Annotated in this window: 54 protein-coding genes and 1 pseudogene (1 of these 55 cut by a window edge); 25 read left to right on the top strand and 30 right to left on the bottom strand. The window is 70.8% G+C overall.

Going from position 1 to position 55,867, the window contains the following annotated elements:
- Positions 1 to 128: 128 nt before the first annotated feature.
- The 3 genes from LTL01_RS13490 to LTL01_RS13500 all read left to right on the top strand — a co-directional run bounded on the left by LTL01_RS13490 (position 129) and on the right by LTL01_RS13500 (position 3,398).
- Positions 129 to 1,211, top strand: a complete 1,083-nt coding sequence (locus tag LTL01_RS13490; RefSeq protein ID WP_053548762.1) for a sugar ABC transporter substrate-binding protein — start codon at positions 129 to 131, stop codon at positions 1,209 to 1,211.
- A 94-nt stretch (positions 1,212 to 1,305) separates the two neighbouring features.
- Positions 1,306 to 2,124 carry an ATP-binding cassette domain-containing protein gene (locus tag LTL01_RS13495; protein WP_236968933.1) on the top strand — a complete coding sequence of 273 codons (819 nt, stop codon included), beginning with the start codon at positions 1,306 to 1,308 and terminating at the stop codon, positions 2,122 to 2,124.
- Complete coding sequence (locus LTL01_RS13500; protein ID WP_053548764.1) at positions 2,124 to 3,398, top strand: sugar ABC transporter permease; 1,275 nt, start codon at positions 2,124 to 2,126, stop codon at positions 3,396 to 3,398. The genes LTL01_RS13495 and LTL01_RS13500 overlap by 1 nt, the downstream gene beginning before the upstream one ends.
- A gap of 54 nt (positions 3,399 to 3,452) precedes the next feature.
- Here LTL01_RS13500 and LTL01_RS13505 read toward each other — a convergent pair whose 3' ends face one another.
- The 8 genes from LTL01_RS13505 to LTL01_RS13540 all read right to left on the bottom strand — a co-directional run bounded on the left by LTL01_RS13505 (position 3,453) and on the right by LTL01_RS13540 (position 11,368).
- Positions 3,453 to 4,979: an ATP-dependent DNA ligase gene (locus LTL01_RS13505; RefSeq protein WP_236968934.1), complete on the bottom strand. Its 1,527-nt coding sequence runs from the start codon at positions 4,977 to 4,979 to the stop codon at positions 3,453 to 3,455.
- A 72-nt stretch (positions 4,980 to 5,051) separates the two neighbouring features.
- On the bottom strand, positions 5,052 to 5,816 hold the full coding sequence (locus LTL01_RS13510; RefSeq protein WP_053548766.1) for an ABC transporter ATP-binding protein: 765 nt from the start codon (positions 5,814 to 5,816) through the stop codon (positions 5,052 to 5,054).
- A complete protein-coding gene (locus tag LTL01_RS13515; protein ID WP_308195192.1) occupies positions 5,813 to 6,658 on the bottom strand; it encodes an ABC transporter ATP-binding protein in 846 nt (281 codons plus the stop codon). The genes LTL01_RS13510 and LTL01_RS13515 overlap by 4 nt, the downstream gene beginning before the upstream one ends.
- Positions 6,655 to 7,524 (bottom strand): ABC transporter permease, encoded by an 870-nt coding sequence (locus LTL01_RS13520; RefSeq protein WP_053548767.1) that lies wholly within the window; start codon positions 7,522 to 7,524, stop codon positions 6,655 to 6,657. Before LTL01_RS13520 ends, LTL01_RS13515 begins: the two co-directional genes overlap by 4 nt.
- The gene (locus LTL01_RS13525) at positions 7,521 to 8,465 is read right to left on the bottom strand and encodes an ABC transporter permease (RefSeq protein ID WP_231718044.1); all 945 of its coding nucleotides are present in this window, start codon (positions 8,463 to 8,465) and stop codon (positions 7,521 to 7,523) included. Before LTL01_RS13525 ends, LTL01_RS13520 begins: the two co-directional genes overlap by 4 nt.
- A 29-nt stretch (positions 8,466 to 8,494) precedes the next feature.
- Positions 8,495 to 10,024 carry an ABC transporter substrate-binding protein gene (locus tag LTL01_RS13530; RefSeq protein WP_236968935.1) on the bottom strand — a complete coding sequence of 510 codons (1,530 nt, stop codon included), beginning with the start codon at positions 10,022 to 10,024 and terminating at the stop codon, positions 8,495 to 8,497.
- A 53-nt stretch (positions 10,025 to 10,077) separates the two neighbouring features.
- Positions 10,078 to 10,821, bottom strand: coding sequence for a DUF1684 domain-containing protein (locus LTL01_RS13535; protein WP_053548768.1), 744 nt, complete (start codon positions 10,819 to 10,821; stop codon positions 10,078 to 10,080).
- A gap of 82 nt (positions 10,822 to 10,903) precedes the next feature.
- Positions 10,904 to 11,368: a DUF3817 domain-containing protein gene (locus tag LTL01_RS13540; protein ID WP_236968936.1), complete on the bottom strand. Its 465-nt coding sequence runs from the start codon at positions 11,366 to 11,368 to the stop codon at positions 10,904 to 10,906.
- A 77-nt stretch (positions 11,369 to 11,445) separates the two neighbouring features.
- Between LTL01_RS13540 and LTL01_RS13545 the strand changes: the two genes are divergently transcribed.
- Positions 11,446 to 12,555 carry a class I SAM-dependent methyltransferase gene (locus tag LTL01_RS13545; protein WP_236968937.1) on the top strand — a complete coding sequence of 370 codons (1,110 nt, stop codon included), beginning with the start codon at positions 11,446 to 11,448 and terminating at the stop codon, positions 12,553 to 12,555.
- A 27-nt stretch (positions 12,556 to 12,582) separates the two neighbouring features.
- On the opposite strand, the gene LTL01_RS13550 is transcribed toward LTL01_RS13545, so the two are convergent.
- Both LTL01_RS13550 and LTL01_RS13555 read right to left on the bottom strand, forming a co-directional pair.
- Positions 12,583 to 13,968, bottom strand: coding sequence for an HNH endonuclease signature motif containing protein (locus LTL01_RS13550; protein ID WP_236968938.1), 1,386 nt, complete (start codon positions 13,966 to 13,968; stop codon positions 12,583 to 12,585).
- 139 nt (positions 13,969 to 14,107) lie between these two features.
- On the bottom strand, positions 14,108 to 14,482 hold the full coding sequence (locus tag LTL01_RS13555; RefSeq protein WP_197273025.1) for a DoxX family protein: 375 nt from the start codon (positions 14,480 to 14,482) through the stop codon (positions 14,108 to 14,110).
- Between the two features lie 123 nt (positions 14,483 to 14,605).
- On the opposite strand from LTL01_RS13555, the gene LTL01_RS13560 reads away from it, so the two are divergent.
- Positions 14,606 to 15,568 (top strand): NAD-dependent epimerase/dehydratase family protein, encoded by a 963-nt coding sequence (locus tag LTL01_RS13560; protein WP_236968939.1) that lies wholly within the window; start codon positions 14,606 to 14,608, stop codon positions 15,566 to 15,568.
- A gap of 266 nt (positions 15,569 to 15,834) precedes the next feature.
- Here LTL01_RS13560 and LTL01_RS13565 read toward each other — a convergent pair whose 3' ends face one another.
- On the bottom strand, positions 15,835 to 17,160 hold the full coding sequence (locus LTL01_RS13565) for an MFS transporter (RefSeq protein WP_236968940.1): 1,326 nt from the start codon (positions 17,158 to 17,160) through the stop codon (positions 15,835 to 15,837).
- A gap of 59 nt (positions 17,161 to 17,219) precedes the next feature.
- On the opposite strand from LTL01_RS13565, the gene LTL01_RS13570 reads away from it, so the two are divergent.
- Positions 17,220 to 17,756: a helix-turn-helix domain-containing protein gene (locus LTL01_RS13570; RefSeq protein WP_053548775.1), complete on the top strand. Its 537-nt coding sequence runs from the start codon at positions 17,220 to 17,222 to the stop codon at positions 17,754 to 17,756.
- 154 nt (positions 17,757 to 17,910) lie between these two features.
- Here LTL01_RS13570 and LTL01_RS14755 read toward each other — a convergent pair whose 3' ends face one another.
- The 8 genes and pseudogenes from LTL01_RS14755 to nrdH all read right to left on the bottom strand — a co-directional run bounded on the left by LTL01_RS14755 (position 17,911) and on the right by nrdH (position 25,600).
- A complete protein-coding gene (locus LTL01_RS14755) occupies positions 17,911 to 18,045 on the bottom strand; it encodes a hypothetical protein (protein ID WP_272878121.1) in 135 nt (44 codons plus the stop codon).
- Between the two features lie 34 nt (positions 18,046 to 18,079).
- Positions 18,080 to 18,544, bottom strand: a complete 465-nt coding sequence (gene rraA, locus LTL01_RS13575) for a ribonuclease E activity regulator RraA (RefSeq protein ID WP_082334783.1) — start codon at positions 18,542 to 18,544, stop codon at positions 18,080 to 18,082.
- Between the two features lie 218 nt (positions 18,545 to 18,762).
- Positions 18,763 to 20,322 (bottom strand): annotated as a pseudogene (ppsA, locus tag LTL01_RS13580) (phosphoenolpyruvate synthase); the annotation flags it as partial.
- Positions 20,323 to 20,610: 288 nt separating this feature from the next.
- The gene (locus LTL01_RS13585) at positions 20,611 to 21,369 is read right to left on the bottom strand and encodes a hypothetical protein (protein WP_236968941.1); all 759 of its coding nucleotides are present in this window, start codon (positions 21,367 to 21,369) and stop codon (positions 20,611 to 20,613) included.
- Positions 21,370 to 21,733: 364 nt separating this feature from the next.
- Positions 21,734 to 22,708, bottom strand: a complete 975-nt coding sequence (gene nrdF, locus LTL01_RS13590) for a class 1b ribonucleoside-diphosphate reductase subunit beta (protein WP_236968942.1) — start codon at positions 22,706 to 22,708, stop codon at positions 21,734 to 21,736.
- 36 nt (positions 22,709 to 22,744) lie between these two features.
- Positions 22,745 to 24,904, bottom strand: a complete 2,160-nt coding sequence (nrdE, locus tag LTL01_RS13595) for a class 1b ribonucleoside-diphosphate reductase subunit alpha (RefSeq protein ID WP_053548780.1) — start codon at positions 24,902 to 24,904, stop codon at positions 22,745 to 22,747.
- Positions 24,886 to 25,362: a class Ib ribonucleoside-diphosphate reductase assembly flavoprotein NrdI gene (gene nrdI / locus LTL01_RS13600; RefSeq protein WP_053548781.1), complete on the bottom strand. Its 477-nt coding sequence runs from the start codon at positions 25,360 to 25,362 to the stop codon at positions 24,886 to 24,888. The genes nrdE and nrdI overlap by 19 nt, the downstream gene beginning before the upstream one ends.
- Positions 25,363 to 25,366: 4 nt before the next feature.
- On the bottom strand, positions 25,367 to 25,600 hold the full coding sequence (gene nrdH, locus LTL01_RS13605; protein WP_053548782.1) for a glutaredoxin-like protein NrdH: 234 nt from the start codon (positions 25,598 to 25,600) through the stop codon (positions 25,367 to 25,369).
- 352 nt (positions 25,601 to 25,952) lie between these two features.
- On the opposite strand from nrdH, the gene LTL01_RS13610 reads away from it, so the two are divergent.
- Positions 25,953 to 27,158 carry an MFS transporter gene (locus LTL01_RS13610; RefSeq protein ID WP_236968943.1) on the top strand — a complete coding sequence of 402 codons (1,206 nt, stop codon included), beginning with the start codon at positions 25,953 to 25,955 and terminating at the stop codon, positions 27,156 to 27,158.
- A gap of 19 nt (positions 27,159 to 27,177) precedes the next feature.
- Here the strand turns inward: LTL01_RS13610 and LTL01_RS13615 are convergent, their stop codons facing one another.
- Positions 27,178 to 27,582: a pilus assembly protein CpaE gene (locus tag LTL01_RS13615; RefSeq protein WP_236968944.1), complete on the bottom strand. Its 405-nt coding sequence runs from the start codon at positions 27,580 to 27,582 to the stop codon at positions 27,178 to 27,180.
- A gap of 54 nt (positions 27,583 to 27,636) precedes the next feature.
- On the opposite strand from LTL01_RS13615, the gene LTL01_RS13620 reads away from it, so the two are divergent.
- From LTL01_RS13620 to LTL01_RS13645, 6 genes are all read left to right on the top strand, one after another.
- A complete protein-coding gene (locus LTL01_RS13620) occupies positions 27,637 to 28,395 on the top strand; it encodes an alpha/beta fold hydrolase (RefSeq protein ID WP_236968945.1) in 759 nt (252 codons plus the stop codon).
- A complete protein-coding gene (locus tag LTL01_RS13625; protein WP_236968946.1) occupies positions 28,392 to 29,588 on the top strand; it encodes an acyl-CoA dehydrogenase family protein in 1,197 nt (398 codons plus the stop codon). The genes LTL01_RS13620 and LTL01_RS13625 overlap by 4 nt, the downstream gene beginning before the upstream one ends.
- A 56-nt stretch (positions 29,589 to 29,644) precedes the next feature.
- Complete coding sequence (locus tag LTL01_RS13630) at positions 29,645 to 30,853, top strand: DUF445 domain-containing protein (RefSeq protein WP_236968984.1); 1,209 nt, start codon at positions 29,645 to 29,647, stop codon at positions 30,851 to 30,853.
- Between the two features lie 87 nt (positions 30,854 to 30,940).
- On the top strand, positions 30,941 to 31,282 hold the full coding sequence (locus LTL01_RS13635) for a gamma-glutamylcyclotransferase family protein (RefSeq protein ID WP_236968947.1): 342 nt from the start codon (positions 30,941 to 30,943) through the stop codon (positions 31,280 to 31,282).
- A gap of 33 nt (positions 31,283 to 31,315) precedes the next feature.
- Entirely contained in the window at positions 31,316 to 32,251 is a 936-nt protein-coding gene (locus LTL01_RS13640) for an arginase family protein (RefSeq protein ID WP_236968948.1), read from the top strand.
- The gene (locus tag LTL01_RS13645) at positions 32,248 to 32,733 is read left to right on the top strand and encodes a SixA phosphatase family protein (RefSeq protein ID WP_236968949.1); all 486 of its coding nucleotides are present in this window, start codon (positions 32,248 to 32,250) and stop codon (positions 32,731 to 32,733) included. The genes LTL01_RS13640 and LTL01_RS13645 overlap by 4 nt, the downstream gene beginning before the upstream one ends.
- Here the strand turns inward: LTL01_RS13645 and hutI are convergent.
- The 6 genes from hutI to LTL01_RS13675 all read right to left on the bottom strand — a co-directional run bounded on the left by hutI (position 32,711) and on the right by LTL01_RS13675 (position 40,210).
- Entirely contained in the window at positions 32,711 to 33,934 is a 1,224-nt protein-coding gene (gene hutI / locus LTL01_RS13650; RefSeq protein WP_236968950.1) for an imidazolonepropionase, read from the bottom strand. The two genes, LTL01_RS13645 and hutI, sit on opposite strands and share 23 nt — an antisense overlap.
- Positions 33,931 to 35,616 (bottom strand): urocanate hydratase, encoded by a 1,686-nt coding sequence (gene hutU / locus LTL01_RS13655; protein ID WP_236968951.1) that lies wholly within the window; start codon positions 35,614 to 35,616, stop codon positions 33,931 to 33,933. Before hutU ends, hutI begins: the two co-directional genes overlap by 4 nt.
- Before the next feature lies 1 nt (position 35,617).
- The gene (gene hutH / locus LTL01_RS13660; RefSeq protein WP_236968952.1) at positions 35,618 to 37,186 is read right to left on the bottom strand and encodes a histidine ammonia-lyase; all 1,569 of its coding nucleotides are present in this window, start codon (positions 37,184 to 37,186) and stop codon (positions 35,618 to 35,620) included.
- An 87-nt stretch (positions 37,187 to 37,273) separates the two neighbouring features.
- Positions 37,274 to 39,289 (bottom strand): ATP-binding protein, encoded by a 2,016-nt coding sequence (locus tag LTL01_RS13665; RefSeq protein WP_236968953.1) that lies wholly within the window; start codon positions 39,287 to 39,289, stop codon positions 37,274 to 37,276.
- Positions 39,286 to 39,849, bottom strand: coding sequence for a response regulator (locus LTL01_RS13670; protein WP_236968954.1), 564 nt, complete (start codon positions 39,847 to 39,849; stop codon positions 39,286 to 39,288). The genes LTL01_RS13665 and LTL01_RS13670 overlap by 4 nt, the downstream gene beginning before the upstream one ends.
- Positions 39,850 to 39,883: 34 nt before the next feature.
- Positions 39,884 to 40,210, bottom strand: a complete 327-nt coding sequence (locus LTL01_RS13675; RefSeq protein ID WP_236968955.1) for an STAS domain-containing protein — start codon at positions 40,208 to 40,210, stop codon at positions 39,884 to 39,886.
- An 82-nt stretch (positions 40,211 to 40,292) separates the two neighbouring features.
- Here LTL01_RS13675 and LTL01_RS13680 point away from each other — a divergent pair, with 82 nt between their 5' ends.
- Together LTL01_RS13680 and LTL01_RS13685 are read left to right on the top strand one after the other, a co-directional pair.
- Positions 40,293 to 41,102 (top strand): IclR family transcriptional regulator, encoded by an 810-nt coding sequence (locus tag LTL01_RS13680; protein ID WP_236968956.1) that lies wholly within the window; start codon positions 40,293 to 40,295, stop codon positions 41,100 to 41,102.
- Between the two features lie 461 nt (positions 41,103 to 41,563).
- Complete coding sequence (locus LTL01_RS13685) at positions 41,564 to 42,691, top strand: baeRF11 domain-containing protein (protein ID WP_236968957.1); 1,128 nt, start codon at positions 41,564 to 41,566, stop codon at positions 42,689 to 42,691.
- A gap of 137 nt (positions 42,692 to 42,828) precedes the next feature.
- Here LTL01_RS13685 and LTL01_RS13690 read toward each other — a convergent pair whose 3' ends face one another.
- Positions 42,829 to 43,305 (bottom strand): YbaK/EbsC family protein, encoded by a 477-nt coding sequence (locus LTL01_RS13690; RefSeq protein ID WP_236968958.1) that lies wholly within the window; start codon positions 43,303 to 43,305, stop codon positions 42,829 to 42,831.
- A gap of 5 nt (positions 43,306 to 43,310) precedes the next feature.
- Entirely contained in the window at positions 43,311 to 44,141 is an 831-nt protein-coding gene (locus LTL01_RS13695; protein ID WP_236968959.1) for a methyltransferase domain-containing protein, read from the bottom strand.
- 113 nt (positions 44,142 to 44,254) lie between these two features.
- On the opposite strand from LTL01_RS13695, the gene LTL01_RS13700 reads away from it, so the two are divergent.
- Together LTL01_RS13700 and LTL01_RS13705 are read left to right on the top strand one after the other, a co-directional pair.
- Complete coding sequence (locus LTL01_RS13700; RefSeq protein ID WP_236968960.1) at positions 44,255 to 46,231, top strand: heavy metal translocating P-type ATPase; 1,977 nt, start codon at positions 44,255 to 44,257, stop codon at positions 46,229 to 46,231.
- Positions 46,228 to 47,301, top strand: coding sequence for a Glu/Leu/Phe/Val dehydrogenase family protein (locus LTL01_RS13705; RefSeq protein ID WP_236968961.1), 1,074 nt, complete (start codon positions 46,228 to 46,230; stop codon positions 47,299 to 47,301). Before LTL01_RS13700 ends, LTL01_RS13705 begins: the two co-directional genes overlap by 4 nt.
- A 32-nt stretch (positions 47,302 to 47,333) precedes the next feature.
- Here the strand turns inward: LTL01_RS13705 and LTL01_RS13710 are convergent, their stop codons facing one another.
- Complete coding sequence (locus LTL01_RS13710; protein ID WP_236968962.1) at positions 47,334 to 48,647, bottom strand: glutamyl-tRNA reductase; 1,314 nt, start codon at positions 48,645 to 48,647, stop codon at positions 47,334 to 47,336.
- 18 nt (positions 48,648 to 48,665) lie between these two features.
- Here LTL01_RS13710 and hemE point away from each other — a divergent pair, with 18 nt between their 5' ends.
- The 7 genes from hemE to LTL01_RS13745 all read left to right on the top strand — a co-directional run bounded on the left by hemE (position 48,666) and on the right by LTL01_RS13745 (position 55,260).
- Positions 48,666 to 49,724 (top strand): uroporphyrinogen decarboxylase, encoded by a 1,059-nt coding sequence (gene hemE, locus LTL01_RS13715; RefSeq protein WP_236968963.1) that lies wholly within the window; start codon positions 48,666 to 48,668, stop codon positions 49,722 to 49,724.
- Entirely contained in the window at positions 49,717 to 50,955 is a 1,239-nt protein-coding gene (locus LTL01_RS13720) for a protoporphyrinogen/coproporphyrinogen oxidase (protein ID WP_236968964.1), read from the top strand. Before hemE ends, LTL01_RS13720 begins: the two co-directional genes overlap by 8 nt.
- A gap of 35 nt (positions 50,956 to 50,990) precedes the next feature.
- A complete protein-coding gene (gene hemQ, locus LTL01_RS13725; RefSeq protein ID WP_236968965.1) occupies positions 50,991 to 51,698 on the top strand; it encodes a hydrogen peroxide-dependent heme synthase in 708 nt (235 codons plus the stop codon).
- Entirely contained in the window at positions 51,695 to 52,609 is a 915-nt protein-coding gene (gene hemC, locus LTL01_RS13730) for a hydroxymethylbilane synthase (protein WP_236968966.1), read from the top strand. The genes hemQ and hemC overlap by 4 nt, the downstream gene beginning before the upstream one ends.
- On the top strand, positions 52,606 to 53,583 hold the full coding sequence (gene hemB, locus LTL01_RS13735; protein ID WP_236968967.1) for a porphobilinogen synthase: 978 nt from the start codon (positions 52,606 to 52,608) through the stop codon (positions 53,581 to 53,583). The genes hemC and hemB overlap by 4 nt, the downstream gene beginning before the upstream one ends.
- A complete protein-coding gene (gene hemL, locus LTL01_RS13740; protein ID WP_372461356.1) occupies positions 53,580 to 54,911 on the top strand; it encodes a glutamate-1-semialdehyde 2,1-aminomutase in 1,332 nt (443 codons plus the stop codon). The genes hemB and hemL overlap by 4 nt, the downstream gene beginning before the upstream one ends.
- Positions 54,912 to 54,993: 82 nt before the next feature.
- Positions 54,994 to 55,260, top strand: coding sequence for a hypothetical protein (locus LTL01_RS13745; protein ID WP_236968968.1), 267 nt, complete (start codon positions 54,994 to 54,996; stop codon positions 55,258 to 55,260).
- Between the two features lie 4 nt (positions 55,261 to 55,264).
- Here the strand turns inward: LTL01_RS13745 and LTL01_RS13750 are convergent, their stop codons facing one another.
- A complete protein-coding gene (locus LTL01_RS13750; RefSeq protein ID WP_236968969.1) occupies positions 55,265 to 55,522 on the bottom strand; it encodes a helix-turn-helix transcriptional regulator in 258 nt (85 codons plus the stop codon).
- Positions 55,523 to 55,738: 216 nt separating this feature from the next.
- Between LTL01_RS13750 and LTL01_RS13755 the strand changes: the two genes are divergently transcribed.
- On the top strand, positions 55,739 to 55,867 hold the 5' portion of the coding sequence (locus tag LTL01_RS13755) for a putative quinol monooxygenase (protein WP_236968970.1). Its footprint extends 174 nt past the window's final position; only the first 129 of its 303 coding nucleotides appear in the window; its start codon is at positions 55,739 to 55,741; its stop codon lies off the right edge, out of view.

A 55,867-nucleotide genomic window follows, 5' to 3' on the forward strand; every position in this document is an offset into this window, starting at 1 on the left:
ATGTCCGAAGAGCCCGTTATCGAGGCGTTATCTTCAAGTCTTGACGCCAATGCGTTCACTCGTCAAGATCGGTGCAAGCGATGTGGCTCGGGCTCGGGCCTCGCACCTTCAATGACGAAAGGCGAAAGATGAAGAAGTCTTCACTCCTGACGCTCGCGGCCTTCTCCGGCGCCGTGGCTGTCGCACTCACCGGCTGTGCCGGTGGCAGCACCGACGGCGGCGGCGCGACCGACGGCGGCGACGCCGCCGGTGACGCCGGGCGCGCGTGCGTCATCCTCCCGGACGCGGCGTCCTCGCCCCGCTGGGAGAACTTCGACCGCAAGTACCTCCAGGAGGGCCTGGAGGGTGCCGGGTTCCAGGTCGACATCCAAAACGCCCAGGGCGACGTCAACCAGTACTCCACCATCGCCGACCAGCAGCTCACGCAGGGCTGCGGCGTGATGCTGCTCGTCGACTACCAGGGCGCGGCCGAGGCCGTCGCCGAGAAGGCGACCGCGCAGGGGATTCCGGTCATCGCCTACGACCGCCCCTTCGCCGGCGCGGACTACTACGTGTCCTTCGACAACATGGAGGTCGGACGCCTCCAGGGCCAGACGGTGCTCAACGGTCTCGAGGCCGCGGGCGTCGACCCGGCCGAGGCGACCGTGGTCTACATCGGCGGCGACCCCACCGACGGCAACGCGGCGATGTTCCACGACGGCGCCGACGAGGTGCTCTCCGAGGCGGGCATCACCCCGGCCGCCGAGCCCCCGGGAGCCTGGGACCAGGCGGTCTCGCAGACCAACTTCGAGCAGGCGCTGACCTCGCTCGGCGGACAGGTCGACGGCGTCTGGGCGGCGAACGACACCAACGCGGCCGGCGTCATCCAGGTGCTGCAGACGAACAACCTCGAGGGCGTGGCCGTCTCCGGACAGGACGCCAACATCGCGGGGCTCCAGAACATCCTCCTCGGCTGGCAGACCGCAACGGTCTACAAGCCGGTCGCCGATGAGGCCGCCGCGGCCGTCGAGGTCGCCATCGCGCTCCTCAACGGCGAGTCGGTCTCCACGGATGCCGAGCTCGAGGACGGGACGCCGTACATCCAGGTGACCCCGGTCCTGGTCGGACCCGACGAGGTCAAGGACGTCATCGCCGCCGGCGACGCCGCCTACGACGACGTCTGCACCCCCGAGGTCATGGCCGCGTGCGAGGAGTTCGGCGTCACGCCGTAACCCCGCAGCACGGGGCGCCGCGTCCTCCGGGGCGCGGCGCCCCTTCCCTACCCGCACGCGGGATGCCCGGCATCCTGCTGGCAAGGAAGCGATCATGACAGACACGATTTCCCACCCCTCCACCGCCACGGACCCGATCATCAAGCTGGTCGGCGTGAAGAAGTCCTTCGGCCCCGTCAGCGTCCTCAAGGGCGTGGACCTGAGCGTCCACCCGGGACGCGTCACCGCCCTGGTGGGCGACAACGGGGCCGGCAAGTCCACCCTCATCAAGGGGCTCGCGGGCGTCCAGCCCTACGACGAGGGCGACGTGCTCATCGACGGCGTCCACCGCGACCTGCACGCCCCCCGGGACGCGTCGGGACTCGGCATCGAGGTCGTCTACCAGGACCTGGCGCTCTGCGACAACCTCGACATCGTCCAGAACATGTTCCTCGGCCGCGAGGAGACCTCCCTCGGCACCTTCGACGAGGGACGCATGGAGAAGGAGGCCTCCGACACCCTGCGCTCCCTCTCAGTCCGCACCGTCAAGTCGGTGCGGCAGAAGGTCTCCAGCCTCTCCGGCGGACAGCGTCAGACCGTCGCGATCGCCCGCGCGGTGCTGAAGAAGGCTCGCGTGGTGATCCTCGACGAGCCCACCGCGGCCCTCGGCGTCGCGCAGACCGAACAGGTCCTGAACCTCGTGCGGCGCCTGTCGGACCAAGGAGTGGCGGTCGTCCTCATCAGCCACAACCTCGCCGACGTCTTCGCCGTCGCCGACGACATCGCCGTGCTCTACCTCGGGCAGATGGTCGCCCAGATCCCCACCGCCGAGACCACCCGCGACGACGTCGTCGGGTACATCACCGGCACCAAGACACCCACCGGATTCGTCGTGCAGGACACCGCGACCATCCGCACCGAAGGAGACTCGTGATGAGCAGCAGCACCGCCCGCACGGAAGCCTCCGTGGACCCCATCGCGGGTGACCTCATCGGCAGCGGCGTCGAGGGCGGACTCGGCGACCAGATCCGCGCCTGGTGGCAGCGCGTCCGCGGCGGAGACATGGGCGCACTTCCCGCCGTCGGCGGCCTCGTCGTCCTCGGCATCCTCTTCACCACGCTGAGCCCCTTCTTCCTCACCGAACGCAACTTCGCCAACCTGCTGAACCAGGCGGCGACCCTGGTCATGCTGGGAATGGCTCTGGTGTTCGTCCTCCTCCTCGGCGAGATCGACCTGTCCGCGGGGGTGACGGGCGGCGTGGCGATGGCGCTCTTCGTCGTGCTCAACGCCCAGTTCGGCCTTCCCTGGCCGCTCGCGCTGCTCGTCGGATTCGGATTCGGTCTCCTCGCCGGCGCGTTCATCGGGTTCTTCGTCGCGAGGGTGGGCATACCGTCGTTCGTGGTGACCCTCGGGTTGTTCCTGGGACTCCAGGGGCTCGCCCTGGTCATCATCGGGCCGGGCGGTCTGTACCGCGTCGAGGTGCCCGAGCTCATCGCCCTCCAGAACGGCAACCTTCCCGTGTGGGGCGGATGGCTGATGCTCGCGATCGTGATCGCCGTCTCCGCCGGAACCGCCTTCTGGGACCGCGCCCGTCGCACCCGCGCCGGGGTGCCGAACCGCGCCCTCTCGCTGGTGTGGATCAAGCTCGCCGCGATCGCCGTCATCGGCGGGGTGGTGGTCTACGTCCTCAACGTCGACCGTGGACAGGGCACCGTCGCGGTGCAGGGCGTCCCGAACATCGTGCCGGTCGTGCTGGTGATCCTCTGGGCGGGCACGTTCGTCCTGGACCGCACCAAGTTCGGCCGCTACATCTACGCCGTCGGCGGCAACGCCGAGGCCGCACGCCGCTCCGGCGTCAAGGTCCGGTGGGTGAAGTGGTGGGCGTTCGTGATCTGCTCGAGCCTCGCCGTGGTGTCGGCGCTGTTCAGCGTCACCCGCGTCGGATCGGTGGATGCCGCGGTGGGGCGCGACATCGTCCTCTCCGGTGTCGCCGCCGCCGTCGTCGGAGGCGTGAGCCTCTTCGGCGGTCGTGGACGCCTCGTCCACGCCGCGATCGGCGCCCTCGTGATCGCAGTGATCACCAACGGTTTGGGTCTGCTCGGCCTCCCCGCCGGTGTGAACCTCCTCGTCACGGGCGGCGTGCTGATCCTCGCCGCCACGGTCGACGCCCTGTCGCGCCTGCGCTCGGGCGGAGCGATGAGGCTCTAGCCGCGGTATCCGGAATCGGGCCCCGGCGTCTCTCCGACGCCGGGGCCCGTACCGTTACGGGCGGAGAAGGGCGCGGAGGGCGCCGATCGTGTCCGCCTCGCGGGCGTCCTTGTCGGGGCGATACCCCTTCACCCGGGCGAAACGGAGCGCGACTCCGCCGGGGTACCGCGTCGAGCGCTGGACCCCGTCGATCGCGATCTCCACGACCGTCTCCGGCCGAACGTGCACCGCGCCCGCCGTCCGCCGCGTCTCGATCGTCGGGAAATGCGCACTCTGCCAGCGGAGGGTCGCGTCGGTGAGGCCCTTGAAGGTCTTCCCCACCATCACGAACCCGCCCGGCTCCCCGTACTCCCCGTCCGGATCTCGAGCGGCCAGGTGCAGGTTCGACAGCAGCCCGGTCCGCCGCCCCGACCCCCATTCCGCCGCGAGGACGACGAGGTCGAAGGTGAGGACGGGCTTGACCTTCAGCCACGACTTCCCGCGACGGCCCGCGGCATAGGGCGCATCGAGCGCCTTCACCATGACCCCCTCGTGGCCGGCGGCCAGGGCTTCGCGGGCGAACCGCTCCCCCGCGTCGGCATCCGCGGTGTGGAGGGCCGGGATGATGTGCTCGCCGACGAGAGCGGCGAGCGCCGCGCGCCGTTCGGCCAGGGGCGCATCCAGGAGGTCCGCCCCGTCGAGATGCAGCAGATCGAAGAACCAGGGCCGCAGCAGGGTCTGCGCGTCGGCCGCCGAGCCGAAGCGCGCCATCGTGTCCTGGAACGGGCGCGGGCCGCCGTCCTCGTCGAGCGCGAGGGTCTCCCCGTCGAGGATCACACGCTCCGCGGGGAGCGCTCGTGCCGCCGCCACGATCTCGGGCACCCGCGCGGTGATGTCCGCGAGCGAGCGGGTGAAGACGCGGACATCATCCCCGTCGCGGTGCACCTGCACGCGCGCACCGTCGAGCTTGTACTCCACCGCCGCCGGCCCGTCGAACGCCGCGAGCGCGTCGGTGACCGACGGGGCGGTCGCGGCGAGCATCGGCAGGACACCGCGTCCGACGACGAGGCCGACCGCGTCGAGGTCGTGGGCCGTTCCGGTCATCGCCAGACGCGCGGTCTCCCCCAGGTCGCCGCTCAGCATCGCGGCGCGACGGACCACGGCGGTCGGGTGCCCGCTCGCGCGCGCGATCGCGTCGAGAACCACGCCCTCCAGCGCACCGGAGCGGAGCTCGCCCAGGACAATCCGCCTCAGGAGGTCCCATTCCTCGGCGGTGGCCCGCGCCGCGAGCGCGCCGAGGATCTCCGTCCTCCGTGCACCAACCCCGTCACCGCCCGCCCGCGCGAGGGCGTCGAGCGCCGCGTCGACCTCGGCGATCGTCAGGGCGGGCTCCGGCGCGGGCTCGGCGGAGATGTCCGACAGGGTCCGCCACCCGATGCCGATGCGCCCCTGCCGCGGCCGCGCGAGGAGGAACCCGACGACGACCGGGAGCTCCTCGGCATCCGCGCGCGCGAGGAGGCGCGCGACGGCGTCGATCTTGGCGGTGCGCGACGCCGTGGCGGTCGCTTCGTCGACGCTTTCGCGGACCTCGTGGAACAGCATCCCCGCATTGTCGCATCGGCCGGGGACGCCGCGGCCCGTTCGGATCGACCGGACCAGCCGGATCCGCGCCGCTCAGGCGGGCAGGCGCGGCACGGCGGAGAGGAGCCGCCGCGTATACGGGTGCTGAGGGGCGGTGAGCACGGATGCCGTCTCCGCCGCCTCGACGATGCGGCCGCCCTCGAGCACGATCATCCGCTGACACAGCGCCGCGATGATCGTGAGGTCGTGCGAGACGAGCAGCAGCCCGATCCCCCGCTCGGCGACGAGGCCGCGCAGCAGCTCGATGACCCGCATCCGCACCGAGGTGTCGAGCGCACTGACCGGCTCGTCGGCCAGGAGCAGACGCGGCTCGGGAGCCAGCGCCCGGGCGATGGCGATGCGTTGCCGCTGCCCACCCGAGAACGCCTCCGGATGCCGCGTCGCGGCGTCGGCGGGCAGATCCACCGCCGTCAGCAGCTCGGCGATCCGAGCCGCCCGGGTCTGGGCATCACCGGGGATGCCGAGCGAGCGCAGCGGTTCGGCGAGCGAGGCGCCGACGGTCATCCGCGGGTCGAGGGACGAGAACGGGTCCTGATAGACCGGTTGGACGGCACGCCGGAAGCGTCGCATCGTGGCGCGGTCCCGCCTCACGAGCGGCTCACCCTCGAACAGCACCTCGCCCTCGCTCGGCGCGTCGAGGCCGAGGAGGAGGCGCAGGAGCGTGGTCTTGCCGGCGCCGGATTCTCCGACGAGTCCGACGGTCTCCCCCGGGGCGAGCGCGAGGTCGACGCCGTCGAGGACGGGCGCCCCCTTGCGGTACGAGAACGACACGTCTCGGGCGTGCAGGAGTGCGCTCACGACTCGTCCCCTCGGGATCGGTGGCGTCCGGTCTCCCCGGGGAGGAACGCATCGAGGTTCCTGGAGGCCGCCACGAGACTCCGGGTGTACTCTGCGGCAGGCGCCGTCAGCAGCTGCCGCGTGGGCGCGAGCTCGATCTGGCGGCCATGCCGGAGGACGAGCACGCGGTCGGAGATCTCGGAGACGACCGGGAGATCGTGACTGATGAAGACGAGCGACATCCCCCGCTCGGTGACCTCCCGCTGCAGCAGGTCGAGGACCCCGGCCTGCACCGTCACATCCAGCGCCGTCGTCGGCTCGTCCGCGATGAGGAGGGCGGGGTCGCCGGCGAGGGCGATCGCGATCGCGACGCGCTGACGCTGTCCGCCGGAGATCTCGTGGATGTACGACCGCGCGATCCGCTCCGGGTTCGGGAGGGCGACGTCGGTGAGGGCGTCGAGGACCGCTCTGCGCAACCGGTCTCCGCGGAGTCCCCGGTGACGACGAAGCGGCCACGCGATCTGGGCGCCCACCCGCATGAGGGGGTCGAGGGCGGCGAGCGGCTCCTGGAACACCGCGCTGACGACGCTGCCTCGGACGGCATCCATCCGCCGAGAACGCGCGGTCACGGCATCCACCGCTCCGTCGGGGGTGTCCAGGACGATCTCGCCCCGCGCCGCCAGGGGGTGCGCGAGGAGGCCGAGGATCGCCAGTGCCGACAGCGACTTCCCGGACCCCGATTCTCCGATGATGCCGAGGCGCTCACCGGGGGCCACATCGAACGAGACGTCCGTCACGAGGTCCCGCGGCTCCGGCTCGGTGAGCGCGATCCCCAGATCGCGGACCTGCAGCAGCGCGCTCACCGGATGCTCCGGGTCGTCGGATCGGCGATGTCCCGCAGACCGTCGGCGAGCAGGTTCATGCCGATGATCGTGGCCACCAGGAGGATGCCGGGGAGGATCGCCGCGGTGGGAGCGACGAGCACGGTGCTCTGGGCCTCCTGCAGCATCCGACCCCAGGACGCGTTCGGCGGCGGAGAGCCGAGCCCGAGGTAGGACAGCGACGCCTCCGCGACGACCGCGCCGCCGAACTGGAGGGCGAGCGGGACGACGAGCGTCGGCCAGACGTTCGGGAGGACGTGGTGGAAGAGGATCCGCAGACTGCCGGTCCCCGAGGTGCGCGACGCGGTGATGAAGTCCTGCGCGAGGACGCGCGTGGCCGTCACCCGGGTGAGTCGGGCGATGACGGCCGACCCCGCCAGACCGATCGCGAGGGTGGCGGATTCGAGCGAGGCGCCTCGCCACGCGACGATCAGCATCGCCAGCAGCAGGGTCGGGAAGGCGATCGCGATGTCGAGGAGGCTGGACAGGGCATCGTCGACCCATCGACCCGCGGTCGCGGCGACCAGGCCCAGCGTGATCCCGAGGAGTGCGGCGATGAGGACCGACCCGAAGCCGACGAGCATCGCCAAACGCGCCCCCACCATGAGCTGCGAGAAGAGATCGCGCCCGAGCCGGTCGGTGCCCGCCCAGTTCTGCAGGGAGGGCGGGGACAGGCGTCCGCCGGTGGTGTCCTCCAGCGGGAACGGCGTCCACACGAGCGAGACGAGCGCGATTACGAGGATCGTGCCGAACAGGATCGCGCCCACGAGGAGGTTCACCGAGCGACGTCGTGACGAACGGCGCACGGGCGGCGCGACGGCGGTCGCCGGAAGATCGGTCGCGCTCATGCGGCGGCCCTCGCGCGTCGGTTGCCGGACAGGGTGTCGCGCAGCCGCGGATCGATGAGGCGCTGGAGGATGTCGGCGGCGAAGCCGAACAGCAGCACGAGCGCGGTCGAGAAGAGGAGGATCCCCTGGATGCTCGGGAAGTCCTGTTCGCGGATCGCCACGAGCAGCATGTCGCCGAGTCCGGGGAGGGCGAAGACCCGCTCGATGACGACCGCCCCGACGAAGGTCGTCGAGAGCATGATGGCGAGGATCGAGATCACCGGGACCACGGCGTTGCGCACGCCGTGGCGCCACAGGGCCGTGGCGAAGCTCTGGCCACTCGCGCGGGCCGCGCGCATGTACTGCTGACCGAGGATGTCGAGCGTGGCGCTGCGGACGTACCGGGCCAGGTCGCTGCCGGCCACGATCGCGATCGCCAGCACCGGCAGGGTGAGCGAATACAGCGCGGCCCCGGGATCCTCCCAATCGGTGCGGGGGAAACCGCCGGCGGGGAAGACGCGCCACCCGAGCGAGAGCACGGAGACGAGGAGGATGCCGACCCAGAACGCCGGGATCGCACCGCCCAGCTGCGACAGCGCGGAGAAGGTCGCGCCGTACCAGGTGCGCGACTTCCAGGCGGCGAAGAAGCCCACCGGCACGGCGATGACCACCGCGAGGGCGAAGGAGATGAGCGTCAGCGGCAAGGTCACGTTGAGGCGGCGAGCGATCTCGTCGCCGACGTCGAGACGGTTGGTGAAGCTCTGCCCGAGATCGAGCGTCGCCAGTTGGGCGAGGTAGTCGCCGAACTGGACGTACAGCGGGCGATCGACGCCCAGGCGTGCCGCGGCGGCGGCGATGTCGGCCTCGGTGGCGCCGACGGAGATCAGCGCGAACACGGGGTTTCCGAGCACGCGCAGCACGACGAACAGGATCGTCGCGGCCAGCGCGAAGGCCAGCAGCAACAATCCTGTCCGTCGGATCAGATATGCGCCTATGACGCCGCCTTCTCGATGTCGTAGACGTAGAACAGCGAGTTCAGGCCGTTCTCGGGCACTCCGCTGATACCGGGTGCCGCGACCCGCAGCTGGGGGTTGAGGTACAGCCAGACGCTCGCCGCGTCGTCGGAGATCTGCTGGTTCGCCAGCTTCACCAGCTCCGTCTGCTCCTCGACCGTGGAGGCGGCCTCCGAGTCGGCGAGCCACGTCTGCACGTCGGCGTTGTCGTAGCCCCAGTAGAAGTCGGGGTTGCCGTAGAAGTTGATGTCGCGGTCGTTGACGTGCCCCTGGAGGGTCGCCTCGAAGTCGGTGTCGGTGTACACCTTCTGGTACCACTCGTCGTCGGTGATGATGTTGATGTCGACCGTGATGCCGACCTTCGCCAGCTCCGTCTTGACGAACTCCGCCACCGTCGAGTGCACGCCCGAGTCGGGGGTGTCCAGCGTGAAGGAGAACCCGTCGGCGTACCCGGCATCCGCGAGCAGCTCCTCGCTCAGCGCCGGGTCGTACGGGTTGTTGTCGGCGAGGTCGAGGTACCAGGGCTCCGACGACGGCACCATCGATCCGATGAGCTGACCGCGGCCGTCCCAGATCGCGTCGAGGAGCTGCTCGCGGTTGATCGCGGAGTAGATCGCCTTCCGGACCTGGATGTCGTCGAACGGCGCGATCCGGTCGTTGAAGGCGAGGAGCTCCTTGGTCGTGGAGGTGCCCTCGATGATCTCGAAGCCCGCGGCTTCGAACTCGGCCAGGCTGTCGGGGTTTGATTGGCTCGTGACGAGGTCGACCGCGTTCGTCAGCAGCGCGTTGTTCAGCGCGGTGGGGTCGGCGTAGTACTGGTAGACGACGCCGCCGTTCGCGGGTGCCTCGCCCCAGTACTCCTCGTTGACCTCGAGGGCGATCGAGTCGCCCTTGCGGTAGTCGGCGAGGGCGTAGGGGCCGCTGCCGTCGGCGGCGGAGGTGAGGTCTCCGGCCGCGGGGTTGACGATCCAGACGTAGCCGAGGTTGTACGTGAAGCTGATCGAAGGCTGGCTGAGGGTGACGGCGACCGTGCGGTCGTCGATCACCTCGACGCTGTCGATCACGCTCAGCTGCCGCTTGCGCGCGGCGATCGACTCCTCGCTCACGAAGCGCTCGAGGCTGTACTTCACCGCCTCGGCGTCCACCGGGTCACCAGAGTGGAAGGTCGCGTCCGGCTGCAGGGTGAAGGTGTAGACGAGGCCGTCCTCGGACACCTCGGTCTCGGTCGCCAGGAGCGGCTCGACAGCGGCGTCGTCGGTGATCTTGAACAGACCCTCGTAGACGTTGCCGGTGAAGACCTCGGTGACGCCGGAGCTGCCGCCGAAGATCTGGTCGAGGTTGGTGGGCTCGTTCTGCGAGCCGACGATGACCTCGGCCTGCGGATCGGCCTCACCGGGGGCGGAGGACGAGGCGGGCGCGCCGCCCGCGCAGCCGGCGAGGACGAGGGCGCCGAGGGCAAGCGTGGCGGCGGGAGCGAGCAGGCGGGTACGACGATGGCGTGCGGTCACGTCAGGGTCCTTCTGTGGGGGTGGGGGGTTTGGGGGGAAGTCGGGAGGGAGGGTCAGAGGGTGAAGCCGGCGGCGTAGCGCACGCGCAGCTCTCCGGCGCGGACCGCGAACGGAAGGCGGTTCTGCAGCGGCGGGAGCGGACAGTTCATCTGGTTGGAGAATCCGCACGGCGGGACCGTGGTGCGGTTGAAGTCGACGGTGATCGGGATGCTGTCGCCGGGGCGGAGCGGCGTCGCCGCGCCGGGGTGATCGAGGAACAGGAAGCGTCCGGCACCGTAGGACTCGGTGCCGTTGGTGGTGTCGCCGAAGACGAGCTGCAGGGTCGCGTGACCGTCGTGGGTGGTGTCGAACGCGGCGAGCCGGTACTCGGTGCCGTCGACGGTGAAGATCAGGTCGCCGGAGACGGGGAGAGTGCGCGTGGCCCCGGCATCCTTGATGTGTTCGAAGGGGACGACGCGGTCCTCATCGACGAGTTCGAAGCGCCCTTCGAGCACCCACGCGGGGTCGTAGGGAGCGGTGATGATCTCCTCGAACGCTTCCTGGGCGGGAGAGTCCTGACGCCAGATGCGGTAGCCCTCCTGCGGGGCGCCGGTGTCGAGGTCGGTGCGGCGGAGCCGCGTGAAGACGGCGTCGACGGGGTGTCCGGCGCGCGCGATGCGCTCCTCGACCGGCGGCTCGCCCGCGGGGGACCAGTGGGTGAGCACCAGCGAGAGCGCGCCGGTGGGCCCGGTCACCGTCTGTCGGCGGTCGCGGATCCACTGCTCGTGGGCCGCCTCGGTCGTCGTGTCACTCACCATCACAGGTAATCAAATGCCGCGCGACGCTCGGAAATTCCGTGTCGCCGTGTTTCTCTTCGTCGATGCGTCCGGGCGCGAGTGATCAGTCGCGACCGCCGGGGGGACCGATGATGAGGAGCGCCACGTAGAGGCCGACCACCGCCGCGGCGATGAGCAGCGCGAGCACCCACGGGCGCGCGAGGAACCAGCGCATCAGCCGGTCGTGCCACGCGCCGTCGCGCGGGTCATCGGTGCGCTCGAGGCGCCAGGGGCCGTTCAGGCGACCGCTGCGGTGCAGCCAGATCTCGGTGGGGATCGTCGCGTAGGGGATGACGGCGCTCGCGACGGCGACGACCGTCGGTCCTGCGCCCCACCGCTGGTTCTTCGCGACGAGGATCGCGGTGGCCCCGTAGGAGAGGAAGACGAAGCCGTGGATGCCGCCGCCGATCGTCACCGCGATCGCGAGGTCGGCCGTCGCCCGGAGGATCAGACCGGCGATCAGCAGCGTCCATGAGATCGCTTCGGCGACGGCGAGGACGCGGAACAGGTTCAGGGGCGCGCGGAACACGGGTCTCCTTCACTCGGGTGCCGGTCCAGCCTACGTCCGCCGCGTGCGCCCACCGTTGCGCGCACTACCGTGGAGCGGTGACCTTCTCCTTCGACGCACTGCGTCGCGCACCCGACGTCGAGGGCCCGGGTCTGGTGGCGGTGGATGCCGCGGATCGGCTGATCCTGGACGAGTCCGCCGATGCGCGGGCGGGCGCGCACCCGGAGCGGATCGTCGTGATCGGCGACACCCATGGCGCGTTGACGCTGGGTGCGACGGACGCCGGGGCCCGCCGCATCCGTGTGCATCAAGACGCGTTGAGCGGCGAACGGGCGCTGGAGCGGAACGCGGAGGGTGTCGGACTGGTCGGAACGTTCACGCGCATGCCGCTGTCGCCGGAACTCGTGCGCGACGCCGAGGTCGTCTTGCTGCGCCTCCCCCGGTCGTTGGATGCGCTCGCCGATCAGGCCGGACTCATCGCGCACTATGCCGCGCCCGGCGTGCGGGTATTCGCCGGCGGACGCCTGAAGCACATGTCGAGATCGATGAACGAGGTGCTCGGACGGCGGTTCGGCGTGGTCGAGGCCTCGCTCGCGCGGCAGAAGTCGCGCGTGCTGCGCGCGTCGGATCCGCGCGAGGGCGCCGATCCCGTGCCCGCCCGTGCGGACGTCGACGGGCTCGTGGTCTGCGCCTTCGGCGGGGCGTTCGCGGGTGCGACGATCGACATCGGGACGCGGCTGCTGCTCGCGCATCTTCCCGAGCGGATGCCGAGCGAGGGCGTCGTCATCGACTTCGCGTGCGGCACGGGTGTCGTAGGCGCCGAGCTCGCCCGTCGGCATCCGGAGCTCACGGTGATCGCCTCAGATCAGTCCGCGGTGGCGGTGGCGTCGGCACGCGCGACGGCGGACGCCAACGGCGTGGGCGATCGTGTTCACGTGGTCCGCGACGATCTGCTCGCGACGCAGCCGGACGGGAGTGCCGGGTTGATCGCCCTGAATCCGCCGTTCCACAGTGATGCCGCCGTGACGTCGGCCCTCGCGCCCCGCTTCTTCCGCGAGGCGGGACGCGTTCTCCGCCCCGGCGGGGAGCTGTGGACGGTGTGGAACTCGCCGCTGAACTATCGCGGCACACTCGAGCGCACGGTCGGACCCACGCGCCAGGTGGCGCGCAACGCGAAGTTCACGGTGACCGTGTCGGTCGCACGCTGACCACCGCACCGGCAGCCCCGCGGATTCTCAGAACGGTGGGGACCCCACCGCTCCCGCCGGCTCTGGGTCGGGCTCGGGAACGGGGTCCGGATCAGGATCCGGGATGAACATCACTCTCGGTGGCGGATCTTCGATGTAGGCCTTGCCGGAGGGTGCGGTGAACCGCAGTCTCCCGCCCGGGAGTTGCTCAACAATCCATCCGGCTGCGTGCCTGGTCACGTGATGTCGGGTGCAGCACGGACCGAGGTTGTCGCCGTCGGTCTTCCCACCGTTCGCATACTCCTGATGGTGATCGATCTCGGACCGCATCGCAGGTCGGCGGCAGCCGGGAAACGCGCACCGCACGTACCGGGCCTGCAGGAACCTCTTGATCCCCGCCGTCGGCGTGTACCGATCCGTGGTGAGCACCTCAGCGGTGACGGGGTGGAGGAACACCCGGTCGAACCCGGGAGCATTCCCCGTGAGGATCCGCACCGTCGCCGGGTCGATCGCGCACTTGCCGTTCAGCTCCGCCCCACCCGAGGTGGTTCCGGCGAGGGTGGTGGCGGGGATGCTGACCTGCACGCTCGCGCGGATCGCCCCGAGCCCCCCGCCGGTGGGATCGACGGTGGGTGCGGCGGTGAGCAGCATGTCCATCACCACGTCCGCACGGATCTGATCCAGGGTGCGCTCGTCGAACCACGGTTCTTCGATGTCCTCACCGCGCGCCCGCCGCTCGGCGTACTCCCGCCGGGCCCGCAGGTCGGCGGCCTTGATCTCCCGCGCCACCTGGGTCGCGCGGTCGTACGCCCCGTGGACGTAGGTGGAGGGTGCGATCGTTCCGAGCATCGACATCCCATCGGGCAAGTCCTCGACGAACACCCGCTGCTTACACGCCGCGACCTCGTGCCGCTCCTGCACCGTCCGCGGGTTGAGCTTGTCGGCGACCTGCTGCGCATACGGACGCAACCGACCCGTCGCGGTCTTCACCGCATAATCCAGCACGTCCTTCTCATACGCGGCGCGCGCCTCCGGGTCCGGGAGGTCGGCCCCGAACTCCACGATCACCTTCGTGTGTGCCTGCGACACCTGCCCGGCCCGCCACGCCTCGAACGTCGGGGCGTACTCCGTCACCAACCGGTGGCACTCGAACAGCCGGTTCTGCACCGTGCTGTCATTCACCCGCGTGGCCGCCCCAATCTCCGCCGCCATCGCCCGAAGAGGCATCTCCCGCGCCTTGGCCGTTGTCGACCCGAGGCACGCGGTCTGCTCCTGCGTGAACGCATACGCCTTCGCCATCGCCGCAGCCTCACGCGCCTGCCCCTCCGCGGTCACACGACGAGCCGCCAAGATCTCGTCCACGAACTCCGCCGTCGCCCGCGCCACCGCATCACGATCAACGCTGTCGCCCACCGGCTCCGGATTCTCGTTCATGGCTTCTCGTCTCGATCAGGTTTCAATACTGAAAGACTAGAACACACCTACGACACTAGACCGCGAAGATCCAACCCTGTGGAGAAGCTCTCTCCTATTGGAGGCGGAGGCGGAGCCGACCCCGCACCCCGCCCACGCGTCAGCGCCGCGTCGACCAGAGCGCCCACGCGACGAGCACGGGCTGGAAGAACAGGCGGAAGAAGCGCTTGCGGTCGGTGTCCAGGCCGAATCCGTCGCGGCGGCGGAGCCACTGCTCGATGTTGCCGGGGAAGATCGCGATGAAGAAGGCGGCGAGGATCGCCCCCACGCGGCGGCGCGAGCCGGGCAGGGCGACGAGCGATGCTCCGAGCATCACCTCGACCACCCCGGAGGCGACGACGACGCCGTCCTCGTCCATCAGCTCGCGCGCGAAGTCCGGCACCTGCGCGCGGAACTCCTTGCGCGCCCAGGTGAGGTGGCTGATGCCGGCGAACACCATGGCCGAAGCCAGCGCCCACCGGGCGGCGGTGCGGATCATGCGAGCTTCGCCTCGACGGTTTCGCCGGCGGCGGGTGCGGGTGGCGCGAGCACGCGGTGGGTGGTCATGCTGAGAGCGTAAATCCTGGAGCACCGGCGCGGCACCGCCGACACTGGGTCCATGCAGCGCGTTCTCGTCCTCGGCGGCACGGGGTGGGCGGGTCGGGAGACCGTCCGCCACCTCATCGACAGCGGCGCGGACGTGACCTGCCTCGCCCGCGGGACCTCCGGCGGCGTCCCGGACGGCGCCCGCCTGGTCCGCGCCGACCGAACCGTCGCCGGCGCCTACGACGGCCTCCACGGCGAGTGGGACGAGGTCATCGAGTTCTCCTACGCCCCCGACCTCGTCGGACCTGCCCTTCACGCGCTCGCCGACCGGGCAGCCCACTGGACGCTCGTCTCCACGATCTCGGTGTACGCGCACAACGACCACCCCGGCGCCGACGAGTCCGCCGCCCTCGTCTCCCCCGCCGACCTGACGCAGTACCCGGACGCGAAGGCCGCCGCCGAGCTCGCCACCCGCCGCCGCCTGGAGGATCGACTGCTCATCGCCCGCCCCGGACTCATCGTCGGCCCCGGTGACCCGAGCGACCGCTTCGGCTACTGGCCTGCACGATTCAGTCGCAGCGGCAGGGCGCTTCTGCCGGTGACGGAAGACCGATTCGTGCAGGTCATCGATGTCGCCGACCTGGCGGCGTGGCTCGCCCGAGCCGCCACGAACGGCATCCGAGGCACGGTGAACGCCGTCGGCGACGTTCACCCGATGGCGGCCGCATTCGCGGACATGACGGATGCCGCATCCTTCACCGGCGACCGCGTCGAGGTGGACGACGACGCGCTCCTCGCCCTCGACGTGCAGTACTGGGCGGGACCCCGTTCCCTCCCCCTGTGGCTCCCCCGCCCGGACACCGCGCTCGCGCAACGATCCGGGCGTCGGTTTCTCGAGACGGGCGGCCGCATCCGCCCGCTCGTCGAGACGATCGAGCGCAGCCTGGCGGACGAACGCCGTCGCGGGATCGACCGGGAGCGCCGCTCGGGTCTCACCGCTGCCGAAGAACGCGCCGTTCTCGACGCGGTGCTCTGAGCGGATGCCGCGACGATGCGACCGAATGCGTGCACGCCGTTCGCCCATACGTCCCACGGAGGTGAAGCGGTGCCCTCCGGGTCTCGACGGTCCTGGGGGGCTGGACCGGCGGAATCCCGGAGGGCACCTGACCCGTCATCTCGGCCCGGAGTCGGGTAGGCCGTCTCGACGGGTGCGCAGGCCTGGCTGCGCTGTCGTGATGCGGATCTATCGGAGAGGGTAGTCCGCGAAACCGGCAGGGTCCATTCCCCCGCATGAGAGTTCCCTCAGTCTTTGATCAAGGCCTCGGCCGTGGCCTCGTCTTCGGCGGTGACGCCCGGGAGCTCGCGCAGCGCCCAGAAGGGGCCGATGACGACGAACAGGATAGAGAGCAACCCGCCGATCGCACCGATCCACATCGTCACCACAGCTCCGTACGCGGTGCCGAGCACGCCGGCGAGCAGCGCGCCGATCGGCATCACTCCCCACACGAAGAAGCGGATCGAGGCGTTCATCCGGCCGAGGAGCGGTTTCGGCGTGATCCTCTGACGGAACGACACCTGCACGATGTTGTAGACGAGCACCGTGAACATCCCGACCGCGGACTGCACCACGAGCACGACGAAGGCGATTTCGGGCACGAGGGCGGCAGCCGGCAGGAAGAGCCCCGCGACGGAGAAGCCGATCGAGCTGATCGGGATGGCGCGGGCTTCGCCGAGCCAGCGGACGATGTGCGGAGTCGCGACGGCCCCGAGGAGTCCGCCCACGGCACCGAACGAGAAGACGACACCCATGCCGGCGGGGCTGAGCCCGAGCTCTCGGAGGAGGAAGATCGGCAGCATCGTGTACGTGATCACGCTGAAGAAGTTCGACACCGCCGTCGTCCCGACGATACGGCGGAGGTAGGGGTTGGCGAACACCCAGCGCACGCCGACGCCGATCGCGCGGACGATCGGTTCGTGCTCATGGCGGGGCGCGACGACCTCGTCGTCCCTCGTGAAGAGGAGCGCGAGAAGCGAGGCGACGTAGGTCCCCGCCGTGGCGAGGACGGCGAACGGCGCGGTGAGCACACCCACGAGCCAGCCGCCGAGCGCGGGCCCGGCGATGCCGGCGAGCTGGTGCGTGGCCTCGAGCTTGCCATTGGCTTCGGGGATCGCCGTCCCACGCACGAGGGACGGAACGACCGATTGGTAGGAGACGTCGAAGAACACCGTCGCTACGCCGATGACCAGCGTGATGACCACAAGGTGCCAGACCTGCAGGACGCCGATCGCCCACAGGGCCGGGATCGTTGCGAGCGCGACGATGCGGACGGCATCCGCGGCGATCATGACGTGGCGCTTGCGCATCCGGTCGATCCAGGCACCCGCCGGCAGACCGATGACGAGGAAGGCCGCGACCCCGGCCGCGTTCAGCACGCCCACCTCCCACTCGGTCGCGCCGAGCACCAGCACCGCGAGCACGGGAAGCGCCAGCTCGGTGATCTGCGAGCCAAACTGCGCGAGCGACTGACCGCCCCAGAACGTGAGGAAGTTCCGATCCCGCCAGAGTCCACCCCGACGCCGCTCGGCGGTCGTCGGATCGGGCTCGTCGGAGCGGGATGTCTCGGTCACGCTGGCCAGTGTGTGCGAGCGATTGAGATTTGTCAATCGCTCGCCACTAGGCTGGCCCCGTGACGGACGATGCTGCGGATGATCCGGATGCCGAATCCCTCGCGCGCTCGCGCGCGCTGAGTTCGCCGCTGCGCTTGCGCGTGCTTCGCCTGTGTCGCTTCGAAAGCCGGACGAACAAGGAGCTCGCCGCGCTCCTCGACGTGAATCCCGGCACGATGCTCCACCACGTGCGGACCCTCGCTCAGACCGGATTCCTCGCCGCGGAGGAGCCGCGGGCGGGCACACGCGGCGCCCGGGAGATCCCCTATCGGGCGACGGGGCTGTCGTGGCGGACGCCGGTTCCCGGCGGGAGCCTGGTGCTCGTCGAGACGTTCCTGCAGCAGATCGAGGGGCTCGATCCGGAGGACATCCAGTTCTCCTGGCTCGGACTGAAGCTCAACGCCGCGCACAAAGCCGAGCTCGACCGACGCATCTACGACCTGCTCACCGAATTCGCAGAACGCGGACCGGATGCCGACGGCGATCCGTATTCTCTCGTCGTCGTCACGCACCCCGACCTGAACCCCGCCTCCCCCCAGGGCGAGGGCGACCGGTGACTCCCGCGCCCTCCGCTGAGCGAGCGGACAAGGTGATCAGTCTTCTTCGACCCCGCCGGTAGCGCCTGGGTGATCCAGGAGCGCCCGTCAGAACGCTGAAAGGCCCGAACCCGCAGGTTTCTGCGGATTCGGGCCCCTCCTCAGAATCGGGGTTTCAGAAGTCCCAGTTCTTGCCCGGTGCGGTGTGGAGCCCGGAATCTCGCCGAATCTGCGGCACCTTCTCAATCTCGATGGGTTCGCGGCGCGCCTTCATCTCACCGAGTCGCTGCAGCGTGACCTGTGCGCGCATCACGCACCTCCTAGGACGGTGTTGTCGTCATGACTCACCGTTCAACGACCACCCCGTCGGAGTCGGCCCACACGTGCCTGCCTGGTGTGAAGGTGACGCCCGCGATCGTAACCGGGACGTCTACATCGCCTGCACCCGTCTTTCCGCTCTTTCGAGGATTGGAGCCGAGTGCCTTCACCCCGATCGGGAGAATCTTGAGGAGTTCGCGATCACGAATTGCACCGTGAACGATGAGCCCGGCCCACCCGTTCGCCGCTGCGGACCCTGCGATGAGGTCGCCGACGAGGGCTGACTCGAGCGAACCGCCGCCGTCGACAATCAGAACGGCGCCATGGCCGGGAGTGGCCAATGTTGCCTTCAGCAGCGCGTTGTCGCGAACACAGCGGACAGTGCGCACCGGACCGTCGAAGGCCAGGCGACCACCGAAGTTCTCCAGCTGAATTGCGAGTGAGGCAAGCTCTTCTCCCCTCGCATCGTAGATGTCTGCTGTCGCACTCACGGCTCAAGGCTCCGATCTCTGTGGCCCACCCTGCAGCGCCACCGCGCGTGGAAGTGGTTCGCGATTCCAGCTTGCACAAAGACCGCGCCGGGTTTGGGGGAATGACGGTGTGAATATTCACCGTATTTCCTCACTTGGGAACCCTCACCAATGCCGCCAAGGTCTGGAAGCTGCCAGGTGTCGGCTGAGCGCGCCGCCATCGCCCTCGAGACGTCGGTTCAGCGGATCCGCGCTGGACTCGGTGTTGCGGCGAGCCGGAGCCAGGTGTCGACGACCGTGTCGGGATTGAGTGACATGGATTCGATGCCCTGGTCTACCAGCCATTCGGCGAGATCAGGGTGGTCGCTGGGTCCTTGTCCGCAGATCCCGACGTACTTGCCGGCGCGTCTGCAGGCATTGATCGCCATGGACAGCATCTTCAGCACGGCCGGGTCGCGCTCGTCGAACGTCGCGGCGACGAGCCCGGAGTCGCGATCGAGGCCGAGCGTGAGCTGTGTCATGTCGTTGGAGCCGATCGAGAACCCGTCGAAGTACCGCAGGAACTCGTCGGCGAGCACCGCGTTGGACGGGAGTTCGCACATCATGATGACCTTCAGGTCGTTCTCGCCGCGCCGCAGCCCGTTCTCGGCGAGCAGCTGACCGACCGCGTGCGCTTCGCCGACGGTGCGCACGAACGGGACCATGATCTGCACATTCGTCAGCCTCATCTCATCGCGCACGAATCGCAGCGCCTCGCACTCCATGTCGAAGCATGCGCGGAAGTCGTCGGAGATGTACCGCGACGCGCCGCGGTAGCCGATCATCGGGTTCTCCTCGTGCGGCTCGTAGAGCTCCCCGCCGATGAGGTTCGCGCACTCGTTGGACTTGAAGTCGCTGAGCCGAACGATCACGGGCTCCGGGGCGAATGCGGCGGCGATCATCGACACCCCCTCCGCGACCCGCCGGACGAAGTAGTCCCGCGGCGACGGGTACGCGGCGATGCGGTCGGCGATCTCGGCGTGCAGGTCGGCGGGCAGGGTGTCGTGATCAAGCAGGGCGCGGGGGTCGATGCCGATCTGCCGGTTGATCACGAACTCCAGGCGGGCGAGGCCCACACCCTTGTTGGGCAGTTTCGAGAACGCAAATGCCTGGTCGGGGGTGCCGACGTTGAGCATGATCTTCGTCGGGCTCTCTGGCATCCGATCCAGCTCCGTCACCACCTCCTCGAACGCGAGTATCCCCTCGTAGACGAAGCCGTTGTCGCCCTCCGCGCACGAGACCGTCACGTCCTGGCCGTCGCGGAGGATGGTGGTCGCGTCGCCGGTGCCGACGACAGCGGGGATGCCGAGTTCACGGGCGATGATCGCCGCGTGACAGGTGCGACCACCACGGTTGGTCACGATCGCGGAGGCGAGCTTCATGATCGGCTCCCAGTCGGGATCGGTCATGTCCGCCACGAGCACGTCGCCGCGCTGCAAGGCGTCCATCTGCGCGAGCGAGGTCATCACCCGCACCGGGCCGGCGCCGATCCTCTGCCCGATGGCGCGGCCGATCGTGATCGCGGTGCCCGGCTCTTCGAGCACGAACCGGCGGGTGACGTTGCCGTCGGTGTGGGACACGACGGTCTCGGGGCGAGCCTGCAGGATGTACAGCTTGCCGTCGACGCCGTCCTTGCTCCACTCGATGTCCATCGGGCGACCGTAGTGGTCCTCGAAGATCAGCGCCTGCCGGCCGAGCTCTTCGACCTCCGCATCGGTGATGCTGAACCGCGCCCGATCGGTCGCGGCGACATCGGTGAAGACAAGACCACCCCCTCTTCACCAAGAGAGGTGCGCGCGTGCCACCCGCGTGCCATCCCCAACTCCCATTGATGCCCATCTGAGTCCTCCTCTGACTCGAGAGAAGGCACGAAAGAGGCCCGGACCCGCAGAATCCTGCGGGCCCGGTCCTCTCAGCTGCCCCAGGAGGTCGCGACATCGGCGATGTGCTCACGACATGTGTGGGTATCATCAACCCCTCCGTCATCACCATCGGTGGATCGATGGTGATGACGGAGAGCAGCTCACCGCCGGCGTCCGCGAAGTCATTTACGCCGGCTGTGCGCCACTCGCGACCAAGAACCTCTCGATCGTGCAATCGATCACGGGCAAGAAGGCGGGCATCATCGGCGCAAGCAGACTCGCGCTGGAGCATGGGTTGTCTTCCGAGGCTGATACCTCAAGAATCAAAGTTCCGTGAGGTGCCTCTTGGCGCGGAAGCGTCACCGTAGGTACTGCCGGGATTACCCTGTCCCGAGCGGCCTGCCGGAGCAGCATCAACAGCACCGTCAACACGGGACGCGTAACCCCGTTGAACTTCGACCTCGGGTTCAGGGGCGACGGAATGCTGTCGAGGCGGAGGGTCAGCAACCTGATGCGCTCCGCGTCGATCTCGCGGACCGGCAAGTCACCGAACTCGGGAATCAGGTAGCCGTCGACCTTGCTCTTGTAGGAGCGAACGGTGCCGACGGCACGCTGCTTTCCGTTCTTCTTCGGCTCCGTACGTATTCTCGCGATCCATCCCTCTGCATACTCGGAGAATGTAACGGAGCGGGCCCGCTCCCGATCTGCTTCCTCCCGGCGCTGCGCCGCAAGCATGGATGGTGGTTGCCACTCGCCGCGCGCTATCAAGGTGTGGGTGGCGGCGAGCCACGTGCGCGCATCCGCCTTACTCACAAAGGTGAGCGGCTTATCCGCGGCCGTGCGAGCGGTATAGGTCTGCCCGTCTGGGCCCGGGTATCGAGCCTGCCAGCGACCAGAGGGAAGCTTCCGCGACCGACCCCACGGTTCCCGCTTCGACGTGCTCATCATGCCCTCCCATGCACCTGTGTGGACGCCGCCGGCCTGCCGTGCCCTGCCGTGCCCCTCGTGCGGCGCAAAGGCGCTGAGCCGCGGAATTTCGCGGTCTTTGAGCCAGCTCGCACGTCGCGAGGGGCACGTTGGGGCACGAGATCAGGAGCATGTGAACTCCGAACTCCAGCTTCGCGATGCTGTCTTACCCATACGAAAGGAGCGCACGTGCCCCCTGCATGCCCGACCGAACGGCCACCGATGTCCATCTGAGTCCTCCTCCGTCTGCTGAGAGAAGGCACGAAATAGGCCCGGACCCGCAGAATCCTGCGGGTCCGGGCCTCTCAGCCGCCCTATTTGGGCCGGGGCCGATCTGGAACTTCTAGAAGTCCCAGTCCTCGTCTTCGGTGGCCTCGGCCTTGCCGATGACGTACGACGAACCCGACCCGCTGAAGAAGTCGTGGTTCTCGTCAGCGTTCGGCGACAGGGCCGAGAGGATCGCCGGGTTCACGTTGGTCGTGGTCGCCGGGAACATCGCCTCGTAGCCGAGGTTCATCAGGGCCTTGTTGGCGTTGTAGTGCAGGAACTTCTTGACGTCCTCGGTCAGGCCGATGCCGTCGTAGAGGTCCTGCGCGTACTGCACCTCGTTGTCGTAGAGCTCGTACAGGAGCGAGAACGTGTAGTCCTTGATGTCCTGACGGGTGGCCTCGTCGACTTTCTCGAGACCCTTCTGGAACTTGTACCCGACGTAGTAGCCGTGCACGGCCTCGTCACGGATGATGAGGCGGATGAGGTCGGCGGTGTTGGTGAGCTTCGCCCGCGAGGACCAGTGCATCGGGAGGTAGAAGCCCGAGTAGAACAGGAAGCTCTCCAGCAGGGTCGAGGCGACCTTGCGCTTGAGCGGTGAGTCGCCACGGTAGTACTCCATGACGATCTGCGCCTTCTTCTGCAGATTCGGGTTCTCCACCGACCAGCGGAACGCCTCGTCGATCTCCTTCGTCGAGCACAGGGTCGAGAAGATCGAGGAGTAGCTCTTGGCGTGCACCGACTCCATGAAGGCGATGTTGGTGTACACCGCCTCCTCGTGCGGCGTGATCGCGTCGGGGATCAGCGCGACGGCGCCGACGGTGCCCTGGATGGTGTCCAGCAGCGTCAGGCCCGTGAAGACCCGCATCGTCACCAGCTGCTCTTCGGGGGTGAGCGTGTTCCACGACTGAATGTCGTTGGACAGCGGCACCTTCTCGGGCAGCCAGAAGTTGTTCACGAGGCGGTTCCAGACCTCGAGGTCCTTGTCGTCCTCGATGCGGTTCCAGTTGATGGCCTGCACGTGGTTCAGCAGTTGCAGCTTCTCAGCCATGGGGTTCTCTCTCGGTGCTCAGCGGATCTCAGCGGGTCACAGCATGCAGGAGACGCACTCGGTCATGTCGGTGCCCTCCAGCGCCAGCTGCCGCAGGCGGATGTAGTAGATCGTCTTGATGCCCTTGCGCCAGGCGTAGATCTGCGCCTTGTTGATGTCGCGCGTGGTGGCGGTGTCCTTGAAGAACAGCGTCAGCGACAGGCCCTGGTCCACGTGCTGGGTGGCGGCGGCGTACGTGTCGATGACCTTCTCGTAGCCGATCTCGTACGCGTCCTGGTAGTACTCCAGGTTGTCGTTCGTCATGAACGGCGCCGGGTAGTAGACGCGGCCGAGCTTGCCTTCTTTGCGAATCTCGATCTTCGACGCGATCGGGTGGATCGAACTCGTGGAGTTGTTGATGTACGAGATCGACCCGGTCGGGGGCACCGCCTGCAGGTTCTGGTTGTAGATCCCGTGCTTCTGGATCGACGCCTTCAGCTGGATCCAGTCGTCCTGCGTGGGGATGTGCTTGCCGGCGAAGAGCTCTTTGACCTTCTCGGTCTCGGGAACCCATGCGCGCTCGATGTACTTGTCGAAGAACTCGCCGCTGGCGTAGGTGGAGTCCTCGAAGCCGTCGAAGGCGCGCCCGCGCTCGATGGCGAGGTTGTTCGATGCCCGCAGCGCGTGGAACAGCACCGTGTAGAAGTAGATGTTCGTGAAGTCGAGACCCTCGACCGAGCCGTAGTGCACGTGCTCGCGGGCGAGGTAGCCGTGCAGGTTCATCTGGCCGAGGCCGATCGCGTGGGAGCGGTCGTTGCCGTCCTCGATCGAGCGGACAGAGGTGATGTGGCTCTGATCGCTCACCGCGGTGAGGGCCCGGATGGCGGTCTCGACCGTCTGACCGAGGTCGTCGGCATCCATCGACAGGGCGATGTTCATCGAGCCGAGGTTGCAGGAGATGTCCTTGCCGATCTCGGCGTAGGAGAGGTCTTCGCTGTACGTCGTCGGCGTGTTCACCTGCAGGATCTCGCTGCAGAGGTTCGACATGTTGATCCGGCCCTTGATGGGGTTGGCCCGGTTCACCGTGTCCTCGAACATGATGTACGGGTAGCCCGACTCGAACTGGATCTCAGCGAGGGTCTGGAAGAACTCGCGCGCATTGATCTTGGTCTTCTTGATGCGAGCGTCGTCGACCATCTCGCGGTACTTCTCCGTGACGGAGATGTCACCGAAGGGCACGCCGTACACGCGCTCGACGTCGTACGGGGAGAACAGGTACATGTCCTCGCCGTTCTTTGCGAGCTCGAAGGTGATGTCGGGCACCACGACGCCGAGCGACAGCGTCTTGATGCGGATCTTCTCGTCCGCGTTCTCGCGCTTGGTGTCGAGGAACCGCATGATGTCGGGGTGGTGGGCACTGAGGTACACCGCGCCGGCACCCTGGCGGGCTCCGAGCTGGTTGGCGTAGCTGAAGCTGTCTTCGAGGAGCTTCATGACCGGGATGATGCCGGAGGACTGGTTCTCGATCTGCTTGATCGGAGCCCCCGACTCGCGGATGTTCGACAGCAGGAGCGCCACGCCGCCGCCGCGCTTGGACAGCTGCAGCGAGGAGTTGATGCCGCGCGAGATCGACTCCATGTTGTCTTCGATGCGCAGGAGGAAGCACGACACCAGCTCGCCGCGCTGGGCTTTGCCGGAGTTGAGGAACGTCGGCGTCGCCGGCTGGAAGCGGCCGGAGATGATCTCCTCCACGAGCGCGGTCGCGAGCTTCTGGTCGCCGTCGGCGAGGCCGAGGGCGGTCATCACGACACGGTCCTCGAACCGCTCGAGGTAGCGCTTGCCGTCGAAGGTCTTCAGCGTGTAGCTGGTGTAGTACTTGAACGCTCCGAGGAAGGTCTCGAAGCGGAACTTCTTCGAGTAGGCGAGGTCGTTGAGCTCCTGGATGAACTCGAACGGGTACTTCTCCAGGACGGATCCCTCGTAGTACTCCTTCTCGACCAGGTAGTCGAGGCGCTCCTTGAGGGAGTGGAAGAAGACCGTGTTCTGGTTCACGTGCTGCAGGAAATACTCCCGCGCCGCGCGCTTGTCGGCGTCGAACTGGATCTTCCCGTCCGCGTCGTACAGGTTCAGCATCGCGTTGAGGGCGTGGTAATCGAGGCCCTCGAACCGCGCGTCCAACTTGAACGGCGCCTGATCCTTCACTGCTGCTTCCACCATCGTTCCAATCCGTCGCTCACGCGATCCACGTCTTCTGGCGTGCCGAAAACTTCGAGCCGGTACAAGTGCGGCACACGGCACTTGCGGCTGATGACTTCACCGGCGAAGCAGAAATGCTCGCCGAAGTTGGTGTTGCCCGCGGAGATGACCCCGCGGATGAGGCTCCGGTTTCGCTCGTCGTTGAGGAAGCGGATGACCTGCTTGGGAACCGCGCCCTTCTCGACGCCCCTCCCCTGACCGCCCCCGTAGGTGGGGGTGACCAGGATGTACGGCTCGTCGACGACGAGCGGCGGTTCGGTCGCATGCAACGGTATCCGGAGCGAGCGGATGCCGCCGGTGGCGACGACCTTCTCGACGAAGCGGGCGGTGTTGCCCGAGATGCTGGAGAAGAACACCAGCAGAGGTCCCGCGGTCGCCGGGTCGGCAACCGCGGGTCGCTGCGCGATCGCGGTTGCCATGGGATCAGGCCAGACGCGAGGCGAGCTCGTCGATCTTGTCGGGACGGAAGCCCGACCAGTGGTCCTCGTCGGTGATGACGACGGGCGCCTGCATGTAGCCGAGTGCTTTCACCTGCTCGAGCGCCGACGGGTCCTCGGAGAGGTCGAGGATCTCGTAGTCGATGCCCTTCGAGTCCAGCGCGCGGTAGGTGGCCGTGCACTGCACGCACGAAGGCTTGGTGTACACCGTGATCGCCATGTCGATCCATTTCTGTCGTTGTCGTCCGGGTGATTCCGGTCAGTTCTCGGGCTGGCCCCCGCCGGGAGTCCAATACTACATATGGGTACGGACATCGGATAGCACCACAAGGGGTAGTAGTTACATCCGTGTGATTTTCCACCGTCATCCCCATGTACAACACAGGTTCTCCACCGTTTCATCCACAGCCGGCCGCTCCGCCGGACACGAGGAAAACCGCCGGATGACGGGGGTTTCCTCCGACGCCTCCGAGGTTGTCCACAGATCGGACGCTACGCCGGGCCACCGACATCCGATTCCCTGTGGATGGACGCCCACGGCGTGTCGGGGCGTGTCGCGCTAGCGTGTCCTGGTGGCGGGCTATCGGGATCTCCTGCGCACCCCGGGCGTGGGGCGCATCATGGCGGCACAGCTGACTGCACGCTTCCCCAACGGGATGACGAGCCTGGCGCTCCTGCTCTACATCGAACGCGAGACGGGTTCCTACGGAGCGGCCGGCCTCGTCCTCGCCGCGACCTCGATCGGTCAGGCCATCGCCGGCCCCGTCACCAGCCGCTGGATGGGCATCTGGGGCATGCGGAAGGTCCTCACCCTCACCCTGATCGTGTGCGCCACGGCCATCACGACCGTCGCCCTGGTCGAGATGGTGCTTCCCGCGTACATGGCGCTCGGCCTGATCGCCGGCCTGTCGACGCCGCCGGTGCAGCCGGCCGTCCGGACGATCTATCCGAAGATGGTCACCGGCCGCCAGCTGACCCCGCTGTTCTCGCTCGACGCGTCGCTGCAGGAGATCATCTGGATCCTCGCGCCCGTCGTCATCACGGTCGTGGCCACCCAGGTCGGCACCGTGCCGGCGCTGCTGCTGATCGTGGTGATCCTCCTCCTCGGCGGGGCGTGGTTCATCCTCTCCCCCGAGGTCGGTCGCGTGCGGATTCCCCGGAGCCGCCGCAGCATCGGCACCGTCATGACCAAGCCCCCGATCATCCTCGCCACGGTCGTCGGGTTCCTCCTCATCGGCGCGTGCGCCGCCGTCGAGGCGGGGGTCGTCGCCACGTTCGGGCACGACGGGCTGGAAGCGGGCCTGGTCCTCGCCGTCTTCGCCGTCGGAAGCCTCGCCGGCGGCCTCGGGTTCGGCCACATCCCGATCGGACGCTGGGCGATGGCCCGGCGGCTCGGCATCGTCACGGTCGGACTCGCCCTCACGATGGTGTCGCTGAACGTCTGGTGGCTCGGCGGCACCCTCGTGCTCGCCGGTCTCGGCGTCGCGCCCGCGCTGGCGGTCCTGTTTGCGATGACCTCGGCGAGCGTGAAGTTCAGCGACACCGCCGAGGCCTTCGGCTGGGTGGGCACCGGTCAGCTCATCGGTGCGGCCGCGGGATCCGCCGTCGCCGGGTTCCTCATCGACGGGGTGGGCCCCACCGGCGCCTACCTTGCGGCGACGATCTTCGCCGCGATGGGACTCGTCGTCTCGGTCGTGTTCGTCCGCGGCTTCCCGGACCTCCGCGGACGCGACGCGAGCCCGATGCCCGACACCGCGCCCGTCGCCACGATCACCTGACCGCGCGGAGGTGCCGCGCTCAGCCGATGCGGCGGAGCATCTCGCGGACGGCGAGCGCGTACGCGTCGGCGGGTTCGGGGTGCTCGAACACCAGGCGCTCCTCGCCGACGACGATCTCGACCTCGTGGGTGTCGGCCAGGCGCCGCAACGACCGGAAGGTGCCGCGGAGCATCTCGCGCAGCTGGTGCTCGTGCGGGAGCCACAGCGCGTCCTCGAGCGCGACCGAATCCAGCGCCCACTCCGTCGTGCCGTTGAAGGCGAGGATGCTGCCGGTCGGGTAGTCGCGGGGCTCCACCGTCATCTCGCTGACCGTGAAGACGTCCGCCTCGAACTCGGGCTCGTCCAGTTGGAAACGGTCGCCCGAGCGCGGGTGCCACACCAGGCCCGCCTGGCGGAGGTCGATCGCCCGTTCTGTCGAGATCATGCGAACCATCTTCGCGTGGATGCCGGGGGCCGGGGCCGCTCGTAGGCTGATCGCATGGTTTCCCCCGTGCTTCTCCCCCGCCGCTCCTGGGGCGCGCCGGGCTCGGCCCGCCGCGCGCTCCTCGTGCACGGCCTCGGCTCGAACGGCGCGCTGATGTGGCGCTACGGCGTCGCCCTCGCCGACGCGGGCTGGCGGGCGGACGCCGTCGATCTGCGGGGTCACGGCACGGCGCCCCGGGCGCTGGATTACACCCTCGACGCCTACGCGGCCGATCTGGCGCACGCGCACCCGGAGGACGGCGGGCCGTGGGACCTCGTCGTCGCGCACTCCCTCGGCGGCGCGGCCGCCACCCTCGCCGCCGCCGCCGACGCGACGTGGGCCCGGCGCCTGATCCTCATCGACCCGGCGATCGCGCTGACCCCGCGCGACCGCGGCATCGTCCGCGCGAGCCAGGAGGAGTCCTTCGCCGACCCGTCGCCGGCCGCCGTCCGCGCCGCCCACCCGACCTGGCATCCGCACGACGTCGAGCTGAAGGCCCTGTCCGCGCAGCAGGCGAGCCGGTGGGCGGTCGAGCAGACGAGCGCGCAGAACCCGGAGTGGGACGTGACGGATGCTGCGGCCGCGCTGACCGTCCCCACCCACGTGATCGCCTCAGACCCGAAGGTCTACTCGATCTTCGCCGGCAAGCCCGCCGAGGCCGTGGTCGAGGCGAACCCGCAGATCACGATGACGATCGTCGCGGGCGCCGGCCACTCCCCCCATCGCGACAAGCCCGAGGAGACCGTGCGGGCCCTTCTGGAGGTCCTGTCATGACCGTGTCCCCGTCCCCCGCCGCCGCACCGTTCGATCCCGCCGCGATCCTCCCCGACGACCTTCTGGAGCGCTTCCGCGCCCGGGCCGCCGCGCACGACCGCGACAACACCTTCCCCGAGGACGATCTCGCCGAGCTCCGCGAGCGCGGGTACCTGGCGATCCTCGTGCCCGCAGACCTCGGCGGTGCGGGGCTCGACCTCGCCGCGGCATCCGTCCTCCAGCAGCGCCTGGCCACGGCGGCGCCCGCCACCGCGCTCGCGATCAACATGCACCTCATCTGGACGGGGGTGGCGAAGCTCCTCGCCGACCGCGGGATCGACGACCTCCGGTTCGTGCAGACCGGCGCCGTCGCGGGCGAGGTGTTCGCGTTCGGCATCAGCGAGGCCGGCAACGACCTCGTGCTCTTCGGCAGCGACACCGAGGCCGCCCCCACGGGCGACGGCGGCTACGCCTTCACCGGGACGAAGATCTTCACCACCCTCTCCCCCGTGTGGACCCAGCTCGGCCTCCACGGGCTCGACACCACCTCGCCCGACGCGCCGCGGATGGTCTTCGCGTTCCTCCCGCGGGACGAGACGGATGCCGGACGGGTCCGCATCCGCGACGACTGGGACACCGTCGGCATGCGCGGCACGCAGTCGCGCACGACGGAGCTGCACGGCGCCCGCGCCGCGGCCGACCGCGTCGTCCGGCGGCTGGAGCCCGGCCCTCAGCCCGACCCGCTGGTCTTCGGGATCTTCGCGGTGTTCGAGCTGCTCATCGCCTCCGTCTACACCGGCATCGCCCGCCGCGCGATCGACGTCGCCGTGGCGACGGCCCACCGTCGGACCTCGAAGAAGACCGGCGCGACCTACAGCCAGGATCCCGACATCCGTTGGCGCGTGGCCGAGATGGGGATCGCGTACGACGGCCTCCCGCCGCAGCTGGCCGCGATCGCGCACGACATCGACGCGCGGACGGACCACGGCGCACGCTGGTTCGCGCTGCTGTCGGGGCTGAAGCACCGCGCCGTCACCACCGCCAAGCAGATCGTCGACGAGGCGATCCTCGTCGCGGGCGGCGCGTCCTATTTCTCGGGCAGCGAGCTCGGGCGCCTGTACCGCGACGTCCTCGCCGGGATGTTCCACCCCTCCGACCCCGAGTCCGCCCACGCCACCTCGGCGACGGCGTGGCTCGGACCGGTGGAGAAGTGACCGGCTCCGTCGTCCTCAGCCCGGCCGACGAGGAACGCCGCCGGGGTCTTCGCCGCATGAAGGCGGTCGCGCTCGGGGCGCTGCTGTTCATGGCGGTCGTCTTCGTCATTTCCTTCCCGCTCCAGCAGGACGTCCCCGCCCTCGCCTACGTGCGCGCGGCGGCCGAGGGGGGAATGGTGGGGGCCCTGGCGGACTGGTTCGCCGTGACGGCGCTCTTCCGGCATCCGATGGGGATCCCCATCCCGCACACCGCGATCATCCCGAGGCGGAAGGACGAGATCGGACGCACGCTCGGCGAATTCGTCGAGACGGAGTTCCTCCGCGGCGACGTGGTGCGGCAGAAGCTGGAGTCCACGGCCATCGCCTCGCGCCTCGGCGAGTGGCTGGCCGCGCCCGCGAACGCGGAACGCGTCGTCGCCGAAGCCTCCACGATGGCCTCCGGCATCCTCCAAGCCCTCAGCGACGACGAGGTCGGCGACGTCATCGAGTCGCTCGCCCGCGAGCATCTGATCTCGCCCGAATGGGGCCCGGGCGTCGGCGCATGGCTCTCCCGTGTGCTCGACGCCGGCGCCCACCACGGCGCGGTCGACATGGGCGTGGACAACATCGGCACCTGGCTGAACGAGAACCACGCCGCCTTCACCGGTCTCGTCTCACGGCGCCTCCCCTCGTGGGTGCCGAGCATCGCCCAGCGCCTGGTGGACGACACCGTCTACAACGAGGCGCTGAAGTTCGTCGCCGCCGTCCAGGCCGACCCGCAGCATCCGGCGCGTCTCGCCATCGACGGCTACCTCGCCCGCCTCGCGGACAATCTGCAGCACGACCCCGCCACGATCGGCCGCCTCGAAGACGCCAAGGTCACGGTGTTCGACAGCCCCCGCGTCCGCGAGCTCGCCGCGCAGGCCTGGGAGACCGCGAAGACCGGCCTCGTCGCCGCCCTCGCCGACCCGGACAGCGGCCTCGTCCGGCGCGCGCTGTCGGCCGTGACCGAGATCGGCACGCGCCTGACGACGGATGCCGCGCTCCAGCGCCGCGTCGACACGTGGGTGACCGACGCCGCGGTCTTCCTCGTCGACCGCTACCGCCACGACATCGCCTCGATCATCACCGACACGGTGGAGAAATGGGACGCGAAGGAGACCACCCGCAAGATCGAGCTGATGGTCGGTCGCGATCTCCAGTACATCCGTCTGAACGGCACGATCATCGGCTCCCTCGCGGGCCTGACCATCTACACGATCGCCCACGCCCTTTTCGGCGGCTGAGTCGCGCGACGCGGTCCACGACATCGTGTGAGGACGTCGTGTGACGGCGCCGCTGACAACGGCCGCACCGCAGGCTACGGTGACCTCGTGGGCGCCGATCACCTCCTCTTCACGTACGGGACGCTGCAGGATCCGCAGGTGCAGCTCGATGTGTTCGGGCGACGGCTGACCGGCACCGACGATGTCCTCGGGGGCTTCACCGTCGACTACGTCGAGATCGTCGATCCGCGCGTCGGGGAAGCAACGAGACGCTCCGTGCAGCCGGTCCTGCGCGAAACCGGCCAGCACCTCGACAACGTCACCGGCACCGTCCTCCCCGTCGACGACGACGAGCTGGACGCGTGCGACGAGTATCAGGCGCCGCTCTACCGCCGCGTGGCCGTGGTGCTGCGCAGCGGCCGCCGCGCATGGGCGTACGTGTCCCACTGACACCCGGGTACCCCGGGGGGCTATCGTGGCGGAATGAGCGCGCTCGCCGTCGATCCGCTGTGGCCCCGGGCCGGCGGCTGGCCGGCGTGGTCCGCGCACGAGGATCGCGAGACGGATGCCGCCACCGCGGTGATCGTCGGCGTGCCGACGTGGCGCACGTCGCTCTCCCCGACGGCCGCGCACACGACGCCCGCCGCGGTGCGCGAGGCCCTCCGGCGCTACAGCCCGACGCTCCTCGGACCGCCGCCCGTCGACCTGACGTCGGTGCTGCGGATCCTCGACGCCGGCGACGTCGCGGACCCCGACGGCGCGGACGGGGAGGAGCGGGCCGCGGCGCGCGTGCACGAGATCTCCGGTTCGGCCGACCTCGTCATCGCCCTCGGCGGCGACAACGCCGCGACCGTCCCCGTCGCCCGGGGGGCGCAGGCCACGGGTCTCATCACGATCGACGCCCACTTCGACCTCCGCGACGGGATCTCCAACGGCTCCCCCGTCCGCCGCCTCGTCGAGGGCGGGCTCGACCCCACCCGCGTGGTGCAGGTCGGCATCGCCGACTTCGCCAATTCCGCCGCGTACGCGCGGCGCGCCGCCGATCTCGGCATCACCGTCATCACCCTGGACGAGCTGCGCTCCCGGCCCGAGGCGGACGTCGTCACCGAGGCCCTGTCGATCGCCGGCGGCGGGGATGCGGACTCCGATCCCGGGGGCATCCACCTCGACATCGACGTCGACGTGTGCGATCGCTCGGTGGCGCCGGGGTGCCCGGCCTCCGTCCCCGGGGGGCTCTCCGCCGACACCCTGCGCCGCCTCGCACGGGCGCTCGCGCGCGACCCGCGTCTCCGCTCCGCCGACATCGTCGAGGTCGATGCGGCATCCGACGCCCCCGATGCACGGACGGTGCGGCTGGCCGCGCTCTGCGTGCTCGACCTGCTCGCCGGCCTCGCCCGGCGACCGAGAGGATCCGCATGACCCCCGCACCCGGCATCCAGCTCGCCCTCGTCCGCCACGCCAAGTCGGACTGGGGCGATCCCGACATCGACGACCACGATCGCCCCCTCAACGAGCGCGGCGAGCGCGACGCCCCGCGCATGGCGCGTCAGCTCGTCGAGACCGGCTTCTGGCCCGAGGCGGTCATCTCCAGCACGGCGCTGCGGGCCCGCACGACCGCCGAGGCGTTCTCGTACGCGCTGGACGCACCGCTCCGCCTCGAGGAGCGGCTGTACGCGGCTTCGGCGTCCACACTGCTCGCGGTCGCGGCCGAGAGCGGGCTGCAGCGGGTCACCCTCGTCGCCCACGACCCGGGCCTGACGGTGCTCGCCGCGCGCCTGTCCCGCGATCGCATCGACCGGATGCCGACGTGCGCCGTCGCCGTCTTCACGTGGGCCGAGACGTCCTGGGATGTCGTGGACGCCGTCGACCCGGTGTCGTTCAGCTTCGACGCACCGCGCTGAGCGCGCTCCCGGCGACGCCGCGCCCGCCGCTGAAGATGCCCTCGATGAGCGGGACACCGGGGCGGTAGGCGAGGTACGCGCGCGTCGGCGCACGCAGCACCACGAGGTCGGCTCGAGCTCCCGGCCGCAGCACGCCCACGTCCTCGCGCCGCAGCGCCGCCGCACCCCCCGCGGTCGCCGCCCACACCGCCTCGTCGGGGGTGAGCCCCATCTCGCGGACGGCGAGGGCGATCATCAGCGGCATCGAGCTCGTGAAGCTCGAGCCGGGGTTGCAGTCGCTGGCCAGCGCGATCGTCACGCCGGCATCCCACAGCGCCCGCGCATCCGGGTAGGGCTGCCGCGTCGAGAACTCCACCCCCGGGAGGAGCGTCAGCACGGTGTCGCTCCCGGCGAGCGCGGCGATGTCGACGTCGTCGAGATACGTGCCGTGATCGACGGATGCCGCGCCCCGCGCGACGGCGAGACGCACCCCCTCGCCCGGGCCCAGCTGATTGCCGTGCACGCGGATGCCGAGGCCTCGGGCCGCGCCCGCCGCGAGCACCCGGTCCGCCTGCGCGGGGGTGAAGGCGCCCCGCTCGCAGAAGACGTCGATCCATCGGCAGTGCGACGCGACCGCATCGAGCATCGGACCTGCGACGAGGTCGACGTACGCGTCGGGGTCGTCCTGGAACTCCTCGGGGACGACGTGCGCACCGAGGAACGTGACCTCCTCCGTCACCTCCCGCGCGAGGCGGGCGAGGCGCTCCTCGTCGGCGACCGTCAGCCCGTAGCCGGTCTTGATCTCGAACGTCGTCGTCCCCTGCGCGCGGAGCTCGGCGACGAGCGCCCGGAGCCGAGCACGCAGCTCGGCGTCGGTCGCGCTCCGCGTGGCCGCCACGGTGGAGCGTATACCGCCCGCCGCATACGGCCGACCGGCCATCCGGGCGATGAACTCCTCGCTCCGATCGCCCCCGAACAGGAGGTGGGTGTGGCTGTCCACGAACCCCGGAATGACGGCGGCTCCGTCGACGTCCACGACCGGCACGGCGGAGGCGGCATCCGGAACATCGGCGGCGGGTCCGGTCCACGCGACGATGCCCGCGCGGACGAGGACGGCGGCGTCGTGGATCGTTCCGCAGACGTCGTCGGGTGTCGAGACGTTCGTCGTCAGCTCGCCGATCCCGGTGACGAGGAGGTCGGGTGCTCCGGATTCGCCGGTCACCACATCGGCACCTGCAGGCCGCGCTCGCGGGCGACCTCCGCGGCGCGCGGGTACCCGGCGTCCACGTGGCGCATGACTCCGGTACCGGGATCGTTCACGAGCACGCGGGCGAGCTTCTCCGCCGCCTCCGGGGTACCGTCGGCGACGATGACCTGCCCCGCGTGGATGCTCCGACCGATGCCGACCCCGCCGCCGTGGTGGATCGAGACCCACGACGCACCGGACGCGGTGTTCAGCAGCGCGTTGAGCAGCGGCCAGTCGGCGATGGCGTCGGAGCCGTCGGCCATCGCCTCCGTCTCGCGGTATGGAGAGGCGACCGACCCCGCGTCGAGGTGGTCGCGTCCGATGACGATCGGTGCCGACAGCTCGCCCGAGGCCACCATGTCGTTGAACCTCAGCCCCGCCAGGTGCCGTTCCTGGTAGCCGAGCCAGCAGATCCGCGCGGGAAGGCCCTCGAAGTGCACGCTGTCGCCCGCCTTCTCCAACCAGCGCACGAGGGCGGCGTTCTCGGGGAACAGCGCCTTCACGGCCTCATCGGTCTTGCGGATGTCGTCGGGATCACCCGAGAGCGCCACCCAGCGGAACGGACCCCGACCCTCGGCGAACTGCGGTCGGATGTAGGCCGGCACGAATCCGGGGAAGGCGAACGCGCGGTCGAACCCGCCGAGTTCGGCCTCCGCGCGGATCGAGTTGCCGTAGTCGAACACGGCGGCCCCGGCATCCTGGAACCCGACCATCGCCGCCACCTGCGCCGCCATCGACCGGCGGGAACGAGCGGTGAAGTCCGCCGGATCGGCCTCGGCCCGCGCGCGCCACTCGTCCACGGAGACGCCGACCGGAAGGTAGGCCAGCGGATCGTGCGCGCTCGTCTGGTCGGTGACGATGTCGATCGGGACGCCGCGGGCGAGAAGGGCCGGGAACACCTCGGCGGCGTTGCCCACCACCCCCACCGAGAGTGCTTCACCGGCGTCCTTCGCCGCGATCACCCGCGCGACGGCGGCGTCGAGGTCGGTGGTGTGCACGTCGAGGTAGCCGTGGGCGACCCGGCGCTCCAGGCGGGATTCGTCGACGTCGACGATGAGCACCGCACCGCCGTTGAGCGTCACCGCGAGCGGCTGCGCACCGCCCATACCGCCGCATCCGCCGGTGAGGGTGAGGGTGCCCGAGAGGTCGTCGCGTCCGAGGCTGCGCGCCACGGCGGCGAAGGTCTCGTAGGTTCCCTGGAGGATGCCCTGGGTGCCGATGTAGATCCAGGAGCCGGCGGTCATCTGCCCGTACATCGTCAGCCCCAGCTGCTCGAGCCGGCGGAACTCCGGCCACGTCGCCCAATCGCCCACGAGGTTCGAGTTCGCGATCAGCACGCGCGGCGCCCACGTGTGGGTGCGGAAGACCCCGACCGGCTTTCCGGACTGCACAAGGAGCGTCTCATCAGGCTCCAGCTCGTCGAGCGTGCGGACGATCGCGTCGTACGCCGCCCACGAGCGTGCGGCGCGTCCGGTGCCGCCGTAGACGACGAGGTCTTCGGGGTGCTCGGCGACCTCGGGATCGAGGTTGTTCATCAGCATGCGTTTGGCAGCCTCGGCGCCCCAGCTCTTCGCGGTGCGCGCGGGGCCGCGCGGGGCGCGGATCGCGCGGGCGGCCGGCTCGGGGGCGGCGGTCGTGGTGTCGGATGCGGTGGTCATCTCACTCCTTCGTGGATTCGGGGATGCCGGCGCGGGCGACCGCCCCGGAGCTGACGAGCGCGGCCACCCGCTCGAGGTCGGGCGAGAGGAAGCGGTCCGTGCCGGGGCCGTCGATGCCGGCATCCCGCAGCAGAGCGCGGACCCGGGCGGTGCGCGGCGCCGGAGCGAGCGGGGCGCGGAGGTCCAGGGCGCGGGCCGCGGTGAGCACCTCGATGCCGAGCACCCGGGCGAGCCCGTCGACGCCGCGGCGGAGCTTCCGACCCGCCGCCCATCCCATCGACACGTGATCCTCCTGCATCGCCGAGGACGGGATGGAGTCCACGGATGCCGGGACCGCGAGGCGCTTGAGCTCGGAGACGATCCCGGCGGCGGCGTACTGCGCGATCATCAGGCCCGAGTCCACCCCGACCTCGTGGGCGAGGAAGGGCGGGAGTCCGTGACTGCGGGCAGGATCCAGCGCACGGTCGGTCCGCCGCTCCGAGATCGAGGCGAGGTCAGCGACGGCGATCGCGAGGAAGTCCAGAACGTAGGCCACGGGGGCGCCGTGGAAGTTGCCGTTGGAGCGCACCTGACCGTCGGCGGTGAGCACCGGGTTGTCCACGGCGGACAGGAGTTCCCGGTCGGCGACGCGCCGTGCGTGATCGAGGGTGTCGCGCGCGGCGCCGTGCACCTGCGGAGAGCAGCGGAGCGAGTACGCGTCCTGCACCCGGGTGCACGCGGCGGGATCGCGGTGCGAGCGGACGATCTCGGAGTCGGCGAGGAGGGCGCGGAGGTTCGCGGCCGACCGCGCCTGACCGTCCTGAGGGCGCAGCGCCATGAGGTCGGCGGCGAACACCGCGTCGGTGCCGAGCTGGCTCTCCACCGACATCGCCGCCGCGACATCGGCGGTCTCCAGCAGCGTCTCCAGGTCGGCGAGAGCGAGGAGGAGCATCCCGAGCATGCCGTCGGTGCCGTTGATGAGGGCGAGGCCCTCCTTCTCCGCCAGGATCAGCGGACGGATGCCGGCCTCGGCGAGCGCGGCCGCGGCATCCGTCATCACACCGTCGGCGTCGCGCACCTCTCCCTCCCCCGTCGCGGCGAGCGCGACGTGCGACAGCGGCGCGAGATCGCCCGAGCAGCCGAGCGAGCCGTACTCGCGGACGACGGGCGTGATGCCGGCGTTGAGCATCGCGGCGTAGGTCTCCGCGACGACCGGACGCACACCCGTGCGACCGGTGGCGAGGGTCTGCAGGCGCAGCAGCTGAAGCGCGCGGACGACCTCGCGCTCGACCTCCGCTCCGGTGCCCGCCGCGTGCGAGCGGATGAGGCTCGCCTGCAGGGCGACCCGGCGCTCGGCGGGGATGAAGGTCGTCGCGAGCGCGCCGAATCCCGTCGAGATGCCGTAGTGCGGGCGGGCGTCCTCGGCGAGCGCGTCGATCACCGCGCGGGAGGCGGCCATGCGCGACCGGGCAGCCGCGCTCACGACCACTGGAGCATCGTGACGCGCGACGGCGACGACGTCCGCGGGCCGCAGCGTGGCGTCGCCGATCTCGACGGTGCGCGCGGACGGGGAGGCGACGGCGGTGCTCATGGGTCGATCTCACCGCAGCGCCGCCGCCGAGCGAAGGCCTGCACGGCATCCTGTGTCTGAGATCACAGACTCCCGCCGGGAACGCGGTCAGGCGGGCAGGACGATCGCGAACGCGGAGCCGCGCCCCACTTCGCTCGTCACGGTGAGCGTGCCGCCCATCGCCTCGATCAGGCGCCGACTGAGGGTCAGACCGAGTCCCGTGCCCTCGTACTTTCGCGAGAGGGACGAGTCCCCCTGCTCGAAGGGCTCGAAGATGCGCTCGAGATCGTCGGCGGCGATCCCGACGCCGGTGTCCCACACGGTGACCCGCACCTCATCGTCCGCATGGCGGGCGCGCACGCCGATCGTGCCGCCGGCGGGGGTGAACTTGACGGCGTTGGCGAGCAGATTGATCAGCGCCGCACGGAACCGCACCGCGTCGACCCGGATGCACGGCAGCTCCGCCGGGACGTCGACGACCACCGAGAGCCCCCGGCGGACCGCGAGATCATCGACGACACCCCGCGCCTCGGCGACGATCGGGGCCACGTCGCACGCGGACAGCACAGGGTCCCCCCGCCCCGACTCCTCCTTCGCGAAGTCGAGGATCGTGGTGATCACCTCGAGCAGGTGGCGTCCGCTGTCGCCGATCTGGGTCACGAACGCCCGCTGGCGATCGGTCAGAGGGCCGTAGATCTCGCGGTCGAGGACGGAGCTGAGTCCGATGACCGCGGTGAGGGGCGACCGGAGCTCGTGGCTGACGCCCGCGAGCAGCTCGTCTTTCGCCCGTGCGGCGTTCTCCGCGGTGTCCCGCGCGTCGCGGAGCGCCGACTCGATCTCCTTGTGCGCGGCGATGTCGCGCACGATGACGGTCGTGACGTCGTCGTCGTCGTAGTGCCCCCGGACGAAGGTGACCTCCACCGGGCGGACGACGCCGTCGAGTCCGCGCAGCTGCATCTCCATGCTCGTCCCGGTGTCGACCGCGTGCGCGGCGCGCCGCACGTACGACCGGGCGTGGCCCGGCGGCAGGAACGCCCAGACTCGGGCGCCGATGAGATTCGCTCGGCGAGCCCCGACGAGTTCCCGGGACGCGCGGTTGGCCAGCACGATCCGGCCGTCGGCGCGGAAGGTGACGATCGCGTCCGCGGCCTCTTCCACGATCAGGCGGTGCAGTTCCTTGTGATGCGCCTGGCGTCGTTCGGCTTCCATCCGTTCGCGGTCGACCGTCGCAGCTTCCATCAGGCTGCCGACCGTCGCGGCGAGCGGCGCGAGGAAGTGCACCAGCTCCTCGTCGAATCCGCCGTCGCGGTTGGCCAGCGCGACCACCCCCGCCACGGCGTCTCCGCGACGGATCGGCACCCCGAGGAACGAATCCAAGCGCGGATGCCCGTCGGGGCGCCCCTCCGCGCGCGGGTCGGTGAGCGGTGTGTTGGAGATCACGGGAACGCCGTCTGTGACGACGCGGCCGAAGAGCGTGTCGAGATTGTGGAACTCCATGCCACGCGGACCGTATCGCGCGTACAGCTCGCGGGTGGTGTCGTTCCAGGAGATGTCGGTCATCGCCCAGGTCCGCAGGAACGGACCGTCGGCGTCGTGGAGGACCTGGGCGATGAACCCGTACGCACTGCCGGTGACGCGCAGGAGGTCTTCGAGCAGCCCGTCGAACAGTTCGCCGGCGTCGACGCCCGCCATGTACTGCCCCTGCATGCGGGTCAGGGTGTCCAGCAGCTCGTTCGAGCGCTGCAGCTGGGAGTCCACGGCGTGGAGTGTCGTGACGTCCTCCATCACCCCCTCGAAGTACGCGATCTCGCCGTCATCTCCGCGCACCGAGTGGGAACTGATCCGGACCCAGCGCAGTCCTCCGTCGAAGCGTCGGATCTGCAGGTCTTCCACGGGGATGGGCTCTCCGGCCTGAGCGCGCCGGATCAGCCACTCGCGACGCGCGGGATCGGCGTAGATCTCGCGCGCGTGGATCGCGGCGAGGTCGCCGAACGTCTCGGCGCCGAGGAGACGCACCAGTGCGTCGTTGCCGGCGACGAAGCGGCCGTCGATCGTCGTGCGGTACACCGCCAGCGGAAGGCGCAGGACGATGTCGCCGAGGATCTCGGACCGCTGTCCGCTCATCGGCGGGACGGTTCCATCGTGTTCCGTATCACCTCGGCCAACGTATCCAATTCCACGGGCTTGGAGATCACCGCGTTGCCGAGCGCCGCGGCCCGGGCGAGGATGTCAGGACTTTGCGATGCCGTGACGAAGACCACGCGCAGATCGGCGAGATCGGGGATGGCGGGCAGCCGTCGGGCGACGTCCAGCCCGTCGATCCCCGGCATCATGATGTCGAGGAAGAGCAGTCGCGGCTTCACCGCGCCGCAGGTCACCAGACCCTCCCAGCCGTTCACCGCCGAATGCACCGAGACGGCACCGCCGAACTCGGTGGCGGCGGCTTCGACGAGAGCAGCTGTGACGGGATCGTCGTCGATCACCATGACGGCGAATTCGTGCACGATGTCCAGTTCCGCCGCGAGGGCCTCCAGCGCCGATCGATGCTTCGCGCTCGGTTCGCTCCGACCCCGCTCCCACGCGTTGATCGTGGGGAACGACACCGCCAGGCGGCGGGCGAGGCCCTCTTGGGTGTCGCCGGTGGCGCGCCGGATGCGGGCGACGAGGTCCGCGCTGGCGATCATGCTCTCGGCCCGCCAGGAGTCATGACGCCCCCGCTCACGCGCGCAGCCGCTGCGGCGAACGGGAGACGCGGAAGTCGCCCTCGTGGCGCGTCTGCGCGAGGACGGTCCGCACGGCGTCGGAGACCTCGACGATCGTCATCGTCCCGGAGTGGGCGAGCACTGCCTCGCGGGTGCGGACGAGCACCTCCACGGCCGCGGCGTCCATCGACTCGACCTCGGACAGATCGACGTAGACATGAGGGCGCGTGTCGTCGACGAGGGCGACCACACTCCGTTCGAACTCGTCGACACGGTGCGCGTCGAAGCGCCCGCTGACGGTCACGGCGATGAGCTCCGGCTCCCGGCTGACGGTGAGATGCATGACGACTCCCTCCCCCGGTACTTTATACGCCTTTATACGCTTTATCACGCGCGAGGGTAGCCCTCTGGCAAGCTGTGACGCGATGAGCATCCCCGACCGGCGGGATCGCACGCCGGACAAGCCGCAGGTTCCCGCCGCCGATCAGACACTGCGGATCCTGTCGCTCCTCGCGCGTCAGCGGGGCCCGATCGCCGCGCAGACCATCACCGCGCACCTCGGCATCCCCCGCTCGAGCGTCTATCACCTGCTGAGGGTGCTGGAGGCTCACGGCTTCGTCGTGCACCTCGCGGACGAACGCCGCTGGGGGCTCGGGACCGCCGCCTTCGAACTCGCCGGTGGGTTCGCCCGGCAGGAGCCCCTCGCCCATCTCGGTCGCCCGCTGGTCGCAGCCCTCGCGGACCGGACGGGCGAGAGCACGCACCTCGCCGTCATGACCGGGCGCGACGTGCTCTACCTCGTCGAGGAGCGGGCGCCGCGCCGGCCCGCGCTCGTGACCGACGTCGGCGTCCGTCTTCCCGCGCACCTCACCGCGAGCGGTCGCGCGATGCTCGCGGCCCTTCCGCGCGAGCAGGTGCGGGCGCTCTTCCCGGATGCGGCCTCGTTCGCCGACCGCACCGGTCGCGGCCCGTCGCGACCCACCGAGCTGCGCGAGGTGCTGCGCGAGGTGCGGGCCCGCGGGTTCGCGACCGAGGACGGAGAGGTCACGCTCGGGCTCCGGTCGGTGGGCGTCGCCGTGCTCGACCACACCGGATGGCCGGCGGCCGCGATCGCCGTGACGTGGCCGGAGGAGCTGCCGCGAGACCCGGAGCACCTCGCCGCCGAAGCCGGCCACGCCGCGCGCGAGCTCTCCCGATGCCTCTACGGCACGCCCTCATCCGGGGGCCCCGTCTAGCCCTGAGCCCCGTCTAGCCCCGAGCCCCGTCTAGCCCTGAGCCCCGTCATTCCCGTCAAACCCCGGGGCGATTTCGACATGTCATCCCCCGCCGGGGCCCCAGGCAGCCGGAATCTCCCCGTCGTTTCACGCGCTGACCGCTCAGCCCGCGGGCGCGCGCACCACTACCCCGCCGCCTGCCGGCCCCGGGCGTGGTCGGCCGCCGCCGCCGTCACCGCGATCGAGGTGCCCCGCGCGACGGCATGACCCCTGGCGCGCGAAGAACGCGGGAGATCCCGGCACGTCGCCCCCTGCCGAGCCCCTGATGCTCCGGAATCTCCCGCGTTCTCGACGCGTCGACCCCGCTCCGGCGTGCTGCTCCCCGCCACACCGCCGACCGTCGGCACCGCGCGTGGATAGACGATCCGGCGGCGGTCGGCAACCCCCTGCAGAGCCCCCGGCGACCTGCCTACCGTGGGGGCATGCTCACCGCCGACATCCCGACCCCTGCCGACCTCCTCGAGCTGATCGATCACCGTCACCCCGTGAGTGTGACGCTGACGATCGCGTCCTCTCCTCTGCCGAGCGACCACGAACGCGTCGCTCTGGGCCTGCGGAACGCGATCGACGAGGCCGAACGCCAGATCGCGACGCTGGAGCTGTCCCGCTCCGAGGCGATCGAAGCCGCACGGGTCGTCGAGGAGCTCCGCGGCCTGCTGGATGACCCGGAGTTCTGGGAGCAGCAGTCCCGCTCGCTCGTCGTGCTCGCCGCGCCCGGGCGCGTGCAGGCCCACCGACTCGCGAACACCGTCACCGACCACGTCGCCGTCGGCGATCGCTTCGACACGGGCGCACTCCTGCGCTCGGTCGCGTTCCCGAACCGCGCCTTCGTCGTCCTGCTGTCGCAGGGCTCGGCGCGCCTCGTCGAGATCGGCCCGGATCACCGGCCGCGGGAGCACGCCCTCGACCTCCCCGACGACCACGCGATGATGCTCGAGAAGACGGCCACCGACGGACAGGCCGACATCCCCCGCGCCGACGGCGCGACCGGCGACCGCATCGAACGCGAGCGCTATGCCCGTGCCGTCGAAGTGCTCGTGCGCCCGATCGTGCCCGACGACGTTCCCGTGATCCTCGCGGCGGCGACCGACCTCGTCCCCGCCTACCGCGCGGTGAACACCCATCCCCTGCTTCTCGAGGACGGCATCTCGGTACACCCCGAATCGCTCGATGACGAGACACTGTCGGCGGCCGTCCGGGAGATCCTCGACGCCCAGCACGCGCAAGAGCTCGCCGAATGGCGGGAGCATCTCGGCACGCAGCAGGCCGAGGGCCTCGGCTCCTCCGACCTCGCCGAGGTCGCTCGCGCGGCGACGGCGGCGGCGGTCGCCGAGCTGCTGTTCGACATGGACGACACCGCCGAAGGCCACATCGACGAGTTCGGCACGATCACGCCGGCACCGGATGCCGGAGCGGCGACCTACGCGCTGGTCGACGAGATCGCAGCCCGGGTGCTCCGCACCGGTGGGCGCGTCCGCGCCGTCCGCCGCGAGGACCTCGTGGGCGATTCTCCGGTGGCGGCCACGTTCCGCTTCCCCCTCGGCACCTGAGCCGCACCGCCCCGGTTTTTCGGTTGAGAACGCGGGAGATCCGGGCACCACGCCCACCCCCGGGGTGGGAACGCTGCGGGATCTCCCGCGTTTTCGACGCGTGAGCCGCGGGCCGAGGCCCGGCGGTCCCGCGCGGGTCAGTCGACCTGGACGACCGTTCCTCCGGTGAGGGCGACGAGCTGGTCGAAGGTCAGCGGAAACACCGTGTGAGGCGTCCCACCGGCGGCCCAGATCTCGTCGTAGTCCGCCAGGTCGCGGTCGACGAGCGTCTCCAGCGGCGCGGGGTGCCCGGTGGGGGCGACTCCGCCGATCGCTTGACCGGTCGCGGCGCGGACATCGTCGGCGCTCGCGCGGGTGATCCGCGTCCGTCCGATCCGCTCCGCCAGGGCTGCGGTGTCCACGCGGTGGGCGCCGCTCGTCATGACGAGGAGCGGTTCGCCGTCGGCGAGGAACACCAGACTGTTGGCGATCGCTCCGACCTCGATCCCGAGGGCGGCGGCGGCGAGGGCGGCGGTGGAGGCGGCATCCGGGAGCACGACGATCTTCCCGGGGATGCCGGCTTCGGCGAGGCGGTCGGCGACGATCCGGCTGCGCGGGTGGAGGTTGTCGGTCACGGTGTTCAGCCTACGATTCCGACCGACCCGGCGCCGCGGGCGAGGAGCGTCCCGTGCGGCATGAGGAGCCATCCGTCCGGGTGCGTGCTCCACTCGTGCCACCCGTCGGCGATCCGCTGGAGCGCCGCGTCGTCGGCGGCTCCGAGCCGTCGGGCGTGGTCGGCGAAATCGGAGTGCACCGCCCGCTCCGCCCACGCCCCACCCCACCACGCGCGGTCCTCGGGCGACTCGAACAGCCACAGATCTGCGGAGGATCGGATGTCGGTGAACCCGGCCTCGCGCGCCCAGGCCTTCAGGCGCCGCCCGGCATCCGGGGCCCCGCTGACGGCGCGGTGCACGGCGAGGTACACGGTGAACCATTCGTCGAGCGCGGGAAGCCGAGGGAACCACGACGTCCCCTCGTAGTCGACGTCGCGCGCGGCGACGAGACCGTCGGGTCCCGCCACGCGTCCGAACTCGCGGAGCGCCTCGATCGGGCGCGACAGGTGCTGGAGGACCTGGTGCGCGTGGACGACGTCGACGCTCCCGTCCGGGGCGTCGATGTCGTAGGCGTTGCCGACCGCGAAGGTGAGGTTCGACAGCCCACGGGCGGTGGCGAGCTGCTCGGCGCGCGCGACGACCTCGGCGGAGACGTCGAGGCCGCGAACGGCGCCGGGTGCGACGATCTCGGCGAGGTCGGCGGTGATCGTCCCGGGTCCGGAGCCGATGTCCAGCAGCGACATTCCGGGACGGAGCTCGGACAGGAGGTACGCGGCGGAGTTCTCCGCGGTCCGCCATTCATGCACGCGCAGCACGCTGCCGTGATGCCCGTGGGTGTAGGGGTCGACGACGCTCATGGAGAAAACCGTAACCTCCCGCGCCGCCGCCGCCGCACCGTGTGACGACGGAGCAGCAGAGCGCGGGCCCAACGACCCTGGCACCCGCCCACGCGCCGGAGGAGACTGGCCCCGTGCCCCGGTTCCTGCGTCCCCTCACCCGCTATCCGATCATCACCGCGACCGTCGTCGTCGGCATCCTCGCGCTCGCCCTCGCGCTCGCGGAGCAGACGGATGCCGCACGGTGGGTGAGCGTCCTCTCCGTGTCGGGGTTCATCGTGTTCACGCTGGTCGGGATGATCCGCGACGTCCTCCGCGGACACGTGGGGCTGGACATCCTCGCGGTCGTGGCGATGGTGGCCACCCTCGCCGTCGGGGAGTACGCCGCCTCCCTCATCATCGTGCTGATGCTCTCGGGCGGTCAGGCGCTGGAGGACGTCGCCGGCCGCCGCGCGAACCGCGAGCTCACGGCGCTCCTCGAGCGCGCTCCCCGCACCGCGCACCGGGTCCGCACCGGACCGGACGGCACGGATGCCGTGACCGACGTCCCCGCCGACGAGGTCGCGGTCGGCGATGTGCTGCTGATCCGTCCGGCCGAGATCGTCCCCGTCGACGGGGTCCTCCTCTCCCCCGCCGCGAACATGGACGAGTCCTCGCTCACGGGTGAGAGCATGCCGGTGCCGCGCACCGCGGGCGAGGAGGTGCTGTCGGGTTCGGTCAACGGTTCGGCGGCGATCCGCGTGCGGGCCCTGCGGCGCAGCGCCGACAGCCAGTACCAGCAGATCGTCGCGCTCGTGCGGGAGGCGCAGGAGTCGAGGGCGCCGGTCGTGCGCCTCGCCGACCGGTTCGCGATCCCCTTCACCGCGGTGTCGCTGGTGATCGCCGGCGCCGCGTGGGGCATTTCCGGCGACCCGACGCGGTTCGCCGAGGTGCTCGTGCTCGCCACGCCCTGTCCGCTCCTGATCGCCGCCCCCGTGGCGTTCCTCGGCGGGCTTTCCCGCGCGGCCCGGGCGGGCGTGATCATCAAGGGCGGCGCGGTGATCGAGCAGCTCGCGCGGGTGCGCACCGCCGCGTTCGACAAGACCGGGACGCTCACGCGGGGTCACCCGACCGTGGTGGAGGTGCGCGCCGCCGACGGGTGGGCGCCCGATGACGTCCTGCGTCTGGCGGCCTCGGCAGAGCAGTACTCCACACACGTCCTGGCGGACGGCATCCGTCGCGCGGCCGAGGAGCGCGGGCTGCCCCTCTCGGCGGCGACGGAGGCGGAGGAGACGGCCACCAACGGCGTGCGCGCCGCGATCGAGGGCCGCAGCGTGGTCGTCGGCAAGCCCCGGTACGTCCGGTCGCTGGCCCCCGACACCCGGACCGTCGAGATCGCGAGCGGTCAGGCCGCCGCCTACGTCGCCGTCGACGGCGTGTTCGCCGGGGCGCTGATCCTCGCCGACGACCCCCGCGCCGAATCGGCGGGCGTGATCGCGTGGCTCCGCGCGCACGGCGTGGAGCGCGCCGTCATGCTGACCGGGGATGCCGAGCCCACCGCCCGGGCGGTCGCCGCCGCCGTGGGCATCGATGAGGTGCGCGCCGAGCTCCTCCCCGCCGACAAGGTGCAGCTGGCCGCCGGGCTCCAGCCTCGCCCGGTCCTCATGATCGGTGACGGCGTGAACGACGCCCCGGTGCTCGCCGCGGCGGACGTGGGCATCGCGATGGGCGCGAAAGGCGCGACGGCGGCGGGCGAGGCGGCATCGGTGGTGATCCTGAAGGATTCGCTCGCCGGCGTGGTGGACGCCGTGGCGATCGGTCGCGACACCCTCCGGGTCGCACTCTCCGCGATCGGCATCGGGATCGCCCTCAGCATCGGGCTCATGCTCGTCGCCACGACCGGACTCATCCCGGCCGTCGCCGGAGCCCTCGTGCAGGAGCTCGTCGACCTCGCCACGATCCTCTACGCCCTCCGCGCGCTCACGGGTCGGGATCGGCAGCAGGACCTCTCGACGACGCCGCACCCCCGTGACGGTGCTGCCCTCGTCGGGCACAATGGAGAACGGATGCCGCACAGCCGCAGCATCCGCAGCGCAGAGCCCACAAGGCCGGCCGAAAGAGGAACGCGATGACGCACACCCTGCCCCTTCCCGACTTCACCCACGAACGCGTGGAGGTGATCACGGGGCGGCGGAGCGGTCTGTTCCTCGCGGTCGCCCTGCACTCCTCCGTGCTCGGTTCCGCCCTCGGCGGCGCACGCCTGTGGACGTACCCGCACTGGAGCGACGCCCTCGGCGACGCGCTGCGACTGTCGGCGGCGATGACGCTGAAGAACGCCGCGGCGGGCCTCGACGCCGGCGGCGGCAAGTCCGTCATCGCGCTGCCGGAAGGCGCTGTCCTGGATGCCGATCGTCGACGTGCGGCGTTCCTCGACCTGGGCGACGCCGTCGAGTCGCTGCACGGTCTGTACCGGACGGCGGAGGACGTCGGTTCGACGACCGAGGACATGCTCGTCGTCAGCGAGCGGACCGACCATGTCGTGGGCCTCCCCGATGCCGTCGGCGGCTCGGGCGAACCCGCGGGGCCCACGAGCCTCGGTGTCTACGAATCGCTGCGCGCGACGCTGGAGCGCATCACCGGCTCCGACGACGTCGCGGGACGACGCATCACGATCTCGGGGCTCGGCCAGGTGGGCTCGCGCCTCGCCGTACGCCTCGCCGCCGAGGGCGCGGACCTCACGGTCACCGACGTCAACCCGGCCAAGCAGCACCTCGCGGCCGAGCTCGGCGCACGCTGGTGCCCGCCCGGCGAGGAGCACCTGGCCGCCGCCGACGTCTTCGTCCCCGCCGGGATCGGCGGGGTCCTCACCGACGAGGTCATCGACGCCCTCGACGCCCGCGCGGTGTGCGGGCCGGCCAACAACCCGCTCGCGGCGCGGACGGGGGCCGAGCGGCTCGCGGGGCGCGGCATCCTGTACGCCCCGGATTTCGTCGTCAACGCCGGCGGCGTCATCTACCTCGATCTGGAGGCGAAAAAGCTCGGCACCCGGCCCGCGATCATGGAGCGGGTGAGCGCCATCGGCGACACGCTCCGGCGCATCTACGACGAGGCCGAGACGCGCGGGGTCACCCCGCTCGCCGCGGCCGAGGGGCTCGCCGCCGAGCGTCTCGCCGGCGGACGAGCGCCCGCCCTGGCGGGCTGAGACGCGCACGCCCCGGGGCGCGCAGCCGGGTGTCAGGCGCTCGCCGCGCCCCGGGGGCAGCCGCCGCCGGCGTCGCCGCAGACCGCAGCGTCGACGATCGCGGCGTCGACGATCGCATCCCCGGCGAGGACCGGGAGCGACGGCTCGACCGCGAGGCCGTGCAGGGTCTCGAGCGCCTGGTGGGCCTCGTCGAGGCGTCCCTCCACGGCGAGCTCACGGATGCGGACCGACGGCTTGTGCAGGAGGACCCCGGCGAGGTGGCGCAGCGCCTCCTCGACTTCGGGGCCGGCGCCGCGGGCGCGCGCACGCGACACCTCGGCCTCCACGAGCCCGAGGACCTCGCCGCGGAGCTTCGTGATCGCCGGCCCTGCGGCACGGTCGGCCGCGAACTCCGCCGCGGCGTCGCCGACGAGGGCGCGCGCATCGGCGTGGGCGCTGAACTCCTCCAGCGGTGCGTGCAGGCGGATGGTCTCCAGGTCCAGCAGCTCGACGCCGTCGACCGCGCCGACGGCGGGGTCGACGTTCCGGGGAAGACCCAGGTCGATCACGATCACGCGGTGGCCCGGGGTGAAGGCGTCCTCGTGCACGACGGCATCCGCGGTGCAGGTGATCACCACGTCCGCGCGTGCCGCCGCGCCGGCGAACGACGGCTCGGCCTCGAGGCCGTGGCGCGCGGCGAAGGCGGCGGCGCGACCGGACGGGGAGAAGACACGGAGGTCGACGGCGCCGCGGGCACGGAGCGCCGTCACGGTGGTGGCGGCGTAGCGACCGGTGCCCACGACGAGGACCTCGACATCCGACCAGTCCGGAATGCGACTGGAGGCGAGCTCGAGGGCGAAGCGGACGAGCGAGCGGTGGCTGCCGCCGAGGGAGGTGCGACTGCGGATGCCGCGGCTGGTGTGCGCGGCCTTCTGGAAAAGGCGCTCGAGCTCGCGGCTCGTCGTCCCCTCCACGCGGGCGGTGTCGAGGGCGCGGCGGACCTGGCCCGAGATCTCGTCCTCACCGACGACGATGGATTCCAGGCCGCTCGTCACGGCGAACAGGTGTGCCGCGGCGTCCTCTCCGCGGTGGACCGCGACGCTCTCGCGGAGGCGCTCGACGGGGATGCCGCTGGCTTCGGCCATCGTCTCGACGACGGATTCGACGGCGACGGCCTCGCCGCCGGTGAGCGGCTCGTCGATGTCGAGGTAGGCCTCGAACCGGTTGCAGGTGGCGAGGACGACGGCTCCGGCGACGAACAGCTCGTCGTCCACGAGGGTGCGGGTGGCCGCGGGTGCGCCGACGGAGAGCTTCTCGAGGAGGTCGAGGTCGGCGTTTCGATGATTCGCGGTGAAGCACAGGAGCACGTATCTAATGTTAACGGTGTGAGCACCTCTGCAGCCCGTCCGCCGTTCATCGACCGGAACGCGTCGTCGGCGCTCGTCCGCGCCTACCGCGGCGAGCGCGGCGAGACCACCCCCGTCTGGTTCATGCGGCAGGCCGGCCGTTCACTCCCGGAGTACCGCGAGCTGCGCATGGGCACCGACATGCTCGACGCGTGCCTGAACCCGGGGATGGCGAGCGAGATCACGCTGCAGCCGGTGCGCCGGCACGGGGTGGACGCGGCGATCTTCTTCAGCGACATCGTGATCCCGGTGCGGCTCGCGGGCGTCGACGTGCGCATCGTCCCGGGTCGCGGCCCGGTGCTGGAGAACCCGGTCCGGTCGGCGGCGGATGTCGCAGCCCTCCCCCCGCTCGACCCCGACGCCCTCGCCCCGATCCGCGAGGCGGTGGGACTCACCGTCGACGCGCTGGGCGCGACCCCCCTGATCGGCTTCGCGGGTGCGCCGTACACCCTCGCGTCCTACCTCGTGGAGGGCGGTCCCTCGAAGGAGCAGATGCTCACCCGCGCGATGATGCACTCCGACCCCGATGCGTGGGCGGCGCTGCTGTCGTGGTGCGCCGAGATCACCGGCGCCTTCCTCGCCGCCCAGATCGAGGCGGGCGCCTCGGCCGGGCAGCTGTTCGACTCGTGGGCGGGTTCGCTGAGCCTCGCCGACTACACCGCGCACGTCGCGCCGTTCTCGCAGCGCGCGATCGCCCCCGCCCGCGCGCTCGGGGTGCCGCTGGTGCACTTCGGCGTCGGCACGGGAGAACTCCTCGCCGCGATGCACGGCATCGGCGTCGACGTCATGGGCGTGGACTGGCGTCTGCCGCTGGATGAGGCCTCCCGGCGCCTCGGCGACACCGTGCCCCTCCAGGGCAACGTCGACCCGGCGCTCCTCGCCGCTCCGTGGCCGGTGCTGGAAGCGCACGTGCGCGACGTCCTCGCCCGGGGGAAGGCCGCGCCCGCGCACGTGCTGAACCTCGGACACGGCGTACCCCCGACGACCGACCCCGACGTCCTGACGCGCCTGGTGGAGTTCGTCCACGCCCATGCCTGACGTCCACGTCGTCGGCGGCGGGGTCGCCGGCCTCGTCCTCGCGCGGCGCCTGGCGCGCGGCGGGGCCGACGTCGTCGTGCACGAGGCATCCGATCGCCTCGGCGGAACGGTCGCATCCCACGAGATCGCCGGGATCGTGCTGGATGCCGGGGCGGAGAGCTTCGCCACGCGCGGCGGGACCGTCACCGCCCTGATCGACGAACTCGGGCTGGCCGGCGACCTCGTGCGGCCGGAGCCGGTGTCGGCGTGGCTGCAGCCGGCGCGCGGGTACGCCGCGCCCCTCCCGGCCACCGCGCTCCTCGGGATCCCCGGCGACCCGCGCGCCGAGGACGTCGTGGCGATCGTCGGCCGTGCGGGCGCCGAGGCGGCGGTCGCGCGGGATGCGTCGCGGATGACCGCCGACGATCCGCTCCTCGCGCCCGGTGCGCGACTCGGCCCCCTCGTCCGCGCCCGGCACGGCGACGCCGTCCTCGACCTTCTCGTCGCGCCCGTCGTGCACGGCGTCCATTCGATCCATCCCGACGACGTGCCGCTCGAGCGCGTGCACCCGCGGCTGCGCGCCGCCCTCGCCGAGACGGGGTCGCTGTCCGGGGCGATGAGCGCCCTCCGCGCCGCCGCTCCCCCGGGGTCGGTCGTGGCGGGCCTCCGCGGCGGCGTCCACCGCCTCGTGTCCGCCCTCGCCGACGATCTCGCCGCGCACGGGGGCGACATCCGTCTGCGCTCCTCGGTCGACGTCGCGGCGCTCGAGCGACTCGCCGGCGCCGGCGGCGGCACCGTCGTGGTCGCCGCTCCGGACGTGCTCCCCGCGACAGCCCCGCCGCGGCGGATCGACCTCGTGACCCTCGTCGTGGATCAGCCGGAGCTGGATGCGGCGCCCCGCGGCAGCGGCCTGCTCGTCGCCGCGGGGGCTCCGGTCGGCGCGCGAGCGCTCACCCACGCCACGGCGAAGTGGGCGTGGCTCGCCGACGCCGCCGCCGGACGCCACGTCCTCCGCCTGTCGTACGACGACCTCCCGGCAGACCCCGTCGCCGCCGCGCGCGCAGACGCCGCCGTCCTCCTCGGGGTCGCGCTCCCCGAGCCCGAGGGCGCCGCGCACGTCACGTGGTTCCGCCCCGCGGCCGCGATCTCCCCGGCCGGGATCACCATCGTCGGCGAGACCGCGGCCGGATCGGGCCTCGCCGGCATCATCGCGCACGCCGAGGCGACGGCATCCGCTCTCGCCGCGAAGTGAACCCCACCCCCGCCCGGAGTGAAAGGATGGAATCCATGAGCGATTCCTCGGTCCCCACCCCCGACCAGGTCCCGACCCCCGACGAGGACGAGATTCTCGGCTACACCCTGTGGGCGGTGCTGCGCCGTGACCCGGCCCGTCCCGCCCCCGCCGGAACCGACGCCCTCGCCGCCGCCGTGGCGGAGATCGAGGATGCCGGGGTGACTCTCCGCGGCATCTACGACGTCTCGGGCCTCCGCGCCGACGCCGACCTGATGCTGTGGCTGCACGGCGAAGACCCCGAGGCGCTTCAGGCGGCCCTGCGCACCCTCCGCCGCGCCGAGCCGCTGCGCTCGCTCCTGCCGGAGTGGAACGCGATGGGCGTCCACCGCGACGCGGAGTTCACCCGCAGCCACATGCCCGCCTTCATGCGCGGCAAGGCACCCGAGACCTGGCTCACGGTCTACCCCTTCGTCCGCTCGTACGAGTGGTACATCCTCCCCGACGAGGAGCGCCGCCAGATGCTCGCCGAGCACGGCCGGAAGGGCTCGGAGTACCGCCAGGTGCTGAGCAACACCGTGGCCTCGTTCGCGCTCGGCGACTACGAGTGGATCCTCGCCCTCGAAGCCCCCGAGCTCGTCGACCTCGTCGACCTCATGCGGTACCTGCGTCAGACCGAGGCCCGTCGCCACGTGCGCGAAGAGGTCCCGTTCTACACCGGTCGCCGCATCGGTCTCGACGAGATCGACGAGGTGCTGGCGTGACCACCCACGTCCGCATCGGCACGCGCGGAAGCGCCCTCGCCCTGACGCAGACCGGGACGGTGGAGTCCGACCTCGTCGACGCGACGGGCGTCACGACCGAGATCGTGACGATCACGACCGACGGCGACCGCTCGCGCGAGCCGCTCTCGCGCGCGGGCGGCACGGGGCTGTTCACCGGCGCCCTCCGCGACGCGCTGCAGGAGGATCGCTGCGACGTCGTCGTGCACTCGCTGAAGGACCTCCCGACCGCGCCGCACGACGACCTCGTCGTCGCCGCCATCCCCGTCCGCGAAGACCCCCGCGATGCGCTCTGCGCGCGGGACGGCCTCACCTTCGCCGAGCTCCCACAGGGGGCGCGCGTGGGCACCGGATCGCCCCGCCGCATGGCGCAGCTGCGCCGGAAGCGCCCCGACCTCGACGTCGTCGACATCCGCGGCAACGTCGACACCCGCCTCGGCCGGGTCCGCGAGGGCGACCTGGATGCCGTCGTCCTCGCCGCCGCGGGCCTCAACCGCCTCGGGCGCGCCAGCGTCATCACCGAGCACCTCGAGCTCGGACCGTGGCCGACGGCCCCCGGTCAGGGGGCGCTCGCAATCGAGGTGCGCCGCGGCGACGAGGAGCTCGTCGCGCGCCTGGACCACCCCGAGACGCGCGCCGCCGTCGAGGCCGAGCGCCACGTCCTGGCGCTCCTCGAGGCCGGCTGCTCCGCTCCCGTGGGTGCTCACGCCGTCGTCGACGCCGGACTCCTGCTCCTCTCGGCCCGTGTCTACAGCCTGGACGGTCAGACCGTCCTCTCCTCCGCCCACGCTGTCGACTGGCCGGACGAGGATGCCGTGCTCCGCCTCGCCGAGGGCGTCGCCCGCGAGCTGCTGGACGCCGGGGCAGCCGACCTGACGGGAGCACGCCCGTGAGCGGCTTCCCGACCGTCCGCCCGCGGCGCCTGCGTTCCACCCCGGCGCTGCGCCGCCTCGTCGCCGAGACGCGGCTGCACCCCGCCGAGCTCGTCCTCCCCGTCTTCGTGCGCGAGGGCGCGGGAGCACCGGTGCCGATCTCCTCGATGCCCGGCGTCGTCCAGCACACCACCGATACGCTGAAGGGCGCGGTCGCCGACGCGGCGGCGGCCGGCATCGGCGGGATCATGCTCTTCGGCGTGCCCGAGCACAAGGACGCCGAGGGATCCGGCGCGACCGACCCCGACGGCATCCTGAACCTCGCCACGCGCGTCGCGGTCGCCGAAGCGGGGGATGCCCTCGTCGTGCAGACGGACCTGTGTCTGGACGAATTCACCGACCACGGCCACTGCGGCGTGCTCGATGCGGCCGGCGCCGTCGACAACGACGCGACCCTCGTGCGGTACCGAGACATGGCGCTCGCCCAGGCGGAGGCGGGCTCGCAGCTGCTGGGCCTGTCCGGGATGATGGACGGCCAGGTCGCGGCGATCCGCGACGCGCTCGACACCGCCGGACGATCGGATGTCGCCCTGCTGGCCTACTCGGGCAAGTACGCCTCGGCGTTCTACGGCCCGTTCCGCGAGGCCGTGCAGTCCTCGCTCCAGGGCGACCGCCGCACCTATCAGCTCGACGCCGCGAACCGGCGCGAGGGCGTCCGCGAGGCGATGCTGGATGTCGCCGAGGGCGCCGACGTGGTGATGGTCAAGCCCGCGATGAGCTACCTCGACGTCCTCGCCGACACCGCCGCGGCCAGCCCCGTGCCGGTGTGGGCGTACCAGGTGTCGGGCGAGTACGCGATGATCGAGGCCGCTGCCGCCCACGGCTGGATCGATCGACGCCGCGCGATCGAGGAGTCGGTGCTCGGCATCCGTCGCGCCGGCGCCGACGCGGTACTGACGTATTGGGCGACCGAGCTCGCAGGATGGATCCGATGACGATGACCCCCACGACCAACGCGCGCGAGTTCGAGCGCGCCCGCCACGCGATGCCCGGCGGCGTGAACTCCCCCGTCCGCGCGTTCGGGTCGGTGGGCACCACCCCCCGGTTCTACGTCTCGGCGAAGGGCCCTCGCGTCACCGACGTCGAGGGGCGCGAGTACGTCGACCTCGTCGGATCCTGGGGTCCGGCGATCCTCGGCCACGCGCACCCGGCCGTCGTCGAGGCGGTCCGCGAAGCTGCGACCCACGGGCTCGGGTTCGGCGCATCCACGCCCGGTGAGACGGCGCTGGCCGAGCACGTCGAGGCACGCATCGAGCGCGACGGCGTGCGCCCGGTCGAGAAGCTCCGCCTCGTGTCCACCGGCACCGAGGCGACGATGACGGCCATCCGTCTCGCGCGCGGCGCGACCGGACGCGACCTGATCGTGAAGTTCGCCGGTCACTACCACGGGCACTCCGACGGCCTGCTCGCCGAGGCCGGATCCGGCGTCGCGACGCTCGCGATGCCCGGGTCGGCCGGGGTCCCCGCCCCGATCGCCGCGCAGACGCTCGTCATCGCCTACAACGACCTCGACGCCGTCCGCGAGGTCTTCGCGGTGCACGGCGCCGACATCGCCGCGGTGATCGTCGAGGCCGCACCCGCCAACATGGGGATCGTCCCGCCCCGGCACGGCTTCAACGCCGCCCTGGCCGAGATCGCCCACGCGAACGGCGCGCTCCTCATCGTCGACGAGGTGCTCACCGGCTTCCGGGTGGGTCCCGCCGGCTGGTACGGCGAGGACCCCGTGCCGTTCGCCGCCGACCTCCTGACCTTCGGGAAGGTCATCGGCGGAGGGCTGCCGCTGGCGGCCCTCGGCGGATCCACCGACATCATGAACCTCCTCGCCCCGCTCGGGCCGGTCTACCAGGCCGGCACGCTGAGCGGGAACCCCGTCGCGGTCGCCGCCGGGCGCGCGACGCTGGAGAACCTCGACGCCGCCGCGTACGCGCGCATCGAGCGGGCCTCGACGGCCATCGCGGATGCCGCGTCCGCCGCGTTCAGCGCCGAGGGCGTCACGCACGTCCTGCAGCGCGCCGGGTCGCTGTTCTCCTTCCAGTTCGCCGCCGAAGCGCCGCACGACTACGACACCGTGAAGGCGCAGGAGGCGTTCCGCTACCCGCCGTTCTTCCGCGCGATGCTCGAGCACGGGGTGTCGTTGCCGCCGTCGGTGTTCGAGGCGTGGTTCGTCTCGGCCTCGCACGACGACGACGCGGTGTCGCAGATCCTGGAGGCTCTCCCGCACGCCGCGCGCGCGGCTGCCGCGGCGGTCGATCCCGCCGCCTGACGTCTCGACACACGACACACGTTCGCCATGTGTGCGTGGTATATCTGGGGCATCGTCCATCCCAGCCATACCCGGAGTCTGCATGGCCGCTTCACGCCACCCGTCCCGCGCCGCCCACCACAAGCGCGTCCTCGCGCTGTACACCGGAGAGGGCGGGTGGGTGCCCGCCGAGCGCGGGGTGAAGCTGACTCCCGCCAGTGCCAGCGACCTCATGGAGCGCGGCTTCAGCATGGCACGGGTGCGCGACGGATGGCGCGGCTCTCGCCAGGTGTCGCTCTGCCAGTACCTCCAGGTCTTCGTGCCGACGGCATCCGACGATCCCCCGCTGCGGCGGCGCTCGAACCCGTGACGGATCAGCCCTGACGCGGAACGAGGTCGCACACGTCGACCTCCAACGCGCGCGCGAGGGCAATGACGGTCTGCAGCCGGGGGTTCGCGGGCGTGCCCGGGTTGGATTCGCCCTTCTCGAGCTTCTGGTACGTGAAAGTCGCGATGCCGGCACGGCGGGCCACGGCATCCTGCGTGAGGCCGGCACGTTCGCGCGCCTCGACGAGCCGCTGCGCGAGATCCCGCGCGTAGGCGTCCCAGTCGACCCCTGACGTCGTCGTCATGACCCGATGGTACGCCCGCCACGCCCCTCCGGGCCTCCCCCGTTCACTTGTCTCCTGATGCGGGTGTCGCGGCGCCACATCCGCATGTGGCGACAAGTGAACCGAGTTGGGTGGCGCCTTCGTGCGGGTGCGGCACGTCGGGATTCGCGCGACGGCGCCACCCAGCGGCGCCCGCGGCAGCAGCAGGCCGCGGCAGCAGCAGGGTACGGTCGGGCCATGGTGTTCGTGAATGCAGGAACCCTCGGGGTCGAACCGGGCCGCCGCGACGAGCTGGTCGAGATCCTCGTCGCACGCAATGATGCGCTGACGGAGATCGGATGCCGGATCTACGAGGTCGGCGTCACA

The sequence above is a fragment of the Microbacterium aurantiacum genome (genome assembly GCF_021654035.1).
GTDB classification, from domain to species: Bacteria; Actinomycetota; Actinomycetes; order Actinomycetales; family Microbacteriaceae; genus Microbacterium; species Microbacterium aurantiacum.

Bases quoted from the DNA above. Each gene is read 5' to 3' on its own strand.
- LTL01_RS13490 (WP_053548762.1), top strand. From the start codon at position 129: ATGAAGAAGTCTTCACTCCTGACGCTCGCGGCCTTCTCCGGCGCCGTG.
- LTL01_RS13495 (WP_236968933.1), top strand. From the start codon at position 1,306: ATGACAGACACGATTTCCCACCCCTCCACCGCCACGGACCCGATCATC.
- LTL01_RS13500 (WP_053548764.1), top strand. From the start codon at position 2,124: ATGAGCAGCAGCACCGCCCGCACGGAAGCCTCCGTGGACCCCATCGCG.
- LTL01_RS13505 (WP_236968934.1), bottom strand. From the start codon at position 4,979: ATGCTGTTCCACGAGGTCCGCGAAAGCGTCGACGAAGCGACCGCCACG.
- LTL01_RS13520 (WP_053548767.1), bottom strand. From the start codon at position 7,524: ATGAGCGCGACCGATCTTCCGGCGACCGCCGTCGCGCCGCCCGTGCGC.
- LTL01_RS13535 (WP_053548768.1), bottom strand. From the start codon at position 10,821: ATGGTGAGTGACACGACGACCGAGGCGGCCCACGAGCAGTGGATCCGC.
- LTL01_RS13550 (WP_236968938.1), bottom strand. From the start codon at position 13,968: ATGAACGAGAATCCGGAGCCGGTGGGCGACAGCGTTGATCGTGATGCG.
- LTL01_RS13560 (WP_236968939.1), top strand. From the start codon at position 14,606: ATGCAGCGCGTTCTCGTCCTCGGCGGCACGGGGTGGGCGGGTCGGGAG.
- LTL01_RS14755 (WP_272878121.1), bottom strand. From the start codon at position 18,045: ATGCGCGCACAGGTCACGCTGCAGCGACTCGGTGAGATGAAGGCGCGC.
- LTL01_RS13585 (WP_236968941.1), bottom strand. From the start codon at position 21,369: ATGAGCACGTCGAAGCGGGAACCGTGGGGTCGGTCGCGGAAGCTTCCC.
- nrdF (WP_236968942.1), bottom strand. From the start codon at position 22,708: ATGGCTGAGAAGCTGCAACTGCTGAACCACGTGCAGGCCATCAACTGG.
- nrdE (WP_053548780.1), bottom strand. From the start codon at position 24,904: ATGGTGGAAGCAGCAGTGAAGGATCAGGCGCCGTTCAAGTTGGACGCG.
- nrdI (WP_053548781.1), bottom strand. From the start codon at position 25,362: ATGGCAACCGCGATCGCGCAGCGACCCGCGGTTGCCGACCCGGCGACC.
- nrdH (WP_053548782.1), bottom strand. From the start codon at position 25,600: ATGGCGATCACGGTGTACACCAAGCCTTCGTGCGTGCAGTGCACGGCC.
- LTL01_RS13615 (WP_236968944.1), bottom strand. From the start codon at position 27,582: ATGATCTCGACAGAACGGGCGATCGACCTCCGCCAGGCGGGCCTGGTG.
- LTL01_RS13620 (WP_236968945.1), top strand. From the start codon at position 27,637: ATGGTTTCCCCCGTGCTTCTCCCCCGCCGCTCCTGGGGCGCGCCGGGC.
- LTL01_RS13625 (WP_236968946.1), top strand. From the start codon at position 28,392: ATGACCGTGTCCCCGTCCCCCGCCGCCGCACCGTTCGATCCCGCCGCG.
- LTL01_RS13630 (WP_236968984.1), top strand. From the start codon at position 29,645: ATGAAGGCGGTCGCGCTCGGGGCGCTGCTGTTCATGGCGGTCGTCTTC.
- LTL01_RS13640 (WP_236968948.1), top strand. From the start codon at position 31,316: ATGAGCGCGCTCGCCGTCGATCCGCTGTGGCCCCGGGCCGGCGGCTGG.
- LTL01_RS13645 (WP_236968949.1), top strand. From the start codon at position 32,248: ATGACCCCCGCACCCGGCATCCAGCTCGCCCTCGTCCGCCACGCCAAG.
- hutU (WP_236968951.1), bottom strand. From the start codon at position 35,616: ATGACCACCGCATCCGACACCACGACCGCCGCCCCCGAGCCGGCCGCC.
- hutH (WP_236968952.1), bottom strand. From the start codon at position 37,186: ATGAGCACCGCCGTCGCCTCCCCGTCCGCGCGCACCGTCGAGATCGGC.
- LTL01_RS13665 (WP_236968953.1), bottom strand. From the start codon at position 39,289: ATGAGCGGACAGCGGTCCGAGATCCTCGGCGACATCGTCCTGCGCCTT.
- LTL01_RS13670 (WP_236968954.1), bottom strand. From the start codon at position 39,849: ATGATCGCCAGCGCGGACCTCGTCGCCCGCATCCGGCGCGCCACCGGC.
- LTL01_RS13675 (WP_236968955.1), bottom strand. From the start codon at position 40,210: ATGCATCTCACCGTCAGCCGGGAGCCGGAGCTCATCGCCGTGACCGTC.
- LTL01_RS13680 (WP_236968956.1), top strand. From the start codon at position 40,293: ATGAGCATCCCCGACCGGCGGGATCGCACGCCGGACAAGCCGCAGGTT.
- LTL01_RS13685 (WP_236968957.1), top strand. From the start codon at position 41,564: ATGCTCACCGCCGACATCCCGACCCCTGCCGACCTCCTCGAGCTGATC.
- LTL01_RS13695 (WP_236968959.1), bottom strand. From the start codon at position 44,141: ATGAGCGTCGTCGACCCCTACACCCACGGGCATCACGGCAGCGTGCTG.
- LTL01_RS13705 (WP_236968961.1), top strand. From the start codon at position 46,228: ATGACGCACACCCTGCCCCTTCCCGACTTCACCCACGAACGCGTGGAG.
- LTL01_RS13720 (WP_236968964.1), top strand. From the start codon at position 49,717: ATGCCTGACGTCCACGTCGTCGGCGGCGGGGTCGCCGGCCTCGTCCTC.
- hemQ (WP_236968965.1), top strand. From the start codon at position 50,991: ATGAGCGATTCCTCGGTCCCCACCCCCGACCAGGTCCCGACCCCCGAC.
- hemL (WP_372461356.1), top strand. From the start codon at position 53,580: ATGACGATGACCCCCACGACCAACGCGCGCGAGTTCGAGCGCGCCCGC.
- LTL01_RS13745 (WP_236968968.1), top strand. From the start codon at position 54,994: ATGGCCGCTTCACGCCACCCGTCCCGCGCCGCCCACCACAAGCGCGTC.
- LTL01_RS13750 (WP_236968969.1), bottom strand. From the start codon at position 55,522: ATGACGACGACGTCAGGGGTCGACTGGGACGCCTACGCGCGGGATCTC.